This window comes from Flavobacterium panici (assembly GCF_903819335.1).
In the GTDB taxonomy this organism is placed as follows: domain Bacteria; phylum Bacteroidota; class Bacteroidia; order Flavobacteriales; family Flavobacteriaceae; genus Flavobacterium; species Flavobacterium panici.
Map to the genome: position 1 here is coordinate 1 of NZ_CAIJDE010000033.1, position 57671 is coordinate 57671.

55 protein-coding genes (1 of these 55 running past the window's edge) are annotated in these 57671 nt (G+C 32.9%); 19 read left to right on the top strand and 36 right to left on the bottom strand.

Annotated features, from left to right (window positions below; all coding sequences use genetic code 11):
• Nucleotides 1-521: 521 nt before the first annotated feature.
• A complete protein-coding gene (locus tag FLAPXU55_RS05860; protein ID WP_180856940.1) occupies nt 522-1562 on the bottom strand; it encodes an agmatine deiminase family protein in 1041 nt (346 codons plus the stop codon).
• A 189-nt stretch (nt 1563-1751) separates the two neighbouring features.
• Here FLAPXU55_RS05860 and FLAPXU55_RS05865 point away from each other — a divergent pair, with 189 nt between their 5' ends.
• Together FLAPXU55_RS05865 and FLAPXU55_RS05870 are read left to right on the top strand one after the other, a co-directional pair.
• Nucleotides 1752-3272 carry a choice-of-anchor I family protein gene (locus tag FLAPXU55_RS05865; RefSeq protein ID WP_180856941.1) on the top strand — a complete coding sequence of 507 codons (1521 nt, stop codon included), beginning with the start codon at nt 1752-1754 and terminating at the stop codon, nt 3270-3272.
• A gap of 202 nt (nt 3273-3474) precedes the next feature.
• Nucleotides 3475-4734 (top strand): OmpA family protein, encoded by a 1260-nt coding sequence (locus tag FLAPXU55_RS05870; RefSeq protein WP_180856942.1) that lies wholly within the window; start codon nt 3475-3477, stop codon nt 4732-4734.
• A 70-nt stretch (nt 4735-4804) separates the two neighbouring features.
• Here FLAPXU55_RS05870 and FLAPXU55_RS05875 read toward each other — a convergent pair whose 3' ends face one another.
• The 5 genes from FLAPXU55_RS05875 to clpB form a co-directional block, all read right to left on the bottom strand.
• Nucleotides 4805-5695 carry a carbon-nitrogen hydrolase gene (locus tag FLAPXU55_RS05875; protein WP_180856943.1) on the bottom strand — a complete coding sequence of 297 codons (891 nt, stop codon included), beginning with the start codon at nt 5693-5695 and terminating at the stop codon, nt 4805-4807.
• 166 nt (nt 5696-5861) lie between these two features.
• Nucleotides 5862-6278, bottom strand: a complete 417-nt coding sequence (locus tag FLAPXU55_RS05880; RefSeq protein ID WP_180856944.1) for a hypothetical protein — start codon at nt 6276-6278, stop codon at nt 5862-5864.
• A gap of 167 nt (nt 6279-6445) precedes the next feature.
• Nucleotides 6446-6859, bottom strand: coding sequence for a hypothetical protein (locus tag FLAPXU55_RS05885; RefSeq protein ID WP_180856945.1), 414 nt, complete (start codon nt 6857-6859; stop codon nt 6446-6448).
• 345 nt (nt 6860-7204) lie between these two features.
• Nucleotides 7205-8089 carry a DUF808 domain-containing protein gene (locus FLAPXU55_RS05890; RefSeq protein ID WP_180856946.1) on the bottom strand — a complete coding sequence of 295 codons (885 nt, stop codon included), beginning with the start codon at nt 8087-8089 and terminating at the stop codon, nt 7205-7207.
• Between the two features lie 357 nt (nt 8090-8446).
• On the bottom strand, nt 8447-11050 hold the full coding sequence (gene clpB / locus FLAPXU55_RS05895; protein ID WP_180856947.1) for an ATP-dependent chaperone ClpB: 2604 nt from the start codon (nt 11048-11050) through the stop codon (nt 8447-8449).
• Between the two features lie 206 nt (nt 11051-11256).
• Here clpB and ytxJ point away from each other — a divergent pair, with 206 nt between their 5' ends.
• Nucleotides 11257-11646 carry a bacillithiol system redox-active protein YtxJ gene (gene ytxJ / locus FLAPXU55_RS05900; protein WP_180856948.1) on the top strand — a complete coding sequence of 130 codons (390 nt, stop codon included), beginning with the start codon at nt 11257-11259 and terminating at the stop codon, nt 11644-11646.
• Between the two features lie 155 nt (nt 11647-11801).
• Here the strand turns inward: ytxJ and FLAPXU55_RS05905 are convergent, their stop codons facing one another.
• From FLAPXU55_RS05905 to FLAPXU55_RS05970, 14 genes are all read right to left on the bottom strand, one after another.
• The gene (locus FLAPXU55_RS05905) at nt 11802-12971 is read right to left on the bottom strand and encodes a hypothetical protein (RefSeq protein ID WP_180856949.1); all 1170 of its coding nucleotides are present in this window, start codon (nt 12969-12971) and stop codon (nt 11802-11804) included.
• Nucleotides 12968-13966, bottom strand: a complete 999-nt coding sequence (locus FLAPXU55_RS05910; RefSeq protein WP_180856950.1) for a DUF2157 domain-containing protein — start codon at nt 13964-13966, stop codon at nt 12968-12970. Before FLAPXU55_RS05910 ends, FLAPXU55_RS05905 begins: the two co-directional genes overlap by 4 nt.
• Before the next feature lie 142 nt (nt 13967-14108).
• Complete coding sequence (gene argH / locus FLAPXU55_RS05915) at nt 14109-15389, bottom strand: argininosuccinate lyase (RefSeq protein ID WP_180856951.1); 1281 nt, start codon at nt 15387-15389, stop codon at nt 14109-14111.
• A 207-nt stretch (nt 15390-15596) separates the two neighbouring features.
• Nucleotides 15597-16667 (bottom strand): M20 family metallo-hydrolase, encoded by a 1071-nt coding sequence (locus FLAPXU55_RS05920; RefSeq protein WP_180856952.1) that lies wholly within the window; start codon nt 16665-16667, stop codon nt 15597-15599.
• Between the two features lie 258 nt (nt 16668-16925).
• Nucleotides 16926-17699, bottom strand: a complete 774-nt coding sequence (gene argB / locus FLAPXU55_RS05925) for an acetylglutamate kinase (protein ID WP_180856953.1) — start codon at nt 17697-17699, stop codon at nt 16926-16928.
• A gap of 97 nt (nt 17700-17796) precedes the next feature.
• Nucleotides 17797-18744 (bottom strand): N-acetylornithine carbamoyltransferase, encoded by a 948-nt coding sequence (locus FLAPXU55_RS05930; protein ID WP_180856954.1) that lies wholly within the window; start codon nt 18742-18744, stop codon nt 17797-17799.
• An 87-nt stretch (nt 18745-18831) separates the two neighbouring features.
• Nucleotides 18832-19593 (bottom strand): glutamate 5-kinase, encoded by a 762-nt coding sequence (gene proB, locus FLAPXU55_RS05935; protein ID WP_180856955.1) that lies wholly within the window; start codon nt 19591-19593, stop codon nt 18832-18834.
• 210 nt (nt 19594-19803) lie between these two features.
• Nucleotides 19804-20997, bottom strand: a complete 1194-nt coding sequence (locus FLAPXU55_RS05940) for a glutamate-5-semialdehyde dehydrogenase (RefSeq protein ID WP_180856956.1) — start codon at nt 20995-20997, stop codon at nt 19804-19806.
• A 40-nt stretch (nt 20998-21037) separates the two neighbouring features.
• Nucleotides 21038-21502 (bottom strand): thermonuclease family protein, encoded by a 465-nt coding sequence (locus FLAPXU55_RS05945; RefSeq protein ID WP_180856957.1) that lies wholly within the window; start codon nt 21500-21502, stop codon nt 21038-21040.
• Nucleotides 21503-21536: 34 nt separating this feature from the next.
• On the bottom strand, nt 21537-22676 hold the full coding sequence (locus FLAPXU55_RS05950) for an aspartate aminotransferase family protein (RefSeq protein ID WP_180856958.1): 1140 nt from the start codon (nt 22674-22676) through the stop codon (nt 21537-21539).
• An 88-nt stretch (nt 22677-22764) separates the two neighbouring features.
• Entirely contained in the window at nt 22765-23742 is a 978-nt protein-coding gene (argC, locus tag FLAPXU55_RS05955) for an N-acetyl-gamma-glutamyl-phosphate reductase (RefSeq protein ID WP_180856959.1), read from the bottom strand.
• A gap of 39 nt (nt 23743-23781) precedes the next feature.
• A complete protein-coding gene (locus tag FLAPXU55_RS05960) occupies nt 23782-24183 on the bottom strand; it encodes a hypothetical protein (RefSeq protein WP_180856960.1) in 402 nt (133 codons plus the stop codon).
• 41 nt (nt 24184-24224) lie between these two features.
• A complete protein-coding gene (locus FLAPXU55_RS05965) occupies nt 24225-25418 on the bottom strand; it encodes an argininosuccinate synthase (RefSeq protein WP_053472171.1) in 1194 nt (397 codons plus the stop codon).
• A gap of 55 nt (nt 25419-25473) precedes the next feature.
• Nucleotides 25474-26121: a GNAT family N-acetyltransferase gene (locus tag FLAPXU55_RS05970; RefSeq protein ID WP_180856961.1), complete on the bottom strand. Its 648-nt coding sequence runs from the start codon at nt 26119-26121 to the stop codon at nt 25474-25476.
• A 201-nt stretch (nt 26122-26322) separates the two neighbouring features.
• On the opposite strand from FLAPXU55_RS05970, the gene FLAPXU55_RS05975 reads away from it, so the two are divergent.
• Complete coding sequence (locus FLAPXU55_RS05975) at nt 26323-26538, top strand: hypothetical protein (protein WP_180856962.1); 216 nt, start codon at nt 26323-26325, stop codon at nt 26536-26538.
• Nucleotides 26539-26676: 138 nt separating this feature from the next.
• On the opposite strand, the gene FLAPXU55_RS05980 is transcribed toward FLAPXU55_RS05975, so the two are convergent.
• The gene (locus FLAPXU55_RS05980; protein ID WP_180856963.1) at nt 26677-28947 is read right to left on the bottom strand and encodes a M1 family metallopeptidase; all 2271 of its coding nucleotides are present in this window, start codon (nt 28945-28947) and stop codon (nt 26677-26679) included.
• 187 nt (nt 28948-29134) lie between these two features.
• Between FLAPXU55_RS05980 and FLAPXU55_RS05985 the strand changes: the two genes are divergently transcribed.
• The 3 genes from FLAPXU55_RS05985 to FLAPXU55_RS05995 all read left to right on the top strand — a co-directional run bounded on the left by FLAPXU55_RS05985 (nt 29135) and on the right by FLAPXU55_RS05995 (nt 31224).
• The gene (locus FLAPXU55_RS05985; protein ID WP_180856964.1) at nt 29135-29986 is read left to right on the top strand and encodes an aldose 1-epimerase family protein; all 852 of its coding nucleotides are present in this window, start codon (nt 29135-29137) and stop codon (nt 29984-29986) included.
• Nucleotides 29987-29992: 6 nt separating this feature from the next.
• Nucleotides 29993-30541 (top strand): GNAT family N-acetyltransferase, encoded by a 549-nt coding sequence (locus tag FLAPXU55_RS05990; protein ID WP_180856965.1) that lies wholly within the window; start codon nt 29993-29995, stop codon nt 30539-30541.
• 125 nt (nt 30542-30666) lie between these two features.
• Entirely contained in the window at nt 30667-31224 is a 558-nt protein-coding gene (locus tag FLAPXU55_RS05995) for a DUF3575 domain-containing protein (RefSeq protein ID WP_180856966.1), read from the top strand.
• Between the two features lie 2 nt (nt 31225-31226).
• Here FLAPXU55_RS05995 and FLAPXU55_RS06000 read toward each other — a convergent pair whose 3' ends face one another.
• Both FLAPXU55_RS06000 and FLAPXU55_RS06005 read right to left on the bottom strand, forming a co-directional pair.
• Complete coding sequence (locus tag FLAPXU55_RS06000; RefSeq protein WP_180856967.1) at nt 31227-31451, bottom strand: VF530 family protein; 225 nt, start codon at nt 31449-31451, stop codon at nt 31227-31229.
• Nucleotides 31452-31550: 99 nt separating this feature from the next.
• Complete coding sequence (locus FLAPXU55_RS06005; RefSeq protein ID WP_180856968.1) at nt 31551-32189, bottom strand: outer membrane beta-barrel protein; 639 nt, start codon at nt 32187-32189, stop codon at nt 31551-31553.
• A gap of 138 nt (nt 32190-32327) precedes the next feature.
• Between FLAPXU55_RS06005 and smpB the strand changes: the two genes are divergently transcribed.
• From smpB to FLAPXU55_RS06020, 3 genes are all read left to right on the top strand, one after another.
• A complete protein-coding gene (gene smpB, locus FLAPXU55_RS06010) occupies nt 32328-32783 on the top strand; it encodes an SsrA-binding protein SmpB (protein WP_073482130.1) in 456 nt (151 codons plus the stop codon).
• A 78-nt stretch (nt 32784-32861) separates the two neighbouring features.
• Nucleotides 32862-33503, top strand: a complete 642-nt coding sequence (locus FLAPXU55_RS06015; RefSeq protein ID WP_053472162.1) for a DUF4136 domain-containing protein — start codon at nt 32862-32864, stop codon at nt 33501-33503.
• A gap of 86 nt (nt 33504-33589) precedes the next feature.
• Nucleotides 33590-34639, top strand: coding sequence for a Fic family protein (locus FLAPXU55_RS06020; RefSeq protein WP_180856969.1), 1050 nt, complete (start codon nt 33590-33592; stop codon nt 34637-34639).
• Nucleotides 34640-34965: 326 nt separating this feature from the next.
• Here FLAPXU55_RS06020 and FLAPXU55_RS06025 read toward each other — a convergent pair whose 3' ends face one another.
• The gene (locus FLAPXU55_RS06025; protein ID WP_053472160.1) at nt 34966-35607 is read right to left on the bottom strand and encodes a protein-L-isoaspartate(D-aspartate) O-methyltransferase; all 642 of its coding nucleotides are present in this window, start codon (nt 35605-35607) and stop codon (nt 34966-34968) included.
• Nucleotides 35608-35725: 118 nt separating this feature from the next.
• On the opposite strand from FLAPXU55_RS06025, the gene FLAPXU55_RS06030 reads away from it, so the two are divergent.
• The 9 genes from FLAPXU55_RS06030 (at nt 35726) to FLAPXU55_RS06070 (ending at nt 44172) form a co-directional block, all read left to right on the top strand.
• Nucleotides 35726-36721: an RDD family protein gene (locus FLAPXU55_RS06030; protein ID WP_180856970.1), complete on the top strand. Its 996-nt coding sequence runs from the start codon at nt 35726-35728 to the stop codon at nt 36719-36721.
• Nucleotides 36722-36829: 108 nt separating this feature from the next.
• A complete protein-coding gene (locus tag FLAPXU55_RS06035; RefSeq protein WP_180856971.1) occupies nt 36830-37795 on the top strand; it encodes a Gfo/Idh/MocA family protein in 966 nt (321 codons plus the stop codon).
• A 92-nt stretch (nt 37796-37887) separates the two neighbouring features.
• Entirely contained in the window at nt 37888-38775 is an 888-nt protein-coding gene (locus tag FLAPXU55_RS06040; RefSeq protein WP_180856972.1) for a 3-hydroxyacyl-CoA dehydrogenase family protein, read from the top strand.
• Nucleotides 38776-38786: 11 nt separating this feature from the next.
• Nucleotides 38787-39308 carry a hypothetical protein gene (locus FLAPXU55_RS06045; protein WP_180856973.1) on the top strand — a complete coding sequence of 174 codons (522 nt, stop codon included), beginning with the start codon at nt 38787-38789 and terminating at the stop codon, nt 39306-39308.
• Nucleotides 39299-39958 (top strand): YggS family pyridoxal phosphate-dependent enzyme, encoded by a 660-nt coding sequence (locus FLAPXU55_RS06050; protein ID WP_180856974.1) that lies wholly within the window; start codon nt 39299-39301, stop codon nt 39956-39958. The genes FLAPXU55_RS06045 and FLAPXU55_RS06050 overlap by 10 nt, the downstream gene beginning before the upstream one ends.
• An 86-nt stretch (nt 39959-40044) precedes the next feature.
• Entirely contained in the window at nt 40045-41406 is a 1362-nt protein-coding gene (locus tag FLAPXU55_RS06055; RefSeq protein ID WP_180856975.1) for an exonuclease domain-containing protein, read from the top strand.
• 30 nt (nt 41407-41436) lie between these two features.
• A complete protein-coding gene (locus tag FLAPXU55_RS06060; protein WP_053472153.1) occupies nt 41437-42276 on the top strand; it encodes an ion transporter in 840 nt (279 codons plus the stop codon).
• A gap of 153 nt (nt 42277-42429) precedes the next feature.
• Nucleotides 42430-43350 carry a tRNA (adenosine(37)-N6)-dimethylallyltransferase MiaA gene (gene miaA, locus FLAPXU55_RS06065; RefSeq protein WP_180856976.1) on the top strand — a complete coding sequence of 307 codons (921 nt, stop codon included), beginning with the start codon at nt 42430-42432 and terminating at the stop codon, nt 43348-43350.
• A 75-nt stretch (nt 43351-43425) separates the two neighbouring features.
• The gene (locus tag FLAPXU55_RS06070; protein WP_180856977.1) at nt 43426-44172 is read left to right on the top strand and encodes an acyl-[acyl-carrier-protein] thioesterase; all 747 of its coding nucleotides are present in this window, start codon (nt 43426-43428) and stop codon (nt 44170-44172) included.
• Nucleotides 44173-44352: 180 nt separating this feature from the next.
• Here FLAPXU55_RS06070 and FLAPXU55_RS06075 read toward each other — a convergent pair whose 3' ends face one another.
• The 12 genes from FLAPXU55_RS06075 to coaBC all read right to left on the bottom strand — a co-directional run.
• Nucleotides 44353-44880, bottom strand: a complete 528-nt coding sequence (locus tag FLAPXU55_RS06075) for a hypothetical protein (protein WP_180856978.1) — start codon at nt 44878-44880, stop codon at nt 44353-44355.
• Nucleotides 44867-45556 carry a peptide chain release factor H gene (gene prfH, locus FLAPXU55_RS06080; RefSeq protein WP_180856979.1) on the bottom strand — a complete coding sequence of 230 codons (690 nt, stop codon included), beginning with the start codon at nt 45554-45556 and terminating at the stop codon, nt 44867-44869. Before prfH ends, FLAPXU55_RS06075 begins: the two co-directional genes overlap by 14 nt.
• The gene (locus FLAPXU55_RS06085) at nt 45544-46149 is read right to left on the bottom strand and encodes a hypothetical protein (RefSeq protein WP_180856980.1); all 606 of its coding nucleotides are present in this window, start codon (nt 46147-46149) and stop codon (nt 45544-45546) included. Before FLAPXU55_RS06085 ends, prfH begins: the two co-directional genes overlap by 13 nt.
• A 12-nt stretch (nt 46150-46161) precedes the next feature.
• Nucleotides 46162-47553 carry an RtcB family protein gene (locus tag FLAPXU55_RS06090; protein WP_180856981.1) on the bottom strand — a complete coding sequence of 464 codons (1392 nt, stop codon included), beginning with the start codon at nt 47551-47553 and terminating at the stop codon, nt 46162-46164.
• 1018 nt (nt 47554-48571) lie between these two features.
• A complete protein-coding gene (locus tag FLAPXU55_RS06095; RefSeq protein ID WP_012025443.1) occupies nt 48572-49288 on the bottom strand; it encodes a response regulator transcription factor in 717 nt (238 codons plus the stop codon).
• A gap of 3 nt (nt 49289-49291) precedes the next feature.
• Nucleotides 49292-50878: a sensor histidine kinase gene (locus tag FLAPXU55_RS06100; protein ID WP_053472145.1), complete on the bottom strand. Its 1587-nt coding sequence runs from the start codon at nt 50876-50878 to the stop codon at nt 49292-49294.
• Nucleotides 50879-50937: 59 nt separating this feature from the next.
• On the bottom strand, nt 50938-51534 hold the full coding sequence (gene coaE, locus FLAPXU55_RS06105) for a dephospho-CoA kinase (protein ID WP_180856982.1): 597 nt from the start codon (nt 51532-51534) through the stop codon (nt 50938-50940).
• 1 nt (nt 51535) lies between these two features.
• A complete protein-coding gene (locus FLAPXU55_RS06110; RefSeq protein WP_180856983.1) occupies nt 51536-52534 on the bottom strand; it encodes a glycosyltransferase in 999 nt (332 codons plus the stop codon).
• Between the two features lie 120 nt (nt 52535-52654).
• Nucleotides 52655-53845: an enoyl-ACP reductase FabV gene (gene fabV / locus FLAPXU55_RS06115; protein ID WP_053472142.1), complete on the bottom strand. Its 1191-nt coding sequence runs from the start codon at nt 53843-53845 to the stop codon at nt 52655-52657.
• Between the two features lie 100 nt (nt 53846-53945).
• A complete protein-coding gene (gene recN, locus FLAPXU55_RS06120) occupies nt 53946-55598 on the bottom strand; it encodes a DNA repair protein RecN (protein ID WP_180856984.1) in 1653 nt (550 codons plus the stop codon).
• 54 nt (nt 55599-55652) lie between these two features.
• A complete protein-coding gene (gene porD, locus FLAPXU55_RS06125; protein WP_180856985.1) occupies nt 55653-56543 on the bottom strand; it encodes a type IX secretion system protein PorD in 891 nt (296 codons plus the stop codon).
• 69 nt (nt 56544-56612) lie between these two features.
• Nucleotides 56613-57671, bottom strand: partial view of a bifunctional phosphopantothenoylcysteine decarboxylase/phosphopantothenate--cysteine ligase CoaBC gene (coaBC, locus tag FLAPXU55_RS06130; protein ID WP_180856986.1) — the 3' portion only. Its footprint extends 156 nt past the window's final position; only the last 1059 of its 1215 coding nucleotides appear in the window; its start codon lies off the right edge, out of view; it ends in the stop codon at nt 56613-56615.

Consider the following 57671-nt stretch of genomic DNA (forward strand, 5'->3'; position numbering starts at 1 on the left):
GCTTTTTAAAGCGATGATGAGAGTTTGTTGTTATATGGTAGCTTCTTTTGGGCTGTATCAATAAGTGATTAGCCCTGAGTATATTAAAAAATTTATCTCGCTGGCTTCGCTTAACATAACTTGTTTGTTTTTCCATAACGATCTTTTTTTTGTATCGCTATTTCAGGACAAGACATATATAGAAAATAAAAAACCTTGGTTATCGCCAAGGTTTTTTTTATGTCTTTTTTTGCCACAGATTAAAAGAATTAAAATGATTTTTTTATCTGAATGTTTTTAATCTCGCAAAGTCGCGAAGGCGCAAAGTTTCCCCATTTTTGTCATTTCGACGAAGGAGAAATCTCCACGAGAAGCTCGACAAAGATTAATTGTTGCAGAGTTACTTGCGGAGATTTCTCCTTCGTCGAAATGACAAATATTACTTTTAACTTTTTCTACACTTTACGAGGCTTCGACTTCGCTCAGCCTGACAAAGCAGTTCAAAAAACTTTGTGTCTTTGTGCCTTCGTAGCAAAAATAAATTAAGCCGGAATCTGTTGGCTTAAGCAATGCAGTGTCCCGAATCCCCAGATGAAATCTATACAACTTATTCCGATTACTTCTCTGTCTGGAAAACATTCTGAAAGTATATTTAAAGCTACACGATCGTTACTGTCATTAAATGTCGGCACTAAAACGCAATTATTTAAAATTAAGAAATTAGCATAACTTGCCGGTAATCTTAAATCTTCAAAATCTACACGTTTTGGCATTGGCAATGCTACAATAACCGGCGATTTTCCGTTTTCTAGTTTTGCGTTTTGTAAACGTTTCAAATTATCTTGTAAAGGTTTATAATTTGAATCGTTTTTATCCGTTTCAACAATAGTTACGATTGTATCTTCATTAACGAATCGGCATAAATCGTCGATGTGTCCGTGTGTATCATCACCTTCTATTCCATCTCCAAGCCAGATAACATTGGTAACTCCTAGATATTCTTTAAAAACAGCTTCGTAATCTTCTTTGGTAAAACCTTGATTTCTAACCTGAATTGTTGGATGCATTAAACATTCTTCAGAAGTCAATAAAGTTCCTTTTCCGTTTACATCAATTGCACCGCCTTCCACGATTACAGGTTTTCCTTTATATGTAACCTGAGTTAACGGCACATCAATAAAATCAGCCACTTTGCCCGGAACAAATTTATCCAATTGATAGTTTTTATATTTTGCCCAGCCGTTAAAGTTGAAATTTAAAGCTTCTCTTTTTGAACCATTTTTCACAATAATCGGCCCGGAATCACGCATCCAGCTTCTGTTTGTTTTATGGATTATATAGGAAACATTTTTAATATTAACACGAGCTCTTTCAAGCATTTCGGCTACTTTTTCTTTTAGCTTTTCATCGGCTACGACCAAAAAAACAGTTTCAAAAGTGGCTACTTTTTTAATAAATTCTACAAAAGCCCATTGAACTGCTTCATATTTTCCCGGCCAGTCGTTACCGTTATGCGGAAAACATAATACAATGCCTTGTTGTTTTTCCCACTCTGCTGGAAATCTTCTATTATTTGCTGCCATAAAAAAGTTCTAATTTTTAAAAGTGTACAAAGATAAGCATTCGTTAGGATTTTAAAACATCTGAATAAAAATCATGTATTATTTCACAAAGAATATCTTCCAAAAATTAAGTTAAAGATTAAATAATGAAGGCTTAATATTCGACCGGGATTGGCTAATTACATTTGGCAAAAACTAAAACACTAACAAATGAAAAAAGTAACTCTATCCTTATTAGCAGCTTTATTTTTAATGACTAGCTGTAATAACGATGAAAACTCTAACAACGAAGAACAAGAAGTTGTTGTAAATGAAAATCCTGCCACTTTTAAAGAAATTGGTTCAATTAAAATTGGAGATGCTGCTGCCGCTGAAATCTCTGCTTACTGCGAAAAAACAAAAAGACTTTTTACTGTAAATAACAGTGGAACGAATCAAATTGATGTTATTGATTTAGCTGATCCAACAAAACCGGTTAAAATTGGCAAAATTGATTTAGCTGCTTATGAAGGTGCTTCAAATAGTGTTTCTGTTTTTGATGGGAAACTGGCTGTTGCTTTAGAATCAACTACAAACAAACAAGGAAACGGAAAAGTTGTTGTTTTTAACACAAGCGATTACAGCTTAATAAAACAAGTTACAGTTGGTGCATTGCCAGATATGATTACATTTTCTGCTGACGGAAAATATATTATGACTGCTAATGAAGGTGAGCCAAATACTGATTATTCTCAAGATCCAAACGGAACTATTTCTATTATCGAAACTAGTAATTATACTGTTACAACTCTTGATTTTGCTTCTTTCAGCAGTCAGGCTGCGGCATTAGCTAAAGACGGATTCAGAATTTCTAAGTTTGCTAAAAGCTTTGCTCAGGATATTGAACCAGAATACATTACAATTTCTGATGATTCAAAAACGGCTTGGGTAACTTTGCAGGAAAACAATGGTGTTGCAAAAGTAGATTTGACTTCAAAAACTATTATTGCAATTTACCCTTTAGGATTAAAAGATTACAATACGGCAGAAAATGCTATTGATGTAAGTGATAGTGACGATAAAATTGCATTTAGCCCATGGAAAGTTAAAGGATTATATATGCCGGATGCTATCAGTCATTTTTCATCTAATAATGTTCCTTATTTTGTTACTGCTAATGAAGGTGATGCAAGAGAATATGATGCTTATACGGATATTAAACGTATGAAAAGCTTAAAGCTTGATGCAACGGTTTTTCCTGATGCTGCTACTTTAAAATTAGATGCTAATTTAGGAAGATTGAATCTTATTACTGATATGGGAGATACTGATGGTGATGGAGATTTAGATGAAATGGTAAGTTTTGGTGCAAGATCATTTTCTATCTGGAATGAAAACACTGGAAAAATTGTTTATGACAGTAAAAATGATGTTGACAAAAAAACGAATGAATTAGGAACTTACGATGACAAACGAAGCGATGATAAAGGTTCTGAGCCAGAAGCTGTAGTTGTTGCCAAAATGGGAAATCAGAATATTTTGTTTGTTGGTCTTGAAAGATCTGATGCTTTTATGACTTATGATGTTACAAATCCTGCTTCACCTCAATATTTACAAACTGTAAAAACGGGTGATGCTCCAGAAGGTGTACTTTTTATTCCTGCTTCAAAAAGTCCAACTAAAAGAAGTTTAGTTGTAGTGAGCAGCGAAGGCGATGGAACTATAAAAATATATCAGCCAGATTTAAAATAACCAGTATTTTAAAATTCAAAAAAGGGTGAAATTTAGATTTTACCCTTTTTTTTTGCTAAAAACAAAAGTTTAATTAATGTATTTTCAGATTCTTAGACAAAACAATGGGAATTATGTAAGACGGGATACAACACATTCCAAAAATGCCAGCCCTACTTTTGCTAAGAGTTTAAATAAAAGCCGAATTAAATTTTTTGATATTATGAAAAAGAAATTAGCATCTGTATCTCTTTTACTATTAGCCTTCGCTGCAAATGCACAAATGACTACAACGTCTACAACACCAAGTATTGAAAAGCCAGAATATAACAAATGGTCTATCGAATTAAATGGTGGTGTTAATAAACCAACAAGAGCCATGACTCCGGGATATGCTACTGAAAGCCTGAATTTGTTTCATGGTGATTTAGGTGTAAGATATATGTTTAATCCAAAGTTTGGTGTAAAGTTAGATGTTGGATACGATCAATTTACAGAAAAAGACAATACTCCTGATTTTGAAAGCCGATATGTACGTGCAAGTTTACAAGGGGTTATTAATGTTGGACGCGCCTTAAATTTTGAAACATGGACAAATACTATTGGGATTTTGGCTCATGGAGGTTTTGGAGTTTCGCAAATTAGTACTGAAACCGGTTTTGGCGGTCAGGATTATATGGCGCATGGAATCGCAGGTTTGACAGGACAAATTAAATTAAGTAACCGAGTTGCTTTGACTGGTGATCTTACCGGAATTATTAACGGAAGACAAAACTGGAATTTTGACGGAATGGGAAATACTACAACCGATTCTTTTGATGGTATTTTATTGAATGCATCTGTTGGTTTGACTTTCTACTTAGGTAAAAATGAAAAACATGCTGACTGGTATTCTGAAGAAAATGAAAGGCTAAATAAATTAGAAGACAGAGTTACTACTATTGAAACTGGTCTTATTGACAGTGATAAAGATGGTGTCGCTGATCTATATGATTTAGAACCAAATACAATTGCCGGAGTGGCTGTAAATACAAAAGGTCAATCTATTGACAATAATCAAAATGGTGTACCGGATGAATTGGAAAGCTATTTAGAGAAAACATACGGACAAAACGGTAAAGGTGCAACAAACAGCACTGTAGAAGAATTAATTAATGGAGGATATGTAAATGTTTATTTCGATTTTAATTCGTCTAAACCAACAAACGCTTCTTTATCTGGTGTTGATTTCTTAGTGAAATATCTAAAAAATAATCCTGGAAAATCTGCAGATATTGTGGGTTACGCTGACGAAATTGGAAAAACAAGCTACAATACTGAGTTGTCAAGAAAAAGAGCTGAAGCTGTGAAGAAAGTTGCTGTTAATGCGGGAATTGATGCTTCAAGATTGAATGTAATTGCGAACGGAGAAGATACTTCAGTAAACAAAAATTCAAAAGAGGCACGTCAAATCGTGAGAAGAGTTACTTTTCAGGTAAAGTAAATTATATATTACATTAAAAAAGGCGGTTTCAAATTATTGAAACCGCCTTTTTATTTTATATAAAGATAAATTATTTATCGATTGCTCTTTTTGTAATATCTCCAAAAGCATCAATTCTTCTATCTCTAAAGAATGGCCAGTTTTGACGAACATTTTCCTGTAAATCTAAGTCAACCTCAGCAATTAATATTTCTTCTTTATCGTGAGATGCCTGCGCTAATATTTCTCCTTGCGGGCCAGCAATAAATGATGCTCCCCAAAATTGGATTCCTTCTGTTCCTTCAAGATATTTTTCAAGACCAATTCGGTTTGCTGCCGCAACGAAAACACCATTTGCAACGGCGTGGCCTTTCATTACGTTCATCCATGCTCCGTATTGATTTTCTCCGTATTGTTCTTTTTCTTTTGGATGCCATCCAATTGCTGTTGGATAAAATAAAACCTCAGCACCTTTTAAAGCTGTAATACGAGCCGCTTCCGGATACCATTGATCCCAGCAGATTAATGTTCCAACCGTTCCTTTTTTAGTCTCGATTGCCTTGAAACCTAAATCACCTGGCGTAAAATAGAATTTTTCATAAAAGTGCGGATCGTCTGGAATGTGCATTTTACGGTATAAACCAGCTTCTGTACCATCTGTATCGATGATATAAGCGCTGTTATGGTAAATTCCTGCCATTCTTTTTTCGAAGAAAGGAACAATAATTACTACTCCAAGTTCTTTTGCCAATTCGCTAAAAGCAATAAATGAAGTGCTGTAAAGCGGTTCTGCTAATGCAAAATTGTCTACATCTTCGCTTTGGCAGAAATAATGACTGCTATATAATTCAGGAAGTAAGATAACTTCTGCGCCTTGACTTGCCGCATCTCTTACCCAGCTGATACATTTTTTTAAATTATTTTCGGCTACATCATTCAGGTTTAACTGAATTACCGATATTTTATATTTTCTTTTCGACATGACATAAAATTTAGAGTGCAAAAATAGTAAATTTTAAAGGAATGGCAAAAGCGCGGTATTTTATAATATAATTAAATGTGTAGATATCTTTAAATAAAAAACCATCTTACATCAACTTAAATTAAATTGCTGCAAGATGGTTTTTCAACCCAAAAATTCAGGTAAATTAATCGATAACTACTGACTTAGTTATGAATTCTGTTTCTGACTTTTTGAATTTGATAACATAAGTTCCTTTTGATGGTGCCAAAAAAGTATATGTTGTATGCAAAGCAGTAGGTGTTTGGTTTGGACAAGTTGTATTAGGATATTTTGCTTCTACCTGAAATCCTGTGTCCTTACCCAGTGATATATCAGCGATTCTATCAAATTGACCGCAAGCATTATCTACAATAAAAGATATTTCATAATTAATTTCGACATTTACTTTCCCTGTCGCAGGTCCGCTGATTGCCGTAACATTTGCTGCTCTAGAAGTAGTTTCGGTTGTTTCTTTACCATTATTATCGTCACTACTGCATGAAACCAAAGAAACAGATAAAAATAATACTGCTAAAACTGACTGTAATTTAAAAATCTTCATATAAAATTAATTAATTGTTTATTGTTATAAGATGAGGCTAAAGTACAAAGGTTGCTTGAAAAAATGCTAAATTTTTATAATTTCTTAAAAATAAAAACCATTTTACATCAGTTTAAAAATTAAACGTCTGCAAAATGGTTTTACCACCTAAAGTAATCAACTCAGAATTAGTCTATAACAACTGACTTAGTTATGAATTCTGTTTCTGATTTTTTGAATTTGATTTCAACAGTTCCTTTTGCAGTTGCTTTAAATTTATAAACTGTTTTTTTAGGATCTGGAACTTGCTGCGTGCAAACTCCTGTTGGATATTTCGCTATAACTTGTAATCCATTAACGGCTCCAATTTTTACTTCAGAAATTTTATCGAATTCTCCACAAGCATTATCAACAACGTAAGTTACTTCATAGCTTAATTCGTCATTCACTTTTCCTGTAGCTGGTCCACTAATTCCTGTAACTAATGCTGCTTTTGAGACTGAATCGTTTACTGTTTTCTCGTCGTCATCATTATTACATGAAACAAATGCAATTGACAAGAATAAAACTACTAAAACTAATTTTAATTTAAAACTTTTCATATAAAATAATAATTTAATGTTATAATATGAAGATGTGGGATAAATAAAATGGTTGCTTTAGCCGAATGTTAATTTGGAGAATAAAAAGAGTAAACTTTTGTAATTGAGAAACTTATCCGATAAAAATATTTTTAAAAAGAAGCATAATTTCTTATGAAAAACAAAAAAATCTCGTTTAGCCCCGATAGAAACGACATCCTTTTATGGTCTCGTTTTTTTACGAGACCATAAAAGACATAGTGGATAGCGGGACAATAGGTATTTTGAAAATTGATAATTCTGCTTCAAAAAAAAACACCGGTCTTTCGACTGGTGTTTCATAAATTATATGATGTTATTTTTAGACTATTGTTTTTTCTTTTTAAAAATCTTTTTAAAGACATTCACAAATCCTAAAACAACAAGCCCTAAAGCCAATCCAATTACAAATTCTTTTATAATGGAAGGAATCTTAATTTCTTCAGATAAATGATGGAAATATGGAATGTAGTGCACAAAAATACCTCCGGCAACTAATATCAAAGCTATTGTACCAATTACGGTTAGACTTTTAATAACTAATGGAAGTGCTTTAACTAAAATGTTCCCGATGAATTTTGATATGCTTTTTTCTCTTTTACTAAATTTAATAAGCTTATACCCTGCTTCATCCATTCTAACAATTAGGGCTACAATACCATAAACTCCTATAGTTGCGATTACTGCAATGATTGATGTTACGATAATTTGTTGTGTAATAGGCTTGCCTATTACAGTTCCCAGTGCTATAATTACGATTTCGACAGATAAGATAAAATCGGTTACGATTGCTGATTTTATTTTGCCTTTTTCGGCTTCTAAAATTTGTTCTTCTGTTAGAACTTCTTCGGTAATTCCTTCTGATTCCTCATGTTCATGAGGGAAAATAAATTCGTATATTTTTTCGGCTCCTTCATAAGCCAGGAAAAGTCCTCCAAGAACCAAAATTACAATGATTGCAACAGGAAAAAATGCACTTAATAGAAAAGCGACAGGCAAAATAATAATTTTGTTAAGGAGGGAACCTTTACTAATTGCCCACAATACAGGAAGCTCCCTTGATGAAGCAAACCCAGAAGCTTTCTCAGCATTAACTGCCAAGTCATCACCCAGAATACCAGCTGTTTTTTTTGCTGCAACTTTACTCATTACTGCAACATCGTCCATAATTGCTGCGATATCGTCTAATAGTACGAAAAAACCTGATGCCATTATATTTTGTCTTTGTTTAAATTTAGTTGTGCGAATTTAAGACTTTTTATGCTGATGTTTTTAATGATTTGATGGATTTAATTTTTAACTGCACTGACCTAATAATAGCCAGATAATTACAAATACGAGTATAGTTCCAAAACATCCGCCGCCTAATTTTTTCGCTCCATATCCGGCGATTAATCCTCTAAATATATTGTTCATGATAATTAAATTTTATGTTATAGTAAATTTGAGAATTAAATCAGAATTTCTGTTTATATGACTTTTGAAAAAAGTTTCATTATTCACGGATATAAAAAAACACCAGCCTTTCGACTGGTGTTTCCTCCTCAAAAAAATAATTAACCAAACAAATTATAGTACGGGTTGTGTTTGATTTCTAAAAACCAGCTTCCCGTCGAAAGCATCCAGTAAGATGATGCTGTCTGTTGTTATATTTCCTGCAAGAATTTCTTTTGACAATTGATTCAGAACTTCTCTCTGAACAATACGTTTTACAGGTCTTGCACCAAAATGCGGATCATATCCTTTGTCTGACAAGTAAGCGATTGCTTCTGGAGTTGCATCCATTGTAATTCCTTGCAATGCCAGCATTTTTGTAACGCTCTTTAATTGCAGGCTTACAATTTTTGAAATATTATCTACTGTAAGCGGCGTAAACATTACAATTTCATCTATACGATTTATAAATTCAGGACGAACGGTTTGTTTTAATAATCCTAAAACTTCATTTTTAGCAGCTTCTGTGGCAGCTTCAACGCTTCCTTTTAGGTTTTCAAATTTTTCCTGAATAATATGACTTCCCATATTAGATGTCATAATGATAATCGTGTTTTTGAAATCAGCAAGGCGGCCTTTATTATCAGTTAATCTACCTTCATCTAAAACCTGCAATAAAATATTGAACGTATCCGGATGTGCTTTTTCGATCTCATCTAACAAAATAACTGAATATGGTTTTCTACGAACAGCTTCAGTCAATTGACCACCTTCATCATAACCTACATATCCCGGAGGCGCACCAACTAAACGGCTCACGCTGTGACGTTCCTGATACTCGCTCATGTCAATACGAGTCATTGCATTTTCGTCATCAAAAAGATATTCTGCTAATGCTTTTGCCAGCTCTGTTTTACCAACTCCGGTTGTTCCTAAAAATAAGAATGTTCCAACAGGTTTTTTCATATCCTGCAAACCGGCGCGGCTTCTGCGAACGGCATCACTCACAGCTTCAATTGCTTCTTCCTGACCTACTACACGTTTGTGTAATTCATCTTCAAGATGCAATAGTTTTTCTCTTTCTGTCTGAAGCATTTTCATAACCGGAATTCCAGTCCATTTTGCTATAACTTCTGCAATATCTTCTCTTGTTACTTCTTCTTTAATTAAAGAATTACCTGATTGAAATTCCAATAATTGTTTTTGCAATGCTTCCTGACGTTCTTGTGCTTCTTTTATTTTTCCGTAACGAATTTCGGCTACTTTTCCGTAATCTCCATCACGTTCTGCACGTTCTGCTTCGTATTTAAAATCTTCGATTTCTAATTTTACAGCCTGAATTCCATCAACAATATCTTTTTCAGATTTCCATCTTGCGTAGATTTCGTTGCGCTCTTCTTTCAGGTTTGCCAAATCCATGTGCAGGATTTTCAGTTTGCTCTCTTCTTTCTCACGTTTAATGGCTTCTATCTCGATTTCCAACTGCATTATTCTACGATCCAAAACATCTAATTCCTCCGGTTTTGAATTGATTTCCATACGAAGTTTCGAAGCCGCTTCGTCCATTAAGTCAATCGCTTTATCCGGTAAAAAACGGTTTGTAATATAACGCTGCGAAAGTTCAACAGCGGCAATAATCGCCTCATCTTTAATTTGTACTTTATGGTGCGTTTCGTATTTCTCTTTAATTCCGCGTAAAATTGAAATCGCACTTTCCGTATCCGGTTCGTCGATTAGTACTTTTTGGAAACGTCTTTCAAGCGCTTTATCTTTTTCAAAATATTTTTGATATTCATCTAAAGTTGTAGCTCCAATTGCTCTCAACTCTCCACGGGCCAAAGCTGGTTTCAGGATATTAGCAGCATCCATTGCACCTTCACCTCCACCCGCGCCTACTAGCGTATGAATTTCATCAATAAACAAAACGATATCTCCTTCGGCAGCGGTAACTTCTTTTACAACTGATTTTAAACGTTCTTCAAATTCTCCTTTAAATTTTGCTCCGGCGATCAAAGCCCCCATATCTAATGAGAAAACGATTTTATCTTTTAGGTTTTCCGGAACGTCTCCATCAACAATTCTGTGCGCTAAACCTTCTGCAATTGCGGTTTTACCAACTCCGGGTTCACCAATAAGCATTGGATTATTTTTTGTTCTACGGGTCAAAATCTGCAATACACGACGAATTTCTTCATCACGGCCAATTACCGGATCCAGTTTTCCTGTACGCGCTAATTCATTTAAATTTTTAGCGTACTTATTTAATGAATTATAGGTTTCTTCGGCAGAAGCAGAAGTTACTCTTTCACCTTTACGTAATTCTTCGATTGCGGCTTTTAAACCTTTTCCGGTAACTCCCTGATCTTTTAAAATTTGAGATACTTTGCTTTTTGAATCAAAAATTGCCAAAATTAAATGTTCTATCGAAACGTATTCGTCGTTCATTTTTTGTGCAATGATTTCTGCTTCATTCAAAGCTTTGTTTGCATCTCTGGAAAGTAAAATGTCACCTCCTGAAACTTTTGGAAAACTCTGAATTGTACTGTCTAAAATTTGTAAAAACAAAGGCACATTTACGTTTAATTTCTTTAAAATAAACGGCGCGACGTTTTCATCAACTTCAAAAATTGCTTTGAAAATGTGTTCATTTTCAATTTGCTGCTGGCCATTTCGCTGCGCTAATTGCTGCGACAATTGAATGGCTTCCTGCGATTTAATAGTAAATTTATTTATGTTCATATTTTTTAAGATTTGATTGATTTTTGTTTTTAAATATTCGATTACATTAAAGTTACAACTTATTGAGGTACATTTTTAACTCAAAAGATTTAACTTTGTTTTCTAATATTCAAATTATATTCCACAGTAAAAACAAAGACAAAATGACGTAAAAAATCTGATTTTAATCAGTTTTAGATGTCAAAAAGTCATAAAACAAGCCAAATATGAGTTTTTTAAATTCAATCTTCGGAAGTTCTGAGAATTCAGATGCTCCAAAAAGTAAAGTTAATTGGACTGAATTGACCGATATTCATCAATTAATGGAAATCGAAGCCATATCTAATGAAAAACCTGTTGTAATTTTTAAACACAGTACAAGATGCAGTATCAGCCGTATGGCATTGAAACAATTTGAGAGAGAGTTTGATCTTGAAGAAGTTGTTGATGCTTATTTTCTTGATCTAATTGCACATAGAGATATTTCTAATGAAATTGCAAGTAAATTTGGGGTTTACCATGAATCGCCGCAATTAATTTTAATCAAAAACGGAAAAGCAGTTTACAATGTTTCTCACAGTGATATCGATGCTGAAGCTTTGAAAAGTAAAGTATAGTTTTTGCCACAGATTAAAAGGATTAAAATGATTCTTTTTTAGCCACGAATTACACAAATTTTCACGAATTGATTTGTGTAAATTTGTGTAATTCGTGGCGACTTGACAAAGATTAGAAAATCATTTTAATCTTTATAATCTGTGGCAAACCTAATTTAAAAGCTTTCTCCAGATCCGCCGCCGCTAAATCCTCCTCCTCCAAAATCCATTGGCGACTCCGTTTTAACTTCTGGTTTCATGCCAAAAGTTGAAGCAACAATTAAAGCCTGAGCATTTAAAATTGCTGTTGAATGATTGATTCTGTCTGGTTTAAAAGTTAATCCGGATTCTTTATTTTTTAATTTTTGTATGGAGAAATAAGCAATTACAAACATCACTAATCCGCCAATAGTCAATGCAGCTTCAATTGGTAAAACCGAATAATAAAATCGAATGGTAAAAACAGTAAAAGCTATTGCTCCAAAACTTATCCAAAGCATGACTCTGTCTTTCGTTTTTAAAGCCTGAACCAAATATACAACTGGAACTATAAACGTAAATGCGTAAAAGAAATAAGCAAACGGAATATCCTGTCCGGGCTGAACATCAATTCCTAAAAGTTCTGCAGAAAGTTCTCTTACAACCAAATAATTACAGGAAAGATAAAACAGAATTAAACAGAAACTATTGGCTAATAAAAGTCCGTTGTAATAGTAAACTTCTTTTAAATTCTTGATCTTTTGTTTTGTAAAAAAATAAAATCCTGCTGAAGCCAGCATTGCCACAAAAGGTAAAATTGTTTTACCAATATCTCCAATTTCAAACAGACCGAAAAATAAAACTGCTGAACCTGCCAAGCAAAAAACAAGCATAGAAAGTAGATGCAGGTATCTTTTATAGGTTAAAAAAGAAGCAATGGCAACAAAAATAGCGGGAGTTAATCCAGTTTCAAAATCTTCTGTAAGTATAAAAACTGCTCCGCCTACATTTAAAAGTATTCCTAAAATAAAAGCATCGTCTAAGCCGTGTCTGTAATATTTGCTATTCGACAAAAATTCAGCACCTGCAATACCAACACCTGCAAAAAGAAAGCAACAAATTTTAAAAAAAGATTCCGCGCCTGATAATGCAATTAAAGAGATAAAGCTGCAAATCGATGAATATAGAAATGATCCCAGCAGAAAAAATCCTAAACGAACTAAAATGTTATTTTGGATTTTGAAAGATGGTAATTGATTTCTAATTATTTTTTTTTGCTCTTTACTTATAAACCCTCCGCTTTCAAGGGAATCAGCTTCTTGAGTTAAAAATAAATTATTTAGTAAATTTTTATCGTGTACTATCATTCGGCTATTTCTTTATTGAAGTTTTTAATCAGTTTTATAAACAATACTATCGAGCCAATAAAATAAACTGGTAATATCATTATAAATAATACCCATATATCGCCAAAATCAATATGTTCGAAAATTCTAAATATGAAAATATTAATGCCAATGTAGGCGTAAACAATCATAAAAATGTATAGTGAAATCGCTTTGAGCTGATGGCTTATTTTATAAAAATAAACAGATGAACCTGCTAAAATTAAAGAGAAAAGAAGCCATATAATATCTTCACTAACCATATTGCTTATTGATGCAATACTTATAATATGCAAAGCAAATGTGAGATAGACAAGCGCAAAATGTGTTTTTAAATTAATTCTAAAACTATAAACTGTCCATAGAATCAATAAAAATCCAAGCATAATTGCAGAATAACTCAAACTTTGATTGTCATAAAAGTTATTATTGCTGTTAAAAATATCCTGAGGCGTTACCGAAAGTCCAACGTAAGCTGCCAAACCTGTAACGGCAATCGTAAGAACACTTTTATTATCAAAATAATAAGCACAAAAGAAACTGACAATTGTGGGAACTAAAGTCGCTAAACCATAATGTGTTCCAAATACTTCATATTGAAACTGAAGATATCCTATAAAAATACAGGTGAGAACATTTGCTGTTAAAACTATATATTCCAGAAAATGACTTTCTGTTGTGGTTTCTGTTTTTTGAAAACCTTTGGAATTTTTAAAACAGTAATAAAAACAACCACAAATAAGAACAAACAAAATCGCCAGAAGTGCAATATGTCCAATGCTGTCAATATTGTCATAAATAAGAATTCCAATTCCGGATGTGAACATTAAAACCGAAATCGAAAGTAACAGTTTTAATTCGACATTAAGCGAGAAAATATTGAGGCTTCGATATTCTTTTATTTCCTGAAACTGATTTTCGGTAATTAAGTTTTTCTCAAAAAGACCTTGAGATGCCTGTTCGTCAAATTGCGTCATGTTTTTATTTTAAAAATGATCAATTCTCAAATTTAGAGAATTAGGTCGAATTTTCTTAAGTTTCAAAAATATATTTGAAGAAATAAAAAAACCGATCTGTATTAGCTGCAAATCGGTTTCATATTATTCTGGAAATAAGCTTTTAGAAAGCGGCTTTCATTTTATTTTTAATCGCATCAAGGCATAAGTTATTAATACTTCCTTCGTGCGTGTGTTTTGTTTGTTTTGGGGATTTGTATGTTCCCGCTTCTAATTGTTCAGCAACTGCTTTATAAGCATCTCTAAACGGCATTCCTTCAACCACCATTTCGTTTAAAGTATCTACTGTAAACAAATAATCGTATTTTTTATCTTCTAAAATATGATCTTTAACCGTAATATCTTTAATCGAAAATATAGCAATATCCAGACAAGATTTTAAAGTTTGAATTGCAGGAAACAAACCTTCTTTTAAAAGCTGTAAATCTCTGTGATATCCGCTTGGAAGATTATTTGTGATTAAAGTGATTTCGTATGGAAGCGCCTGAATTTTATTGCATTTCCCTCTAATTAATTCGAAAACATCCGGATTCTTTTTATGAGGCATAATACTTGAGCCTGTTGTAAGATGTGCCGGAAGACCAATAAAATCAAAGTTCTGGCTCATATACAAGCAAACGTCCATTGCAAATTTTGACAATGTTCCTGCAACGCTTGTCATGGCAAAAGCAACTGTTTTCTCTGCTTTTCCACGGCTCATTTGTGCTGCAACGGCATTGTATTTTAAGGTTTCAAAACCTAATTCTTGTGTTGTAAATGTTCTGTTGATTGGAAACGAACTTCCGTAACCTGCCGCAGATCCTAACGGGTTCTGGTCTACAATTTTTGAAGCGGCGTTCAACATTGTAATATCATCAATCAGACTTTCAGCATAAGCAGAAAACCACATTCCGAATGAAGATGGCATCGCGATTTGTAAATGTGTATAGCCCGGCAATAATACATTTTGATGCTTTTCTGCTGATTCCATCAACAGATCAAAAAGTGTTTTTACTTGTTCTTTAATCGCTTTTAATTCGTCTTTTAAATACAAATGAACGTCTACTAAAACCTGATCGTTACGAGAACGTGCGGTGTGGATTTTTTTTCCTGCATCGCCTAATTTTACCGTTAGAAGATATTCTATTTTAGAATGTACGTCTTCGAAACTGTCTTCGATTTCGAAATTTCCAACTACAATATCAGCTATGATTTCGTTTAATGCATCAACTAACGAAGTTGTTTCTTCTGTTGTCAATAAACCAATCTGACCTAACATTTTAGCATGTGCGATTGAACCTAAAGCATCGTATTTTGCCAAAACTAAATCCAGTTCACGGTCGTTTCCAACGGTAAATTGTTCGATTTGTTTATCTGTTGGTATTCCTTTTTCCCAAAGTTTCATAAGATGTATGTTTTTTGTTTCACAGAGATACTCAAAGTAAGCTCAGAGATTCACAAAGTTTCTTTTTTTACGTAATGTTTCTCAATTCCTGAGAGTCCTAGCCCCGATAGTAGTGGAAATCCTTTTTCTGGCTTCTTTAGCCAGGAAAAGATTGGAACGGATAGCGGGATTAGCTCCTAAATCCTTCGACTACGCTCAGGATGACAATTATAATTTAAAAAAATCAGTTAGTATTTTGATATATAAATCGACTCCTTCTTCAATTTCATTTACAAAAATAAATTCGTCTGCTGAATGTGACCGCAAAGTTTCTCCAGGCCCTAATTTTAAAGACTGACAACTCAAAACCGACTGATCGGAAAGTGTCGGCGAACCATAAGTTGTTCTTCCCAAAGCAATTCCCGCCTGAACCAAACCGTGTGAAACTGGAATTGACGATGCGTTTAAATGCATGGATCTTGGCGTTACTTCGGCATTTACATTTGCTTTTACAACTTCCAAAATTTCAGCATTTGTGTAACGATCTGTTACGCGGATATCAACCACTAAATCACATTCTGAAGGTACTACATTATGTTGTTTTCCTGCACTGATTTGTGTTACGGTCATTTTTACAGGACCTAAAACGTCTGAGATTTTGTCGAATTTATAGTTTTTAAACCATTCCATTACGGGAATTGATTTGTATATTGAATTATCATCGTTTTGGTGTGCGGCGTGGCTTGCAGTTCCTTTTACTTTTACGTCAAGAACTAATAATCCTTTTTCTGCAACGGCTAATTGCATTAATGTTGGTTCTCCAACAATGGCGCAGTCTAATTCCGGTAAATGCTTTAAAACACTATTTAATCCATTTTTTCCGCTGCTTTCTTCTTCGGCGGAAGCCACAATTACAATATTATGTGATAAGTTTTGATTTTCGTAAAAATGAACGAATGTTGCCAATAATGAAACTAGGCATCCTCCGGCATCATTACTTCCTAAACCAAATAATTTACCGTCGTTTTCGATTGCTTTAAACGGATCATTAGTATAAGCTTGATTGGGTCTTACAGTATCGTGATGTGAATTTAGTAAAAGTGTTGGTTTGTTTTCGTCGAAATACTTGTTGAAAGCCCACACATTATTGTTTTCTCTTTTGAAAGGAATCTCGTTTTGATTGAACCAATTTTCGATTAACAAAGCCGTTTGGTCTTCTTCACTTGAAAATGAAGGGGTTTCGATTAAGCTTTTTAATAAACTAATTGCTTCCTGGGTAAGCGTATTTATACTTTTCATAAGTTTGGTTTCTTTGCCACGAAGGCGCGAAGTCACAAAGTTTTTAATAAAAATCGTGACATTTTTGATTTGCGCAAATTTCTAAAATTAAATTTTAAAAGCACTGCGCAGTGCTGTTTTTTTGCCACTAATTACACGAATTTTCACAAATTATTTTTTTGGTAACAGATTTAAAATCAAAATAAACTTTTTAATGTAAGTCTAAAATTATTTTCTCTTTTAAAAGAAAAAATTAGAGTCAATTCATGGCAACATCTTTTATAATGAAATCGTTGTATGCAGAATATCTGGATTTTGGAGCATTTTATGATGCCCAATTTTGATTTTCTGTACTCCTCTTGATAAACTATTGAAACAGTTATCCAGTTTTGGAATCATTCCGGAATGGATTACTTTTTCTTCTTTTAGTTTATTGTATAAGGCTTCGTTGATTTCTATTATTACAGATGAATCGTCTTCTGAGTCTTGTAAAACGCCTTGTTTTTCAAAACAATATGTCAACGTAACATCAAAAACTTCAGATAATGCAATTGATAATTCGCTTGCAATTGTATCTGCATTTGTGTTTAATAATTGTCCGTTTTTATCGTGCGTAATTGCACAGAAAACAGGAACAACGCCTGCTTCTAATAAAGTTGCCAGTAATTTAGTGTTTACTTGTTTTACATCGCCTACAAATCCGTAATCGATTGTCGGGTGATTTCGTTTTGTGGACTGAATTAAATTTCCGTCAGCTCCAGAAAAACCAATTGCATTATTATCTTTTGCCTGCAATTGTGCAACAATATGCTTGTTGATTTGTCCTGCGTAAATCATTACCACAACATCAAGCATTGGAGCATCTGTAATTCGGCGTCCGTCAATCATTTGCGGAACCAAACCAATGCTCTGCGCCATTTTTGTAGCCGATTTTCCTCCGCCGTGAACTAAAACTTTATAGCCTTCAATTTTAGAAAAATCGGTTAAGAATTGTTCTAATTCTGCTGGATTGTCGATGATGTTTCCACCTATTTTTATTACTGATACTTTCATAAGATTCTAAGGTTCTGAGATTCTAAGATACTAAGTTTTTTCTGCGCAAAGTTTCTTAGCATCTTAGTAGCTTAGAATCTTAGCAACTTTAAAAAAATTATATTTTTTTAAGAATCTTTTGTAAAACTAATTGTGCTGAATACGTTCTATTATTAGCTTGTTCGATTACGATTGAATTTTCCCCGTCTAAAACTTCGTCGCTTACAATTACGTTACGACGAACTGGAAGACAGTGCATGAATTTTCCGTTGTTGGTTAAAGCCATTTTTTCGGCTGTAACTGTCCAGTTTGGATCGCTGTTGGTTACTTTTCCGTAATCGTTGAAATTACTCCAGTTTTTTACATAAACGAAATCAGCATTTTCAAAAGCTTTGTTTTGATCGTATTCGATTTTGCTGTCTTTTGTTATTTCCGGACTTAGTTCGTAACCTTCCGGGTGTGTGATTACAAAATCCATGTCTTTTTGCATTTGCATCATTTCTACGAATGAATTCGCAACCGCCTGAGGCAAAGCTTTTGGATGTGGCGCCCAAGAAAGTACTACTTTGGGTTTGTGTTTCGTTTTGTGTTCTTCCATCGTAATAGCATCTGCTAAAGACTGTAATGGATGACGAACAGCACTTTCCATGTTTACAATTGGCACTGTTGCGTATTTCAAAAATCCTGAAATTACTGTTTCCTGATAATCTTTTTCTTTATCAACTAAACCTGCAAAAGCACGGATTGCGATGATATCACAATATTGCGAAACTACTTCTGCCGCCTCTTTAATGTGTTCAGATGCGCCAGAATTCATCACGGCTCCATCTTCGAATTCTAATGTCCATCCTTCGTTGGTAAAATTCATTACCATAACGTTCATTCCTAAGTTTAAAGCCGCTTTTTGAGTACTCAAACGCGTTCTTAAACTCGGATTGAAGAATAACATTCCTAAGGTTTTGTTTTTACCTAATTTTTTATTTTTAAGCGGCTCTTTTTTGATCTTGATCGCACTTTTTACCCATTTTGATAATGAGTCTATGTCTTTTATTGAAATATAATTCATGTCTTTTTTGTTTAATTTAGATAATATGATAATTAGAAAATTGGATAATTGTGCATTATCTGATTAACTAATTTTCTAATTGACTCATTAGATTATTTTCGTAAACGGAATTTCGTCCTTTAATGCTTTTAGAATAAAATTATCATTTAATCCATTTACGATCCAGGTTTCTATATTTGCTGCTTTTGCAATTCCAGCTGCTTCTATTTTAGACTGCATTCCTCCTGTTCCGTGTGATGATTTTGATTCGCCGATTTCTTTTTCAAGCGTTTTTAAATCATTAACTAATTTTATCGTTTCCGGAATCTCATCGTGAATAGAATCTTTCGTATAAATTCCGTTTGTATTGGTTGCAATAATCAGAATATCAACATTTAAAAGAACCGCCGTTAAAGCAGCTAATTTGTCATTATCTCCAAACCGAATCTCATCTGTGGCAACGGTATCGTTTTCATTGATAATCGGAATGTAATTGTTTTTAACCAATACATTAATGGTATTTACAATGTTCTTTTTTGTCTGCTCTTTTTCAAAATCAGAATAAGAAAGTAAACACTGCGAAGTATTCAATCCTAAATCCTTAAAGTTTTCATTGTAAATCCGCATTAAATGTGGCTGTCCGATTGAAGCCAAAGCTTGCTTTACAAAAACATCTTTATCTTGATTATCCAGTTTTACAAATTGCTTCGCTGCCGCAATTGCTCCTGAACTTACGATGATAAACTCATATTCTTCGTTTAAAGCCGCAATCTGTATTCCGAGGTCTTCAATCTTTCCCCGCGAAATATGATTGGTTTCTTTGGTTAAAGTATTACTTCCTATTTTTAATAAAATCCGTTTTTTTGCCATGTCTTTTGTTTTTGCCACGAAGGCGCTAAGGCACTAAGTTATTTTTAACGCAAAGGCGCAAGGTTTTTTTTATATTTTTTTTGTTTACAAACGCTAAGTTAGCAAAGCTTTATATATAGTTAAATTCCAAAAAATAAATTCCAAATTCCAATAATCTGAAATCAAAAATCGTTAATCATCAATCTAAAATCTGAACTCTAAAATCTAAAATTATCGTATCTGCCCTTCTCCGTACACGTACCATTTATTGGTTACGAGATGTTGAAGGCCTATTGGTCCTCTTTGATGCAATTTATCTGTGCTTATCGCTAATTCTCCTCCTAAACCAAATTGACCGCCATCTGTGAATCTTGTTGATGCATTTTGGTAAACTGCGGCTGCGTCTATCACTTCCATAAATTGCTGAGCAGCTTCGTTATCTCTTGAAATAATTGCTGCCGAATGTCCACCGCAATATTTATTGATCATTTCGATCGCATTTTCCTGAGAATCGATGGTCCCAATTACGATTTTATAATCTAAAAATTCTTCGTACCAAATATCTTCGTTTTGAAGTGTTTTGGTATTTTCGAAATTTGCTAAAGATTTATCTACAATAACTTCCACTTTTGCTTCAATTAAAGCTTCAATCAACATTGCTGTGAAACCTTCAAAATTTGGTAGTTTAGAATCTATTAAAACTTTATCCAAAGCATTACAGGCCGAAATTTTAGCAGTTTTAGCATTTAGAATTACTTTTAAAGCTAAATCTGTATCTGCTTTTTCATGAACGTAAACAAAATTATTTCCTCGTCCGCTTACAATTACGGGACAAGTGGCGTGTGCTTTTACAAACTCAATTAATTTTTCTCCGCCCCTTGGAACTATTAAATCGACTTTTTGATTTGGTTTTTCTAAAAAAGCCTGCGTTTCTGTTCTGTTATAATTCAGATATTCAACCCAGTCTTTTGAAACTCCGTTTTCTTCTAAAGCTTTGTGCCAAAGACTTACGATTTTCAAATTTGATTTTAAAGATTCTTTTCCTCCTTTTAATAAAATCTTGTTTCCGGATTTAAAAGCGATTCCACCAGCTTCTATTGTAACATCTGGACGAGATTCATAAATGATTAAAATCGTTCCGAAAGCGGCTGTTTTATTTATGACTTTTATTCCATTATCATGAGTAAAATGAAAACGCTCAACGCCAACGGGATCTTCTTGTGAAGCCAATTGGTTTAATGATAAAATCATTTCGTCGACTTTTTTATCATCTACTTTTAGGCGTTCTTCCATCGCTAAATCGGAACCGTCGTAATCGGCAAGATCTTCCTGATTGGTCAAGATAATCTGACTCCGCTCCTGCTCGACCATCTTTGCCATAGATCGCAAAACCAGATTGCGTTTTTCAATTGATAATGGATTCATAATTATAGTTGGTAGTTTTTAGAAATTATTATTAAACAATCTACTTAACATTATTAAGAGCAGGATTATTTTTATCCTCCAATGACCAAATACCTTTCTTATCTGTTTTTGCATAATATTGAATCTGATCAACAAATCCATTCCTAAGCTGTTTCTCATTTATCCATGCAAGCCCATTAGCTATTAAATCTTCATATACTGATTTATTATCACCATACATCAGCCATGCATAAACTTTATTGCTTTCCCTACTGTTTACTCTAACCAAGACTTCTAAATTTAAATATTCTTTCGATAAAAATTCATTTGTTTCTTTATAGAATAACTGTTTTATTGAAGGTGTCTTAACTCCAGCCAAATAAACTTTATGGAGTTTATTTTTTTTATCTTTAATAAGAATGACATTATTTTCAAGTATTTTAACAACTTTACCTTTGTATTGATCTTGAGCAATTGACTTAGCTGAAAATAAAACAAAAATCAGTGTAATGATAATTTTCTTCATTTTGGTGTTTTTAATTAAAATACCTTTAACATTATTAGGCTTTAAGTTCTTCCAAACTTTCTTTTAAAGCTTTTACAAACGTATCAATATCAGCTTTTTTCACAGTTAATGGAGGTAAAATTCTAAGCAGATTTTTGTTGTTTGCGCTTCCTGTAAAAATGTGTTTTTCGATGATTAATTTCTTTCTTAAAGCGGCAACATCAAAATCAAATTCTACTCCAAGCATTAATCCTTTTCCTTTTACTTGTTTAATGCCTTCAACTTCTTTGATTTTCTCTAAGAAATATTCATAAACTTCATTTACATTTTTTTGTAAATCAAGTTTTTCAATTACATCAAGAACTGCAATTCCTGCCGCACAAGATAAATGGCTTCCGCCGAAAGTTGTCCCTAATAATCCGAAACTTGCTTCGAATTTTGGAGAAATTAAAATCGCCCCAACCGGAAATCCGTTCCCCATTCCTTTTGCTACTGAAATAATATCAGCGTTGATTCCGTGATGTTGAAACGCAAAGAATTTCCCGCTTCTTCCATATCCTGATTGTACTTCATCTAAAATCAAAACAACATCGTGTTTTTTACATGCTTTTTCTAGCGCTTGAAAAAATTCAGTTGTTCCCTGGTCTAAACCTCCAACTCCCTGAATTCCTTCGATAATTACTGCTGTAACATCGCCTTTAGCCAATTCAGCTTCAACTAAATCGATTTGATTTAAAGGTAAAAAAGTAACTTCCTGCTGTGCATTTAATGGCGCAACAATCTTTTTGTTATCTGTAACGGCAACTGCCGCAGAAGTTCTTCCGTGGAAAGAATTATCAAAAGCAACGACTCTTGATTTTCCGTTATGGAAAGACGCTAATTTTAAAGCATTTTCATTGGCTTCGGCACCAGAACTGCATAAAAATAATTCGTAATCTTCTAAACCAGAAAGTTTTCCTAATTTCTGTGCTAATTCAACCTGTAAAGGATTCTGAATCGCATTCGAATAAAATCCTAAATGGTCTAATTGATTCTTCAATTTTGCTACATAATCCGGCTGTGTGTGTCCGATAGAAATCACACCATGTCCACTGTATAAATCTAAATATTCTACTCCTTTATCATCAATAATGGTACAATCGACTGCTTTTACTGGAGTTATGTTGTATAATGGGTAAACGTTGAATAAGTTCATTTTTGTTTTTTGTTTATTTTGTTTCAGGTTTCAAGTTTCAGGTTACGTACAGAACGTGAAACCTGAAACTTAAAACTTGAAACTATTATTAAAATCCGCTTGGTCTCAAATTTAAACCTGTCGTTTCTTCTAAACCGAACATTAAATTCATGTTTTGAATTGCTTGTCCTGAAGCACCTTTGGTTAAATTATCTATAATTGATGTTATGAGAACCCGGTTTCCTTTTTTCAATAAACTAATGATACATTTGTTCGTTTGCACCACTTGTTTCAGGTTAATGTTTGTTGTAGTAATGGTTACAAAAGTTTCATTTTTATAGAAATCATCGTATTTCTCTACTAATTGTTCCAAACTATCATCACATAATGTATATAAAGTTGCAAAAATTCCTCTTGGAAAATCTCCTCTGTTCGGAATAAAAAGCAACTCGCTTTCGAAATCGTCCTGCAGCTGAACCAAACTTTCTGAAATTTCACCTAAATGCTGGTGTTCAAAAGCTTTATAATGCGACATATTGTTGTTTCTCCAGCTGAAATGAGACGTTTCTGAAAGTCCAACTCCTGCACCAGTACTTCCGGTTGTAGCATTAATATGAACATCATTATTTAGCATATTATGTTCTGCTAATGGCAACAAAGCCAATTGTATAGCTGTTGCAAAACAACCTGGATTTGCAACGTAATTTGCTTTTTTAATTTCTGCTTTGTTCAATTCAGGCAATCCGTAAACAAAATCTTTTCCTTGAAAATGGGCATCTTTATTCAATCTAAAATCATTTCCTAAATCGATAATTTTAGTGTGGTTTGCAAATGCGTTTTGCTGCAAAAACGAAATTGATTTTCCGTGACCTAAACATAAAAATACCACATTTACGTCAGGATTTATTATATCCGTAAAATTCATTTCGATATCACCCATCAAATCGTGGTGCGCCACAGAAAGTGGTTTTCCAGCATTTGTTGTACTGTAAACAAAATCGATGTTTACTTTTGGATGATACATTAAAATTCTGATGAGTTCTCCGGCTGTGTAACCCGAACCACCAATTATTCCGACATTAATCATAATTTTATTTTTTTAGATTCTCGAGAGAAACTTTTATTTTTAATCCTCAACAATATTGAACTTAACGGATACAAATTTTATTGATTTTATTATTCCTACATTAATATTATGAGGTTCTTCAACATTATAAATCTCTGTAAAACTTGAATTTGCTGCAATTTCAATATATGGAGGAACTCTTTTTATCGGAGTTAGTATTAACCCATCAGAATTTATTGTGATGTTAGAAACTCCTTTAATTGCAACATTATTCGGATTTGTATACTTAATTTCATAGTGAAGTTTAGACGAATTATTTCCTGTATCAGATGTATATTCAAATAATAAAACTTCAGAGGTAATGTCTTTTAAAGTTTCTTTTTCAGTTTTTTTGTCATTATCACTTTCGCATGCAAAAAATAATAGAAGAAATGGAAGTAAAAAGAATATTTTTGTTTTCATAAATTAAATTTTATTATTTAAATATAAACGATAACAACTAATTAGTCATGATCTAATTGATTTACAGATGAAAATATGTTTTGTGCATTTCCAAGAATCTTAATAAATCCTTTTGCATCATCAGATGTCCATGCATTGTTCATTTCTCCGTATTGACCAAAACCTGTGTTCATCAAATCATTTTTAGATTCGATTCCGTCAAGTGAAAAATGATATGGTTTTAATGAAACCGTTACAGTTCCATTTACTGTTTTTTGTGTGTCTTGCAGGAAAGTTTCAATGTTTCTCATCACCGGATCTAAGAACTGACCTTCGTGAAATAACATTCCGTACCAGTTTCCTAGTTGTTCTTTCCAGTATTGCTGCCATTTCCCAAGAGTATGTTTCTCTAATAAATGGTGCGCTTTGATAATAATTAACGGTGCAGCTGCTTCAAAACCCACTCTTCCTTTAATTCCAATAATAGTATCTCCAACGTGAATATCTCTACCAATTGCGTAAGCATTCGCCAGTTTTTCAAGAGCAACAATATTATTTGATGGTTTATCTGTTTTTCCGTTTATTCCAACTAATTCCCCTTGCTCAAAATGCAACGTTACTTTTTCTTCGCCTTCTTTTTTCAATTGAGATGGATAAGCTTCACTTGGCAATGGCTGACCAGAAGTTAAAGTTTCCTTTCCTCCTACGCTTGTTCCCCAAAGTCCTTTATTGATAGAATATTGTGCTTTTTCCCAAGAATAGTGAACTCCGTTTTTAGATAAATAATCTACTTCTTCTTGTCTTGAAAGTTTTAAATCTCTAATTGGTGTAATGATTTCGATTTCCGGCGCAATGGTTTGGAAAATTAAATCAAAACGAATTTGATCATTTCCTGCACCTGTACTTCCGTGTGCGATAGCGCTTGCTCCTACTTTTTTAGCATATTTTATAGCTTCAATTGCTTGAAAAACACGTTCTGCACTTACTGATAATGGATATGTATTATTTTTTAATACGTTTCCGAAAATCAAATATTTTATAGCTTTATCATAATATTTATCTACGATGGTAAGGTTTGCGTGTTGTGCGCTTCCTAATTCGTAAGCTCTTTTTTCAATGGCTGATAATTCTTCTGCGTCAAATCCTCCTGTATCTACCAATACAGTGTGAACTTCGTATCCTTTTTCATTTTTTAAATATTTCAAACAATACGAGGTATCTAATCCTCCGCTATAAGCTAATACTACTTTTTTCATTTTTTATAATTTTGGCCAATACTTTCGTATTTAGCAGTTTGAGATTTCTTTTTGGTTAAATTTTAAATAAAAAAACAAATGACAATATTTTGTTTAAAAATAAAGCCTGTTTAATTTTTTTAAGTCTGCTTAAAACAGCCTCGTTAAAAGGATGTCTTGGCGGCGTTTTTTGTTTTTCTTTTGGGTCGTATAGCATTCCTGTGCAAAGACACATTTTGTTTTCTTTGCTTTGCAGGATTTGATAATTGGTACAAGTTTTACAACCTGACCAAAAACTTGGATCTGTCGTTAATTCTGAGAAAGGAACGGGTTTATAACCTAATTCAGAATTGATTTTCATAACTGCCAAACCAGTTGTGATTCCGAATATTTTAGCGTCTGGATATCTCTTCAAAGAGTAATCAAAAACTTTAGATTTTATCTTTTTTGCTAATCCTAAACTTCTGTAGTCAGGATGAACGATTAATCCGGAATGTGCCACAAATTTTCCGTGCTGCCAGCTTTCGATATAACAAAAACCTGCAAATTTTCCGTCTGCCAGAGCAATCATTGCATCACCATTCGACATTTTTTTCTGAATATACTCAGGAGTTCTTTTAGCAATCCCCGTACCTCTTAACAAGGCAGATGATTCTATCGTATCGCAAATTTCCTGTGCGAATTTGAAGTGTTCTTCCTGGGTAACAACAATAGAGATCTTCATTTCAATAATTGAAGTTAGAGTTAAAAATTAAAGCATATTGTTTAGTTTGAAATCCAGAATTGAATCCAATAAAATTAAGCAAAATAGAAGTAACATCTTCAAAATCAAAAAGTTGATTAAGAAAGTTTACAAAATAATAAATACTTTTAGGATATGTTTGTCCAATGGACAAATTATGTGATTTCAAAATGAAAAATGGATATGAATAAATATACGGCTATAAAACTCAGTGAATACTATAGAGATAGTATCCGTACTTCGGGAGAAGTAATCGGTGAGTTTGTCCGTGACAAAGAAGTTGTATGTAAACTTATTTTATTCATCGGTGCAAAAGTACATTATTTTTTTATTCACAAAACAAAAAATCAAAATTCTAACATTTTTTTAATGAAAAGTTATTTTTTTGAAAGATGCTAAGGTTCTAAGTTGCTAAGATTCTAAGATTTTAAATTCGTGCACGCAAACTTGAAACTTGAAACTTAAAACTTGAAACAAAAACAAAACCCGATAGCTATAATAACTATCGGGTTTTTAAATACTTCTATTTTTGAATTATTACTTTTTCGTAAATGGAATAACTTGTCCATTATCTATAAGTGTCATATCGAAACCTGTTTTGGCTTCGTTGAATTTAAATTTCAATCCTGCTCTTTTTGATTCAAAAGTATCTTTTTCACCTGCAACAGGAGTTAAAGTAAATTTTGGATAGTTTGGAAGTTCTGCATTTAAAACGCTGTTTTTCTCTGTCAATTCTATTGTTAAAGGTGATTTTACAGTAACATAATTCCCTACATAACCATCTAAAATAATATCCTTTTCAACTTTTCCCTTTCCCGCTGTCCACACATTATTACTGTCGTTATAATCCGGGAAAGCATGATCTGGATCAAGTGTAATGCTTTCAATTTCTTCTGTTGAATTATGTTTGAAAGACCACTCGTTGTTACGCTGCCAAATTTCTACCGGAAGTTTAACTCTTGTTATTTTTCCGCTTTTTGTTTTAACGTCTAATACAATTGGCATTGGCATTTTGTCGAAGTTCTCAACATTGATTACAACACCTTTTGCCGGATCATTTTTTACATATTTAATCCAGTTGATTCCCTGATCAAATCTCCAGTTGTTTACGAACCAGCTTCTCCAGAACCAGCTTAAATCTTCACCTGCAACATTTTCAATAGTTCTAAAGAAATCGTCCGGAGTTGGATGTTTGTAAGCCCAGCGCTCTACATAAGTACGTAATGCTTTATCAAAACGCTCTTGTCCTAAAACCTGCTCTCTTAAAATAACTAATCCTGCACTTGGTTTTGCATAACATAAAACACCAATATTAGCTTCCTTCATATTATCAGGAGAACTCATAATGGTTTCTAATTTTGGGCTTGTGAAATATTCTGCTTCTTCATGTAAATTAGATGCAGGCTGTTTGTATTCTCCGTTATTAAAATCGTAAGAACTTACAGAGTTAATAAAGGTATTGAAACCTTCATCCATCCAGGCAAAATAACGCTCGTTTGAACCTACAATCATTGGGAACCAAATATGTCCGAATTCGTGATCTGTAACTCCCCATAAATCATCTCCTTTAGATTTCCATCCGCAGAAAACAATTCCCGGATATTCCATTCCACCTTCATTTCCTGCTACGTTTGTAGCCGCAGGATAAGGATATTCGAACCATCTTTTAGAGTAATTTTCGATAGACGCTTTAGTATATTCTGTAGAACGTCCCCAAGCATCATTTCCTGAACTTTCAACAGGATATGCTGATAATGCTAAAGATTTTTTTCCGCTTGGTAAATTTATTTTTGCTCCATCTAAAATAAAAGCCGGAGATGATGCCCAAGAAAAGTCACGTGCATTTTTAATTTTATAATGCCAAGTTTTTTGTGCCGAAGCATTGCTGTTTGCAGTCGCAGCAACTTCATCTGCAGAACGAATTATAACGGTTTTATCACTTTGAGAAGCATCTTTATATCTTTTCAATTGTTCTGCAGAAAATACTTCTGCTCCGTTTACTAATTCTCCGGAACCTACAACGTAGTGATTTGCAGGAACGGTCAATTTTACATCAAAATCTCCATATTCTAAATAAAACTCAGAAGCTCCTAAATAAGGTGCCGTATTCCATCCTCTTACGTCATCATAAACACACATACGCGGATACCATTGTGCGATTGTGAATATTTTTCCGTTTTTAGTTTCTAAAACTCCCATTCTGTCTGAACCTTCAAATGGTGCAATAAATGAGAATTCGATTTTAATTTTTACAGAAGCTCCTTTTTCTGCTAATTCCTGTGGAAGGAAAATCTGCATTCTGGTATCTGTAACGATATATTTTGCTTCAACTTCTGTTTTGGTTTTCCCGCCAGAAATTACTTTTACTGATTTAATTTTATTTCCTCCGTCAAAAACCTGACCTTGAGCTCCATTACGGCTTCCGGTTAAAGGTACAACAGCATTTCCTCTGGAATCTTCTTTAAATAAATTTTGATCTAAATTCAGCCAAAGAAATCCAAGTTTATCAGGACTATTATTTGTATATGTAATTTCATCTGTACCTACAATTTCATTTGTAGTTCCGTTAAGCTTTGCCGTTATTTGATAATCGGCTCTGTTCTGCCAATATTCAACGCCTGGCTGACCGCTTGCAGTACGAGTAGAAGTACCATTTTTTGTATAAAAATGCGGTGCGAATGCATCATGATAATTGTAATTATTTACTGGATTTGCCGCTGTTGCTGAAGGCGTTTGTTGTGCCCAAACAGAAGAAAATCCAATAAACAAAGCCATGGTTAAAAAGGCTTTTGAAGATTGTTTTTTCATATTTTTTAGCTGTTTATGTAGCAAATTAATGAAAAAAAAAGCTATTTACAGAGAAAACGAAAAGGATAAATTTAATTTTAGCAAAAATTTATTAAAAAAATAATTCTAAGCTTTTTCCTAAAAAATAAAATTTATAAAATATATTTACATCAAGATTTAAGACTAATTCTTTTCAATAAATAACATTTTGAGCACAACTATATCAAATTCAACACTTAAGGCTTCGATTAAAAATGCCGGAGCAGAATTGTTCTCTTTAAAAGACAATCAAAATAAAGAATATATCTGGGAAGGAAATCCGGATTTTTGGGGTAAACACTCTCCTATTCTTTTCCCTATTGTTGGTACATTGAAAAACAACACTTACACCATTGATAAAAAAGAATATCAATTGCCAAGACATGGTTTTGCAAGGGATATGGAATTTCAACTTATTGAAAAAACAGGCAACAGTGCGGTTTTTTCGTTAGAATCAAATGCCGAAACTTTAAAAAAATATCCGTTTGAATTTGAACTGCAGCTTATTTATACGTTAGAAAATACTACTTTAAATATAGAATATGTGGTTATAAATAAAAGTGAATCAAAAATGCCTTTCTCAATTGGTGCACATCCGGCGATTGCTCTTCCTGAAAAGTTTGAAAATTATGCTTTTAAGTTTGAAAAAGCTGAATCTTTAAAATATAATCTTCTTGAAAATGATTTGATTTCGAATAAAACCGAAACTTTAAAAACTACCGAAAATGTTGTTCCATTAAACTATAAACTTTTCGAAAATGATGCTTTGGTTTTTAAAACATTAGAATCTAATTCATTAACTATTCTCGAAAATTCAAAACCTTATGTACAGGTTGAATTTGAAGATTTTCCGAGTTTGGGAATCTGGACAAAAGATCAGGCTCCTTTTGTTTGTATTGAACCTTGGTTTGGATATTCGGACACGGCAGATAATTCAGGCGATTTGTTTAAAAAAGAAGGAATTTTGATTTTAGATGTCGACCAGTCATTTCATTCAAAATTCAGTATTAAAATAGTATAATTTAAGATGTTAGAATTTAACTTTCACCCATTTCCGGTAATCGAAACGGAGCGTTTACTTTTAAGAAGAATTACGAATGACGATGTAAATGAAATTTTTGAATTGCGTTCGAATCCTGAAACTATGAAATATATTCCGAGGCCATTAGTTAAAAATAATGAAGATGCTTTGGAACATATTGCTATGATTGAGGAAAAAATAGAAACCAATGTTGGAATTAATTGGGGAATTACCCTAAAAGATAATCCTAAACTTCTGGGAATTATTGGTTATTACAGAATGCAGCCCGAAAATCATCGTGCAGAAATTGGTTATATGTTATCGCCAGATTTTCATGGAAAAGGAATTATTCCCGAAGCTGTAAATAGATTAATTCAATACGGTTTTGAGGATTTAAAACTGCATTCGATCGAAGCGGTAATTGATCCTGAAAACTATGCATCTGAAAAGGTATTACAAAAATGCGGATTTGTGAAAGAAGCTCATCTAAAAGAAGCTGAACTTTATGAAGGCAAATTTCTGGATAAAGTAATTTATTCTTTGCTTCAGAATTAGGCATTTTACTATTCCTCACAAAAAACATTTCTTGTTAAAATCATCTATTCCTGCAATAGTAAATGCGCTATTGCGTTATATTTGTGGCCGAAAACAGATTACGTCCGCGATCACAAAAAAATACCATGAAAAAATTATTCGCCTTTATTGTTCTTTTTTTATCCATACAATTACAAAGTCAGACTTTTATAAAATTTAACGGAGCTACTGCTTTAGTTGGGATTCCAAATGTTGGTATCGAAACCAGTATTGGCGAAAAAACCACTTTTAGTTTTGATGTAATGGCTTCTTTCTGGAAATCATTTAACGGAAATAATCCGATGGAATTTTACACTTTTACTCCAGAAGTTCGTTATCATTTTAAAGAAAAATACAACGGATTTTATGTTGGTGCTCACGCAGGTCCTGATTTTTATCAATTACAAAAATGGAATTACTGGGATACTAATAAATATGAACACGGATTTGGTTACCGTTTAGGAGTTACTGTAGGTTATAATATCAAATTAAACGATAAATTTTTACTGGATATTTTTGCAGGAGGCGGATGGCACCAAGGTTTTTACCATGGATATTATAATGACGGAACGCCAGGCAGATATGAAAAAGCTCCAAACTGGAACAAAAGCGGTGAATGGCTTCCGTATCGCGGCGGTGTAATGCTTTCGTATAAACTGAACTAAAATCAGCTGAGTTTAGGAAGCATTTTTACATATAATTCTTCTACTTTTTTTCGCGCCCAATCGGTTTTTCTTAAAAAAGTAAGGCTCGATTTTACACTTGGATTTGAAGTGAAACATTTTACAGGAATCAATTCTCCTAAAGTGTCAAAACCATAATGGTCAACTAAGGTTTCTACAATCTTTTGAAGTGTGATTCCGTGAAGCGGATCTTTAGATTTACTTTCCATTTTATATAATTTAAATAATACAAAAGACCGTCCTCAAAAAGAATGGTCTTTTTTGCAAAATTAACGAATTCACCTAATACAATTCGTTAAAAGCTAAAATTAGAATACGAATTTAAATCCAAAAGAAAGCGGTGAAGTTAAATTTGGATTACTTCCTGCTAAAACCGTGTTATAAAACGGATCTACATTTGCAACATGCGCCAACCCAAAATTTGTAACCGTCGTTTTTTCTCCATTTTTAGGCTCAATAGTCGTAGAAGTAAAATTAGCCAAATCGTAAGAGAACTCAACTGAGAAGTTTTTCGTAACAAAATAGTCAAAACCTCCTGATACAGATAATCCTACCTGATTAACTTTCAACTCGCTTTCTTTTTCTTTTCCTGTAATAACCGGCAAAGCTGCTTGTCCAAAGAAGTACAACGAACCCGCTACATTCCAATATTTTCTTGCTAGAGGCTGAATCACAAATAAATCTGTTTTTGCAGCTGTTCCAGCGTTAGAATCTGCTTTTATATTAATAAACCCAATTCCTGCTCCAACGGCAACTGAAGGTGTAACAAATGTACCAACAACCGGAAGTACAGATAAACTTGTATTTTTTAAATCTGCCGTTTTTGTCTGCTGATAACCAAATTGCGAAGTTGCAAACCAAGCTCCTTTTAAACCTTGAGCCGAATCCTGAGCTTTTACAGATAAACCAATTAATGCAATACCAACTAATGTAAAAATCTTTTTCATTTTAAGTTTGTTTTATAATTACAAAACAAACTTATGAGTAAGGTTTTGTGCCAAAGCTGATTAAAATCATAGATTAAAAGAAATCTTTAATTATATTTGACAGTATGAATGTCTTGCATTTTTCTTACTTTTGCCACCATGTTAAAATCAGTCAATATACTTAATAAGAGAGCTCGTTTTGATTACGAGATAATCGACACTTATACTGCCGGAATTGTTTTGGCGGGAACCGAAATCAAATCAATACGTTTAGGGAAAGCGAATATTACAGAAAGCTTTTGCGAATTTAGCGGTTTGGAGCTTTTTGCTATCAATACTTATATAGAAGAATATTCGTTTGGAAACCAGTTTAATCATAAATCACGAAGCGAACGTAAATTGCTTTTAAACAAAAAAGAATTAAAAACACTTCATAAAAGCGTTCAGGCAAAAGGTCTTACTATCGTTCCGCTTAAATTGTTTACCAATGAAAAAGGTCTTGCAAAACTGCAAATTGGTCTTTGTAAAGGAAAGAAAAACTACGACAAACGTGAATCACTAAAAGAACAAGATACAAAACGTGACTTGGACAGAATTAAAAAAGCGTACAACTAATCTTTCATTTATTCTAACTAAATCTGTGTTTATCAAAATTTTATAGTTATTTTTATAGAAACAATATAACTGTAAAATATGAAAAAGTACTTAATTCTACTCATTGCAATTCTGTCACTTTCAGGTTGTGGCAGTAATACAACTATTGTAAATAGCTGGAGAGATCCAAAAATAACCGTTGCCCAGGAACACTTTAAAAAAGTCCTGGTTGTTGCTTTAGTTAAAGATGAAGCTTCGAGGAGAATTACCGAAAATCGAATTGCATCAAGTAACCCGATTTTTAAAACTTCTTATCAATACTTAAACGAAACTACCAAAGATCTCACAAAGGAACAAAAACTAAAAATTCTTCAGGACGAAAATTTTGACGGTGTTGTAACCATGCGTTTGGTAAGCACCGAAAAAGAAACGACTTATGTTCCGGGATCTTATACCGGAATGTATTACGGCGGTTTTGACGGCTTATATTCTGGAGTTTACGGTTATGGTTTTGGAAACTGGTACGGAATGTATTCTCCTGCTTACTATGATCCCGGATATTATCAGGAAACAACTTATTATATGGTTGAAACCAATATTTTTTCTTTAAAAGAAAATAAACTAATCTGGACCGGAACTACAAAATCAGATTATGTTACAGACTTAGGCCAAACTGTAGATGCCATTATGCAAGCTGTGGTTAAAGAAATGAGAAAAGACGGTTCTTTACCTCCAAAATAAATTCAAAAGAAAGCAATATTGTATTATTGCTTTTTTTATGATTTAAAAAATGACTAAATTTGTCAAGACTTAAATTTTCATCAAAAATGAAATCACTTTTAAAAAATGCAAGAGAACAAAAGGGCTTAAAAACGCGTGAACTGGCGCAGCTTGCCGGAATTGATCAGGCATTAATAAGCAAATTTGAATCGGGAACGCGAAAACCTACTAAAGATCAAATTACAAAACTCGCCCAGCTTTTAGAAATTGATTATGAAACTTTAATGATTGCCTGGCTAAAAGAAAAAATTCTTTATGAAATTGGTGATGAAGAATTTGCTTTGAAAGCTTTAAAAATGGCAGAAGATGAAATCAAATACAACAAAACTATATCAAATCTTAAGCTATCAACTTCTTTAGAAAAAATCTTAAAAGAAATTGATCTTCTAAAAGAAAAATTAGACTCTTACAAACAATTTGACAGCTTTAAGATCAGACAAGCTTTAGAACTTGAATATACCTTTGAAAGCAATAGAATTGAAGGAAATACAATGACACTTCGTGAAACTGATATGGTTATTAATGAAGGTTTGACCATTTCCGGAAAAAGTATGCGAGAACATCTTGAGGCAATAAATCATCAGGAAGCCATTGGTTTTATTAAAGATTTAATGAGCAAAAATAATTCATTAAACGAACGTGATCTCTTATCAATTCATAATTTAATTCTTAGAGGAATAATTCCGGAAGATGCTGGACGTTATCGAAAAGTTCAGGTTATGATACAAGATAGCAGCCACATGCCGTCGCAGCCTTTGTTAGTTCAGCAAGAAATGGAGGAATATTTTATTTGGTATGAAATCAATAAAAACAAACTTCATCCGGTTATTTTAGCTGCTGAAATGCATGAAAGATTAGCAACAATTCATCCTTTTATTGATGGAAACGGAAGAACTTCAAGATTAATCATGAATTTAATTTTAATGCAAAAAGGATATTTAATAGCCAATATTAAAGGTGATTATGAAAACAGAATCCGTTATTATCAATCTCTGGAAACTGCTCAGACCAAAAAGGATAAAGAAGATTTTTTGCTTTTTATAGCTCAAACACAAAAAGAAAGTTTAGAAAGATACATCGCAATTCTTACTCAATAAAAAAAGGGTGTTTCAAAAGTCTAGACAACTTCTTTACTATAATTATTTAGTTTATTAGAAAACTGAGCATTTCATTTTTTACCAGACATCATTCCGTAGGAATGTTTCATCGGTAGAAAAAATAGCAACCACCCAAATTTACACGTTCCGTAGGAACGTTTGATATACCTAATTATTTAAAATAATATCAAAATCAAACGTTCCTACGGAACGTATAAACATCAACAATAACATAATTTTCTACCAATGAATTGTTCCTACGGAACATATATGTTATTGAATACTAAAAAGGGCCGTCCCGATTTCTGACACAGCCCTTAAATTTTTTAATTTTTATCTTCTAATAAAGGAACAAATCTAAATTCTCCAAACTCGTGTTTTTCAAATTGAGTTTCGTTCTTTCTAATTAACAAAGTCATAATCTGAACGTCTTCTCCAAGCGGAATAACCAGCCTTCCTCCTATTTTTAACTGTGCCATTAATGGCTGTGGAATAAATGGTGCGCCTGCAGTTACAATAATACTGTCAAACGGAGCATAATGCGGCAAACCTTTATAACCATCTCCAAAAGAAACATGTTTAGGACGAATGTTTAGTTTCGGAAATAAAATTGAAGTCTGCTTAAACAATTCATTTTGTCTTTCGATAGTATATACTTTTGCGCCCAAAGCAAATAAAACTGCTGTTTGGTAACCTGAACCCGTTCCTATTTCCAGAATCTTGTGATCTTTTTTTACTTCTAACAACTGCGATTGAAACGCCACAGTGTACGGCTGCGAAATAGTCTGCCCCGCGCCAATAGGAAAAGCCTTATCCTGATAGGCAAAATCTTCAAAACTTGAATTCAAAAAAAGGTGTCTTGGGATTTTTTTTATCGCATCCAGAACCGCTCTGTCAGTAATTCCTTTTTGTTCTAAAGTGCTTACTAATTGATTACGAAGTCCTTGATGTTTGGCAGTGTCTTTCAAAATGGGTAGGTTTTATTTTCGCAAAAATAAGAAAACAAATCATCAATTATCAAGTACTTTTTAATCATTTAATTTCTATTTTTGGTCAAAACTTAATTTTTAGTAAATCTAATATTTTATGAAGAAAGCAATACTCCTTTTATCTTTATTTTTTTCGTTATCAGGAATCATACAATCAATTGTTTTCTTATTCATAAGATCTGAAAAATTTTTAGAATTTATAGTTTTTACAAATATTACACCTTATTATTTTTCAGGTTTAACTGTTATGATTGAAGTTGAAAGAATTAATCAGTACACATCAACCTCTGCATCATTAGGGTTATTAAATTTATTTTTTTACTTGTCTTTTTTATTTGGAACTATAATTTATTTTTTCTCAAAGTATAAAGAAACTAAATTGTTGCTATTCAATTTTAGTTTAATAATAATTAGCGAAATAAGAAGTTTAGTATTTTTTCTTTTTGCTTTTGAAGATTGGACAAACTCGTATATAACATATAGAATATCAGGAATAACAATTACAATAGTATATATACTTTTGTCTTATTTTATTACAAATAGATATTTGAATACTAGCGAAGAAATAGTATCAGATCAGGGCTATTTACAGAATTCATCAAAATACAGACGTTTTTGTAATTACATTATTGATGGAGGCTTTATAATAGTTATAGCTTTAGGTATTATTGAATTTGCAAAAAACAACAATACTTATATGTCCTTTTTTAATGGTTTAAAATCTATTTTTGGAGATAAATTGGGGCTTTTGATTTTTATATCTTTGGTTAAAATTATTTATTATTTAACGTATGAATCAATTTTCAGGTCGACGCCTGCTAAATTCTTAACCGGCTGTTATGTCACAGATGAGGAAGGAAATCCGCCTACTTTTTCAATAATTTTAAAACGAACTTTATTTAGATTAATTCCCTTTGAAAGTTTATCTTTTTTGATGGGCAAAAATTTGCATGATGACTATTCCGATACGTATGTTGTCAATAAAAAAACGAATAGCATAATTGAAAATCGCTATTCACAATTTTTAGCAATCGCATTTGGCATCTTATTAGTGATCTATTTTTGTCTGTCAAACAAAAACATATTTAATTAATTTATAAAAAATCAAAGATTTCTTTTTAATTACCAAATCACTAAATCTTTATTACATTCATTTTCACGTTCGACAAATAAATTATATTTTTGTTTAAAATACATTCTCATGTTAAAAGTAGGAGTTTTAGGTGCTGGTCATCTTGGTAAAATACATTTACGCTTATTACAACAATCTGACAAATACGAATTAGTTGGATTTTACGACGAAAATCAAGAAAATGCCGAAAGAATCTCAAAAGAATTTGGCTATAAAAATTTCAGTACAATTGCAAAACTTATACACGCTGTCGATGTAATCGACATTGTAACTCCAACACTTTCTCACTACAAATGTGCAAAAGTGGCAATTAAATCAGGAAAACATATCTTTATTGAAAAGCCAATTGCCAATACCGTTGAAGAAGCCGAAGAAATTATGGCTTTAGCAAAAGAATACAACGTAAAAGGACAAGTTGGTCATGTTGAGCGTTTTAACCCAGCTTTTATCGCTACAAAAAACATGATCGAAAACCCAATGTTTATTGAAACACATCGTTTAGCCGAATTTAATCCGCGTGGTACAGACGTTCCTGTAGTTCTGGATTTAATGATTCATGATATTGATGCTATTTTAAGTGTTGTAAAATCAAAAGTGAAAAATATTAATGCAAGCGGCGTTTCGGTTATCAGCGAAACTCCTGATATTGCCAATGCCCGAATCGAATTTGAAAATGGCTGCGTTGCCAATTTAACTGCCAGTAGAATTTCTTTAAAGAATATGCGTAAATCACGTTTCTTTCAAAAAGACGCTTACATTTCAGTTGACTTTTTAGAGAAAAAATGTGAAGTCGTTCGTATGAAAGATGCGCCGGAAGTTCCGGGAGATTTTGATATGATTCTGCAAAATGCCGAAGGTGTAAAAAAACAAATTTACTTTACAAATCCTGATGTGGAGCAAAACAACGCAATTCTTGACGAATTAGAATCTTTTGCACATGCAATAAACACAGATACAACTCCGGTTGTAACGCTTGAACAGGCAACAGATGCATTACGTGTTGCTTATCAAATTATTGATTGTTTCGATAAATAATATAAAAATATAACTCATTATTTTTAAGGTTTAAAGCTGGCAGAAAAGCCACTTTAAACCTTAACTTTTAAAATTTAAATACCAAAAACAAAATGAAAACTATAGCTGTAATTGGTGCAGGAACAATGGGTAACGGAATTGCTCATACATTTGCACAAAGCGGATTTACTGTAAAATTAATCGACGTTTCTGAAAAATCATTAGATAAAGGAATGGCAACTATTGCGGCTAATTTAGACCGTATGCTTGCAAAAGGAACAATTACGCAGGAAGATGTTGCTAAAACAATCACTAATATTATTACTTATACCGATATTAAAGACGGTGTTGTTGGTGCTGATTTAGTTGTAGAAGCTGCAACTGAAAATGTAGAATTAAAACTGAATATTTTCAAGCAATTAAACGAAGCTTGTTCTCACAATACCATTTTAGCAACCAATACTTCTTCAATTTCAATTACACAAATTGGTTCTGTTGTTGCACATCCAGAACGCGTTATTGGAATGCATTTTATGAATCCGGTACCAATTATGAAATTGGTTGAAATCATTCGCGGTTACAACACAAGCGATGAAGTAACAAAAATCATCATGGATTTATCTGAGAAATTAGGTAAAGTTCCTGTTGAAGTAAACGATTATCCGGGCTTTGTAGCAAACAGAATTTTAATGCCAATGCTAAACGAAGCAATAGAAACGTTATATAATAAAGTAGCCGGAGTTTACGAAATTGATACCGTAATGAAATTAGGAATGGGACACCCAATGGGACCGCTTCAATTAGCTGATTTTATTGGTCTTGATGTTTGTCTTGCAATCTTAAATGTAATGTACGAAGGTTTCAAAAATCCAAAATACGCACCTTGTCCATTATTAGTAAATATGGTGAGAGCAGGAAAACTGGGTGTAAAATCTGGCGAAGGTTTTTACGATTACAGCGAAAGCAAAAAAGCAGAGAAAATTTCTAAGCAGTTTGTTTAAGTTTTTTAAATATGATATCATTTGAGAGTGAATATAAAAATTTTAATCAACGCCTTTTTACTTTAAAAAATGTGTCATTCCTGATTGAATTCTTTACTTATTCATGTCTAATTATATTTTTTAATCTTTCGAAATTTTATACAATAATAATTGGGCTATTTCTTTTAGCAATATGTAGCTTTATCCTTATTAGCAGAAGCAAAACCAACATTGATTTAATAACCTTTCAGGAAAATAGAATTATTTTAAATGGTGAAACATTTAATACGAAATGGATAAAATCAATAGATATAAAAGAAACTTATATACAGATACTGAGTATTGGTTCTCGACAAGGATTACGTGGTGCGATTTTTTATTTAAAAATAAAAAATAAAGAAGATCACTACATTATAAACTCATTCGACACCTATTCTGACGAAGGAATAATACAGATTTTTAATGAGTTTAAAAAGTTCAAGGAAGAAAAAATAATTGTAGACGAAACATTAATATTATTGAGAATTCAAGAAAAAATAGAAAAATGTCAATAGCATTAAATTTAAATACTATCAAAGCAAGTTTACCTGAACACGTAACCTTAGTTGCCGTTTCAAAAACAAAACCTGTTTCGGACTTAATTCAAGCCTACGAAGCTGGGCAGCGTATTTTTGGAGAAAACAAAATTCAGGAAATGACTGAGAAATGGGAACAAATGCCAAAAGATATTCAATGGCATATGATTGGTCATGTTCAGTCGAATAAAGTCAAATTTATGGCACCATTTGTGAGTTTGATTCACGGTGTTGACAGTTTGAAATTATTACAGGAAATAAACAAACAAGCTTTAAAAAACAACAGAACAATAGATTGTCTTCTTCAAATATATATTGCCGAAGAAGAATCTAAATTTGGTTTAGACGAAAACGAATTAAATGAACTTTTAACTTCTGTGGAGTTTAAAGAGTTAAAAAATATTCGTATCTTAGGTTTAATGGGAATGGCAACCTTTACAGAAGATCAAAATCAAATAAAAAAAGAATTCACCCATTTAAAATCGATTTTTGATTCTATTCAAACACTGCAAACTGAAAACTGCAAACTGAATACTATCTCTATGGGAATGTCCGGAGATTATCAACTTGCAATAGAATGCGGCAGCACAATGGTTCGCATTGGAAGCAGCATTTTTGGAGGTCGTTAACTCTCAAAAATCACCTATCGTAAGACGCACTGCGGTACGCCTCTACAAAAAAACTGAATACTAAAAACTGAGACTGAACACTTAATTTGTACGCAATACTAGACATAGAAACCACTGGAGGACAATTTAATGAAGAAGGAATTACCGAAATCGCCATCTATAAATTTGATGGTCACGAAGTAGTAGACCAGTTCATAAGCCTTGTAAATCCTGAAATCCCGATTCAGCCTTTCGTAGTAAAACTGACCGGAATCAACAATGCTATGTTACGTTCTGCTCCAAAGTTTTACGAAGTTGCCAAACGCATAATCGAAATAACCACAGATTGCGTTATTGTCGCCCACAACGCATCGTTTGACTATCGAATTTTACGAACAGAATTTAGACGTTTAGGTTACGATTTTGAAGCCAGAACGCTTTGCACAGTTGAATTAGCCAAAAAATTAATTCCAGAACAGCCATCGTACAGTTTAGGAAAACTAGTACGCGCGCTCGGAATCCCAATGGCCGACAGACATCGCGCCAGCGGAGACGCCATGGCAACCACAAAGCTTTTCAAAATGCTGCTTGAAAAAGATGTCGAAAAAACAATTGTAAAAGACTTTATAAAACTTGAAATCGAAAAAGGAATTGCACCAAAATTCCTGGATCTTTTAAGCCAAATGCCAACTAAAACCGGCGTTTATTACATTTATAATGAAAGTGGAACTCTAATATACATTGGGAAAAGCCAAAATATTAAAAAGAGAATTAATCAGCATTTTACCGGAATCACAACAAAAAGTAAAAAAATACAAACCGAAGTTTTTACCATAACTTATGACGAAACCGGAAGCGAATTAATTGCTCTTTTAAAAGAAAGCCAGGAAGTAAAAATTAACCGTCCGAGATACAACCGCTCCCAGAAAAAATCATTTTTCCCATTTGCCCTTTATTCAGAAAAAGATGCGAATGGTTATTTGAATTTAAAACTTGAAAAAGCTGACGGACGTAAAAAAGAAATTACATCCTATGCTTCTTTACAGGAAGGTAAAAACGCACTTTTTAAATTCACTGCAAAATACCATTTGTGTCAAAAGTTAACCGGATTATACCAAAGTAAAAAAGAGTGTTTTCAATATAAAATAAAAGAATGCGACGGAGCATGTATTGGCGAAGTCACTCCGGAAATTTATAATTTGAGAGTACAGCAGTTTATCTCTGAAAACAGTTTCGAAAACAAAAGCATGATTTTAATTGACAGAGGCCGAAATGTAAACGAAAGAAGCGCTATTTTAATCGAAAACGGAACCTATCAGGGTTATGCTTATTACGATCTTAACTATCAGATTAACAATATTGAAATCCTAAAAAATATCCTAATTCCAATGCCTCATAATCGCGATGTAAAAAACATAATCCAAAATTACATCCGTAAGAGCAAATCCCTTAAAATACTCCATTTTTAACAAAACAAAACTTTCATTATCTTCGTAGATATGAAAAATAGAAAATCAAAATACGAAACCTTTAGAGAAAAAATCAAAATTATCCTGTATGGTACAAACACCATTTTAGGACGAATGTTTGATTTAGTTCTTTTAGGTTTGATTTTATTGAGCGTTTTATTAATTATGCTCGATACAGTTGAAGGAATTAGTCAAAAGTATCATGAACAGCTGCTCATTTGCGAATGGGCTATTACTGTCTTTTTTACAATTGAGTATATTCTAAGAATTATCTCGATACAAAAACCAATTAAATACATTTTTAGTTTTTACGGAATCATCGATCTACTTGCCGTATTGCCAATGTATTTATCCATATTTTTTCCCGGTGCAAGCATTTTATCAATTGTTAGGGCATTGCGTTTTTTCAGATTATTCAAAATACTACATATCCCGCAAATTTCACATCAATCTGCACAGCTTAAGGACGCTATAGAAGCCAGTAAAGAGAAAATTCTAGTATTCATTTATTTCGTTCTTATCAGTACCGTAATTATCGGTTCGGTTATGTATTTAGTCGAAGGCAAAGAATCAGGGTTTACCAGTATTCCCATGGGGATTTACTGGACAATAGTAACCTTAACAACAGTGGGATACGGCGATATTTCACCTCAATCACCTCTAGGACAATTTATTGCAGCATTAGTTATGATTTTAGGTTATGGAATTATTGCTGTTCCAACCGGAATTGTAACAGCAGAATTTGCAAAAAATACTTTAAAAAACAACACAGTAAGCGGTAAAAAAACATGCAGAAAATGTCAATCGCAATTACATTTTGACAACGCTAAATACTGCTACGAATGCGGAACCCAATTACCAAATAATTAATTTATGGAGCTAATCCAGCTGTACATTGCAACTCCTCCTTATCTTTGTTGTTTTTTTAAGGCATAAAAGGAGCTTCCGCCGGTCGCTCTTTTACACCAAAAAAAACGAACAAATATAAGTCCGGGGTTTCCATTTCCATCTGGGCTAAAAAATATGAAATACCTAATAACCATTGTCGGACCAACAGCTATAGGCAAAACAGCCTTAAGTATTGCTTTGGCACAACATTTTAAATGCGAAATCGTTTCTTGCGACAGCCGTCAGTTTTTTAAAGAAATGACCATTGGAACCGCAGTTCCCAATCAAAACGAACTTAATTCAGCCCAACATCATTTCATTCAAAATAAATCCATTTTCGAAAATTACACCGTTGGCGATTACGAAAAAGAAGCTTTAGCCAAAATCGAAGAACTATTTCAAACCAATGACTTTGTAATTCTCATTGGCGGTTCAGGTTTATACGTTGATGCGATTTTAAAAGGTTTCGATGAATTTCCGGAAATTGATCCGCAAGTTCGCTCTGAAGTAAACTCAAATTACGAAAAACTCGGAATTGAATATCTTCAGGAACAATTAAAAATTTTAGATCCAGAATATTATCAAAAAATAACTTTAGAAAACCCACAAACGCTGCAAAATCCACAGCGAATGATGCGTTTTGTAGAAGTTTGCATTGGAGCACAAAAACCGTATTCATCATTTCTAAATCAAAAGAAAAACAATAGAAACTTCACTCCTATTTTAATAGGTTTAGACGCTGACAGAGAAATCATTTACAACCGAATCAACCAGCGTGTTGACATTATGATGAACGAAGGTTTACTCGAAGAAGCCAAAACATTGTATCCTAATAAAGCGTTAAATGCGCTTCAAACCGTGGGTTATAGAGAATTATTTAGTTATTTTGATGAAGAATTCACTTTACCATTTGCCATTGAAGAAATTAAGAAAAATACCCGAAGATTCTCCAAAAGACAATTAACGTGGTTCAAACGAAATGAAAACACAAAATGGTTTGATTATGCAGCAGATAGAAAAAATATCATAGATTACATAGAAAATCTTCTAAAGTAAAATCAAAAATCTTTTTTCTATACTCTATATTCTATCCTCTAAAAAAATCTAAAATCAACTATCTAAAATAAAAAAATGCCAATATCTCCAAATTTCACATCAGTTTTAAGTAAAGACTGGGAAATCAATTTCACACAATGCACACCAACAGGTTTCTTAAAATATACCGATTTGTGTAATATTTTACAATTAACCGCCGCAGCGCATTCAGAAATTGGGGGAATTAGTTTTTATGATATGCAGGAATTTCACCAAGCCTGGGTTTTAAGCCGAATGCGCGTTGAAGTTCATGCCTTACCAAAATGGCAGGATGTTGTAACCGTAAAAACATGGATTAACAGTCTGGAAAATTCACGTTCTGTTCGTGCATTAGAAATGTACGTAAACGGGAAAAAAATCGTAGGCTGCGAAACGTATTGGGCAGTTTTCAATACACAAGCGCGTCGTCCTGAAGCTTTAGCTTTACCTTACGAACATTTTGAATTATTCCCAGAAAAAAGAGCTACAGAAGAAGGTTTTTCTAAAATAAACATCAATCACGAAAAAGAAGCAGTTTTTGAAAAAACAGTTTATTTATCTGATTTAGACATTGTAAATCACGTAAATAACGTAAAATATTTAGAATGGTGCCTTGACCACGTTGATCCAAAAAGAATCATGAAGCAAGAAGTTAAAAGCTTCGAAATGAATTTCATGAAAGAGCTTTCGCTAAAAGATAGTGTTGTAATTCACGAAAGCGAAGATGACGATCATACTACAGCAACTTTCAGTATTACAAAAGATGAAAAAACCTGCTTTGCTTTGGAGCTGCATTGGAAATAAAATTGCTATTTCATTCCTGCAAGGTTTTCAAAACCTTGTAGGTATTTGCATTTTCAAGCGTTCACTCAAATTTCGATATCAATATCTAAATAACAAACCTACAAGGTTTTGAAAACCTTGCAGGAACTTATACTAAATAAAAAACGATGCAAAATTGCATCGTTTTTTTGTTTATCAAAATCACTTTGATTTCTTTTTAGAATCTTTTTTAGACTTCTTTTTCTTCTTTAGCAAATCAATTTTGCCTTCAATTCTTTTCTCTACATCGCTAATATTGCATTCGTATGCAAATTGTAAAGAATGAAGTTTAGCATTTTTAATTTCTTTTAAAGCTTTCTTAAACTCATGCTGTGCTTCAAAAAGAATCGCTTTTTTAACGTAAATATCAGATTTATTGATTCCTTTTATCGTTAAAGCAAAATCAATTAATTTTTGTGCTTCTTCATAATCTTCGTTTAAAATTAAAGTCTGCAAATAATATGGGTAAACTTCAAGCGCATGAATATTAATTGCTAAAGCTTCCTGAAAATAGGGTTTAGCCTCTTCATAATTCATTAATTGTTCTGCCTGAATTCTTCCGTATAAACACAAAACCATTGTATTTTTTGCATCATAAGAAAAAGCATAATCTAAAGATTCAATCGTTTCTTCAAGCGAATACGGATAATTATCCAAAGCCTGAAAAAGGTATTTATCAATTGTTTTCATTTCTTAAATCGTTTTTTAATTTCTGACGAGTTCCCTTGTAATTTTTCTCTACTTTATTCTTTTTAAAATCACTTCCGGTAAAAACTCTAACAGGATTTCCACGCTCGATATTCAGCTGGTTTTCCCATTGTTTCCCCACGTGATTTTTAAGCTGAACCAGTTTCTCGTCTTCTAGTTTTTTTAATAATCTTTCTGTTGCCAGTTTTTTGTTTTGGTGCTGCGAACGACTGTCCATAGAAACTACTGCGATTCCGGTTGGAATATGCGTTGCCCGAATTGCCGAACTTACTTTGTTTACATGCTGACCACCAGCTCCAGAACTTCTCATTGCCTGATATTGAATATCATTTTCTGAAACTGAATCATTTTTCTGCGGTTCGATTTCAAAAATGCCAATAAACCAGTTCTTGCGTTTGTGCATTTTCCTAAACTGACTCTGACCAATCCACTGAATAGTTCCAATCCAGGATTTTACAAATTGGTCAGCATTTTTTCCTTTTATCGAAATTGAAGCTGTTTCAACCGTTCCGTTTTCTTCTCCAACTTCCCGTTGCAGCAACACAACATCTAATTGTTGATCTTGCGCTTCTTCCAACACTTTTTTAAGCACTTGGGCAACAACCCAAGTGCATTCTGCAGGTCCGCGACCCGCTGTTATTTGAATTATTCTTTCCATTTCTTTAAAATTTTAAGCAGCTTATCTCTGTTTTTTGCTGCTTTTATAAATTTTGGAAGTCTTGAAACCATTGTTCCATTACCACTACCATTATTATTTCTTTCTCTTAAACCAGCTTTAATGTATCTTTCTAAATACGTCATATGTTCCTGATTGTAAACCCAAAAAACCTTTCCTTTTATTTCCTTTTGAAACCAAAGAGGCAAATCATGCCAGTCATCTCTTATTAAACCATCATTTTTAGGTTTTTCCCTAACTTCATAAATGGTCGGCTTTATTTCTTCCTGAAAACTACAATGCGGGCATTTAACCTGATACATTTCTGGTCTTTCTTTAAAAATCTGAGATTCATAATCGAATTTTTCAAAACAATAACTGCAATAGTGTCTCCCATATGCTTTGTACTGATAAATGGGTTCATCAATCTTATAAAAACAAGTTTTACACTCAAAAGACATTTTGGTAAAATTTCCACATTTACAATCTCTAGCTACTTGTTTCAAGACTGCTTTAGATTCACATTTTGGACATTTAACTATTATCTCGTTATAAAAATTACCCAACCATTTATTTTCATCTTGAAATCTTTCCATAATTTTACTTTTTTAACGATCCATTCTAACAATCTTCGGCGTAAAAGTTCCTAAGACTTCGACCAAATCGATTTGGTTTGCCATTACTTTTGTAATGTCTTTGTATGCCATTGGAGCTTCATCAATATTTCCACCAATCAAGGTTACATCATTGGCTTTCAAAACCTTTTTGATTTCGCTTTGCGTAAAAGTACTTTTGCATTTTGCTCTCGAAAACAGACGTCCGGCACCATGCGAAGCAGAATTTAAACTCTCTGCGTTTCCTTTCCCTTTTACAATGTAACCCGGAGCAGTCATTGAACCGGGAATAATTCCCAATTGACCTTCTCCTGCCGGAGTTGCTCCTTTTCGGTGCACAATACATTCCTGACCGTTTACCATTTCTTTCCATGCAAAATTGTGATGGTTTTCAACTGTAACCACTACTCTTTTCCCAATTGCTTTGGCAATTCGTCTGTGAATATCATCGTGACAGGCTTTTGCATATTCTCCGGCTAAATTCATTGCCAGCCAATATTCCTGACCATCATGTGTATTCAAATCCAGCCAGGCTAAATGCTGTACATTTTTTGGTAACGGACATTGTTTTGTTGCCAAGTAGGTATAATGCTTCGCAATATTTGCACCTAAACCACGTGAACCGCTATGTGAAAGAACTGCGAAATATTCACCTTTTTCAAGCTTCCATTCATTCTCTGGATTATCAATTTTAGCAATTCCAAATTCTACAAAATGGTTTCCTCCGCCTGAACTTCCTAATTGTTTATAGGCTTTTGGCAAAAGATTCTTTAGTAACGGAATATCCTGAAATTCACTTTTATGAAAAACTTCATGATCTACTCTTGAAGCGTGTGTTTCATTCATTCCGAATTTTGTATTGTCTTTTAAAATTGCTTCTAACTGATGTTCTTTTCCTTTGAAATGCGACGCTGGCAAATCAAAAATTGAAAGGCTCATTCGGCATCCAATATCAACTCCAACTCCGTATGGAATCACAGCATTATCTGTTGCTAAAACTCCGCCAATTGGCAATCCATATCCTGAATGTGCATCCGGCATTAAAGCTCCGGCTACTGAAATTGGCAGTTTTAACGAATCATACAATTGAAATTTTGCCTGCTGGTCAATTTCATTTTCACCAAAAATCGTAAAAGGAGCTCTTGTTGCTTTAAGCTGATGCATTCTTACCTGAACCGGTTTAATCAAACCTTCGGCAACTTTTCCCCAGGTTCCGTGGCCTTCAAATTTTTCAGGATTCAGCAGAACGTCTTTTGCCTCTGTTAGAATAGATTCCTTTTTTTCTCTTTTTCTATATCTGTTTATCTGCCCTAAGGCGATGTTTATTGAATTATTCTTTGGAAATCCCAATTTAATCAGGTCTTTTCCAGTTAATTTATTTCCCATAAATTTTTTATAATTATGTTGATGCATAATCAAGTCAAATTGAAACCTATCAAGGATTCCAAAATGAAATAAGCATGCGGGTTTTTATCCTTTCGGATAGTTTGTAAAATATTCTTCGGGAAAATTTTGAAGTGTCTAGAATAAAAAAAGCCCGAAACTAAATGTCTTCGGGCTTTTTTATATATCTAAAAATGTATTTCTAAGATTGAAATAAGCCACGAAGAAGTGCTGCACCAAATCCGTTTGGTGTGAAGCTTTGTGATGTCAATGTAAGTACAAACATTTTTCTTCGTTTTTAAAGGGTTATTATTTTTTTCGTCTGCAAATATTCAGAATTGTTTTTTGATTTTCCAAATTTATTTTTCAGAAAAGTCGTGTGAAAAATATTTCCGGCATTAAATTCTTCAACAAACAAGAAGTTATTGTTTTGAAAATGAGAACAATATATCCTGTAGAAATAAAATCAAAAATTCTAGTATTTTATGCCTTTTATGTCATTTCGACTGAAAGGAGAAATCGTAAACGTATATCGACAAAGATTGGTGAATCTCTTTGCGTAGACGCACTGCTGTGCGTCTCTACGATATATGTTATCCATAAATCAATGACAATTTTAATATAGGGATGCATACTGCAGTACGTCTCTACGATTTACGTTATATATAAATCAATGACAATTTTAATATAAAAATCAATCACAATTTAAATGCAGAGATGCACTGCAGTGCATCTAACCAAAGATTGGCGACATTACATGTGATATTCTTTTTAAACACAAAAAAGGGGACAGACGAAGGAGGTCATACAATCATAATTCGACAAAGATTGGCGATTCTCTTTGCGTAGACGCACTGCTGTGCGTCTCTACGATATACGTTATCTATAAATCAATCAGAATTTTAATGTAGAGATGCACTGGAGTGCATCTAACAAAAGATTGGCGACATTTAATTTCCTTTCTAAACATAAAAAAAGCCCTGATTTCTCAGAGCTTTTATATCGTTTTTAGGTGAATTCGTTATTCAGAAACTTTGCTTTTTACAACTAATCTGAAACCTTCTCCGTGAATGTTAAGAATCTCAACATCTTCATCAGATTTAAGGTATTTTCTAAGTTTAGCGATGTAAACATCCATACTTCTTGAAGTAAAGTAGTTGTCATCTCTCCAGATTTTAGTCAAAGCTAATTCTCTTGGCATTAAGTCATTTTCATGAAGAATTAACATTTTAAGCAATTCATTCTCTTTTGGAGACAATTTGATTGGCTCTTCATCCTGGAAAGTCAAGAATCTAAGTTTTGAGTTTAAGTGGAATTTACCAATATTAAATTCAAATTGTACTTGTTCTGCTTTTGTATCAGCTGATTTTCTCTGAATAATCGCTTTGATTTTCATCAATAAAACTTCTGAATCAAAAGGTTTATTTAAATAATCGTCAGCACCAGCTTTGTATCCTTTTAACACATCTTCTTTCATAGATTTTGCTGTCAAGAAGATAATTGGCACTTCGCTGTTCTTTTCTCTAATTTCTTTTGCTAAAGTATACCCATCTTTATAAGGCATCATTACATCAAGAATACATAAATCGTAAACGTCTTTCTTGAATTTCTCGAAACCTTCCATACCGTTTTTAGCTAAAGTAACTTCAAAGTCATTTAACATTAGATAATCTTTAAGAACCGCCCCAAAATTTAGGTCATCTTCTACTAAAAGTATTCTTTTGTTAGTATTTTCCATATTTTAATTTATTAATGGTATTTTTATAATAAAGGTGCTACCTTTTCCTTTTTCGCTTTCAACATATACTTGACCATTATGGTCCTCTACAATTCTTTTTACGTACGCAAGACCTAAGCCGTGCCCTTTTACATTATGAAGGTCTCCAGTATGTTCTCTATAGAACTTCTCAAACACTCGTTTTTGAGCTATCTTACTCATTCCCAAACCATGATCTCTTACTTTTATCAAAATCATGTCTTTTACATTTTCTGTAAAAATTTCAATTTCAGGAGTATCAGGTGAATATTTTATGGCATTCTCTAAAATATTAACCAGAACGTTTGTAAAATGAACTTCATTGATCAAACAAGTCGTTCTTGCTGCGTTATAATGTTTTACTACTGTACCTTTTCTATCTTCTAAAATCAAATTTACATGCTCAATTGCATCGTCAATTACATCAGTTACAACAGTTGGTTCTTTAGTGATATCAAGTTCACGTTTTTCTAGTTTAGAAATACGTAAAACGTTTTCAACTTGGGCGTGCATTCTTTTATTTTCATCCCTAATCATTTGAAGATATCTGTAGACTTTGTCTTTATCTTCAATAATTTTAGGATTTCTAATTGCATCAAGAGCTAAATTTATTGTCGCAATTGGAGTTTTAAACTCGTGCGTCATATTATTTATAAAATCTGTTTTGATTTCAGAAATATGTTTCTGACGCAATAATTGATTCAAGGCACTCGTGTATGCAACTATTATAATTAATGTAAAAACTATAGATAAAATAGTAATACTTAATAATTCTGATAGTAAAAATTTCTTTTTATGAGGAAATGTCACTGACAATTCATATCTGCTATTTCCTTCATTATCAGTATATATCGGAATATTATAAGTTGCCTCTTTATCGTAGTGAAATCCATCCGATTTAATTTTGGTTGGAACACCACTGCTATAAATTCCAAATTCAAATTTGGTTTTAACTCCGTATTCTTGTAATTCTTTCTTTAAAAGCTTAGAAAGTTTATCTTTAGTAATTCTACCTTCAATTGGAGTTAAGGACGCAATATCTTTATACTGAATTTGCTGCTGAACTTTATTTAAAATATCTAAACTTCCTGATTTTTCAATTGTAAGGTCTGGTATTATACTTTGACCTAAATTGTTATTATCAATTCCGTTATTGTTATTATAAACTTCGGTTACTCTTTTAGAGCTGAAATTCTTAAATCGCTCACTGCTGAATTTTTTATTAAAAAACGATCCGCTTATATCGTAATCTTCAGAAGTCAGTGTATTAGAATAAACAATTGTTTTATTTGTTTTTGCATTTCTCTGCACATAAAACACTTGAAGTAAGTCCTCTTTTTTGGGAATTTTACCTGTGCTGTCTTTTATGCGGTTGTATTTATCGTAAAAACTGTATTCTTCTTGCTGTTCAAGCTTGTCTGCTACATTTCCGATAACTTGGGTAACGTGGTATTTAAACTGCTCTTCGTTATTTTTAAATGAAGAGTTAAACCAAAATACCTGCACTAGAATTATCCCTATCAAGGACAAACTCATCAGTAAAACAAGTATTCTAAAAAATAATTTATTCATCGAAACAAAATTAATATTTTAACAATATACTAAATAATACATTAACCAAATATTAACATTTAAGACTGTTTTTGTTTTATTTTCAAAATTTTAAGAATTTCAACTACTTCTTCTTTAGCAATTTTAAGATTACTGTTATTAATTACAAAATTGCTTAAAGAAATTCGTTTTTTATCATCCCACTGCATTTTCATTCTGCTTAAAACGTGTTCGCGTGTGGTATTATCACGCTTCATCACTCTTTCAATTCTTACTTCTTCTGGCGCAGTAACGGTAACTATATAATCAAATTCTTTGTATTTTCCGCTTTCAAATAAAATGGCAGCTTCGTAAACTACAAATGCTTCATTTTTATTTTGAGACAGCCAATGTTGAAAATCCTTTTTTACTGCAGGATGTACAATCGAATTTAAAACTGTTAATTTATCTGCATCATTAAAAACAATATCAGCTAATTTTGCCCGGTTTAAAACATTATTTTCAAAGAGCAATTCTCCAAAAGCATTTTTTATTGCAGCAATAATTTCTGCTGACTGCATTATCTTTTTAGCTTCATCATCTGCGATGTAAACAGGAATTCCCATTTCCTTAAAAAAAGCAGTGATTGTTGTTTTACCGCTTCCTATTCCGCCGGTCAAGCCGATAATTTTTGTCATATTATATCTTAAAAAACATACGAGGAAAAGCTTCTTGTGGTTTCTTCTTTAATAAAATAACTTTTACAAAAGATTCCAAAAATCCAGTTCCGTAACCGTAAAATTGTTTCCAAACAGCAATAACCGATAAATACCCAATTTTGATACTTTTATTTTGAATACTTGCTGTAAGAAAAATAATAACGAAATATACAAAATATAATTGTAATAAAATATCAATATTGAAAATTAATAGTAAAAAAGCTATCAATAAACCTACGATAAATACGGTTGGAAAGAAGAAAGTAAGCTTATTATGTTCTGGATACCAACTGTTTAATATTGGTCTTGCGATACCGAATTTTTTTACCTGAATGGAGAATTTTTCCCAGTCAATCCTACGTTTGTGGTACACAAAAGCCTCAGAAAACAGTCTGGTTTCAAATCCTAAGTTCCATAAACGGATCGATAAGTCGGGATCTTCGCCGGGATGAATGTTTCCAAAGCCTTTTGAAGCTTCAAAAGCTTTCTTGGAAATTCCCATATTAAAGCTTCTTGGCTGAAACTTATTAATTTTTTCAGAACCGCCGCGAATCCCCCCTGTAGTAAGAAAAGAGGTCATGGCAAAATTGATTGCTTTTTGAATGTTCGAAAAGCTTTTCAAGGCTTTATCCGGCCCGCCAAAACAGTCCACATATTTTTCATCTAAAGCTTTACGAACTTCCGTTAAATAATTAGGCGGAATGATACAATCTGAATCAAAAATGATAAAATAATCCCCTCTCGCCTTTTGCATTCCAAAATTTCTGGAGTCGCCGGGACCAGAATTTGGTTTAAAATAATATGAGATATTCAATTTCCCATCATAGTTCATTACAACATCTTTACAAGGAATCGATGATCCGTCTTCAATTAGAACAATTTCAAAAGGTTCATTGTAATCAGATTTTGTAAGACTTTCTAAAAGTTCATCAACTTCGTCCGGACGATTATACACGGGTATAATTAAAGAAAAAATCATAGCGGGAATGCGGTTTTAAGTGGAATATTTTAAAAATTTAAAATTTCAGCAAAGATAGGTTATATTCATAAAAAAACCACCAACTTTTGGTTGATGGTTTTTACCGTAAGATTTATGTTTTTATTTGATACTGTCAATATTAACTACTTCATTAGCTTCTGCTTTGTAGTCAACTCCGTCAAATTCAAATCCAAATAAATTTAAGAAATCATTTCTGTAACCTGCTAAGTCTCCAATAGCCGGTAAAGTTTCTGTTGTAGCTTCTTTCCAAAGTTCAGCCACTTTTGCCTGAACATCGTCGCGCATTTCCCAGTCATCAATTCTAATTCTTCCTTTTTCATCAACAGGAACTTCAGAGCCGTTGTATAATCTATCCTGGAATAAACGCTGAATCTGCTCGATACATCCTTCGTGAATACCTTCTTCTTTCATTATTTTATACAAAAGAGAAATATATAGCGGAATAACCGGAATTGCAGAACTTGCTTGTGTTACTAATGCTTTGTTAACAGAAACATAAGCTTTTCCGCCAATAGATTTTAAGTTATCTGTAATAGTGAAAGCAGTAGCTTCTAAATGATCTTTTGCACGACCAATTGTTCCTTTACGGTAAACTGCTTCTGTTAATGCTGGCCCAATATAAGAATAAGCTACTGTTGCAGCACCTTCTGCCAATAAATTTTCATTTTTTAAAGCATCGATCCACATTGCCCAGTCTTCACCTCCCATTACAGCAACTGTGTTTTCAATATCTTCCTCGTTTGCAGGAGCGATTGAAACCTCAGTTACGTTTCCTGTATGAAAATCAACTGTTTTGTTTGTAAATGTCTGTCCAATTGGTTTTAAAACTGAACGGTGTGTAACTCCTGTATTAGGATTTGTACGCACTGGAGAAGCTAAACTGTAAATTACAAGATCTACTTGTCCTAAATCAGCTTTTATTAAATCTAAAGTTTCTCTTTTTATTTCGTTTGAAAAAGCATCTCCGTTGATACTTTTTGCATATAGACCTGCTTTATGAGCTTCTGCTTCAAAAGCCGCAGAGTTATACCATCCTGGTGAAGCCGTTTTTCCTTCAACCGGTGGTTTTTCGAAAAATACTCCAATTGTAGCAGCATCAGATCCAAAAGCACTTGTGATTCTTGAAGCTAATCCGAAACCTGTTGAAGCACCAATAACTAATACTTTTTTTGCTCCGGCAATTGCACCTTTTGATTTGATATATTCAATTTGATTTTTAACGTTTTGCTCAGCTCCCTTTGGGTGGGCAGTCAAACAAATAAATCCTCTCATTCTAGGTTCTATAATCATACTCTTTTTATTTACTCATAAATTAATCATTATCAAGATAAATGACAACTTATGCCTGTTTTGTTTAATTATTTTTCGATGACAAATATAAAGTATTTCTTTAGTTCAACAAGGCTTTAGCGTGATTTAAAGCCGAATCTGAAACGACTGCTCCTGATAACATTTGAGCAATTTCTATAACTCTTTCGTCCTGAGACAGTAACTTTAATTCTGACTGTGTATGATCGCCTACTGTTGCTTTAGAAACTTTGAAGTGCGAATCTCCTTTTGCTGCAATCTGCGGTAAATGTGTGATCGCAAAAATCTGCATTTTGGCACTCATTTCTTTCATAATCTCACCCATTCTAATGGCAATTTCTCCCGAAACTCCGGTGTCAATTTCATCAAAAATTAAGGTTGGTAATTTTGAATACTGCGCTAAAATTGCTTTTACTGCCAGCATAATACGTGACATTTCCCCGCCTGAAGCTACTTTTTTCAATAAGCCAAAATCAGTCCCTTTATTGGCAGAAAATAAGAACTGTAATTCGTCTTTTCCATTTTGAAAATAGGTTTCTGATGGTAAAAGTTCCATATTAAAACGAACATTTGGCATTCCTAATGTTTCTAAAATCGATATTAACTGATTTGATAAAACCGGAATTGCATTTATTCTGTTTTGATGAATTGTTGTCGCAAAAGCATCTAATTCAGTTGCTTTTTGTTCAATTGATTTAGATAAGGTTTCGATTTCTTCTTCGATATTATCTAATTCTAAAAGTGTATTTCCTAAATCTGCCTGAATTTGAAGTAATTCGTCAACAGAATTAACGTGATGCTTCTTTTGCAAATTAAAAATTAACTGCAGTTTTTGACTTACTAATTCTAATTGCTCAGGATCGTTCAATAATTTTTCAGAAGCGTTTTGTAATTCTTTTGAAACATCATCAAATTCAATTGAAATACTGGTGATTCGTTCAAAAAAGTTTTGATATTCTGCTGAAAAAGGCGCAATCTTTTGCAGTGCGTTTTTAATTTCATTAAGATTATGAAATACTCCAAACTGCTCTTCGTTTGCAATTACAAGCGATTTATCAATTGATTCTTTTATAATTTCGACGTTATTCAGTTTTTCAAAATCAGCTTCTAATTCTGCCTGTTCTCCAGATTTTAATTTAGCCGAAACCAATTCATTTAATAAAAAAGTATTGTACTCCTGCTCTTTTCCTGAATCGCTTTGCTTTTTCAACAAAGCATTTAATTTTGATTTCTCTGATTTATAAAGTTTTAGCAGATTTTGATACGTTAAAATTGTATCAAAATTATTTGCAATAGCATCAATTATTTTGAATTGAACTGTTTCATCAGACAATTCCTGAGTTTGCTGCTGCGAATGTATGTCTATTAAAAAAAGACTCAAATCCTGTAATTCCTGAAGATTTACGGGACTGTCGTTTATAAAAGCTCTTGATTTTCCCGAAGGTAAAATTTCACGTCTAATTATGGTTTCATCCTCATAATCGAGATCATTTTCTGCAAAAAAATCTTTTAAGTTGTATTTAGAAATTTCAAAATGTGCTTCAATAACACATTTTTCTTCTTTGTTTTTTAATGAAGTTAAATCTGCTCTTTTTCCTAAAACGAGTCCAATCGCTCCTAATATAATCGATTTTCCTGCTCCTGTTTCACCAGTAATTATAGAAAAACCTTTTGAAAAATCAATAGAAAGCTTTTCAATCAGAGCATAATTTTTAATCGATAGTGAAGTTATCATAAAGGGGAATTATAAAAATAAAGTGCTACGAAGAAAGGAAAAAAAATTAAGTTTTTAAAACTTAATTTGCGACCATTTTGAATTATTTAAAGGTGAAACCCTATTCAAAATATCTGTTAAGTCTGTAACCGGAATACTTGGGCCTCCGGAAAAAATAGAAACTATCTCATCTGATTTTGCATCAAAAAATACACGCGTCAAAAATGCATTTGGCCTAACTGAGTTTACTTTTCCTATAAGCAATAAAGAAGACTTCACTTTTTCTTTTGCTCCTTTTAAATCATTACTCATGGTATCTAAACCTGTGTGATATAAAAAAGTTGTCTGACGTAAGTCAGCATACATAGGAGAAAGCATATCTGTTATTAAATAATAACGGTTTTGAAGCCCGTCTGTCTGGCTCCATCCTCTAAATCCGCCTTGCTGCGCAACGCTTGCAATGTTTTGAGCTGTTTCAAAATACTGATTTCCGGCGCCGCTTTGAAATGTATCAGCATCCATACCTAAAATTATGTAACTGTAAAAAGATACTACAGATACTAAATTTGATTCAAAAACAGTTGGATTAAACAATAATGGCTCGTACTCTGTGTATCTAAAATTAAAGTCTTTGTCGTTAAAATTCAGAACAGGCGAAGAATAAGTCGAATTGTAAATTAATCTTGAAGACTGAACCTGAATAGTTCCTGTAAACTGGTCAGAACTATACGATGACAATGTAATATACATGGAACAATTAATTCTTTCATGCTGTTTTAAAGCAGATCCAGTTCCTGTCCAGTCTGTTTTGTTTACAAACTCAGATAAAGAAGTCTGCAGCGTTTTAAAAACCTGCTGATTTGGTGTAGGAAGCCTTTCAGTATTGATAGTTACTGTACAATTTAGCTGCTGCGCCTGAGTAAAGCCAAAAATAAAAAATACGAAAAGTGTAACTATTTTGTTCATACAAATAAAATTTTATTATCAGCAAAAATAGAACAACTATTCTTACTTTTTATAAAATATTTTAAATCTTTATGATTTTAAAAAATGCGAAATCACTTTGTTTAAAATATCGACTGCTACAAATTCTTTCGATTTCAATTCCATAGGTTCGATATTAAAGTTTTTATCAATAAATGTTACTTTATTGGTTTCTTTTTTAAAACCGGCACCTTCATCCTGCAAAGAATTTAGAACTATCAAATCTAAGTTTTTTTTCTGGATTTTCAGCTTAGCATTTTCAATTTCATTTTCTGTTTCAAGGGCAAAGCCTATTAAAAACTGATTCTTTTTAATAGCTCCTAAAGAGGATAAAATGTCTTTTGTTTTCTCTAATTCAATCGAAAACTCACTTGCATTTTTCTTAATCTTTTGCAATGCAACCTCTTTTGGTTTGTAATCTGCTACCGCTGCTGCTGCGATTGCTGCATCAGAATCATCAAAATGTTTGTGACAGGCATCATACATTTCCTGCGCCGACATTATATTTATAACTTCAATCGAAGGATTTTTAGCTTTATAATGTGTTGGTCCCGAAACTAAAACAACCTGAGCACCAAGATTTGCTGCCGCATTTGCAATATCAAATCCCATTTTTCCAGAAGAATGATTTCCTATAAAACGTACAGGATCTATTGCTTCGTATGTTGGACCTGCAGTTATTAGTATTTTTTTTCCTTTAAGGGGTAATTTGCTTTCTAAATCTGCTTCAAGAAAAGCTACGATATTTTCTGGTTCAGCCATTCGGCCTTCTCCGGATAAACCGCTTGCTAATTCGCCTTTTTCAGCTGGAATAATAATGTTTCCAAATTGTTTTAAGGCATTAAAACTAGAAATTGTAGAGGGATGTTTGTACATATCCAAGTCCATTGCCGGAGCAAAATAAACAGGACATTTAGCCGATAAGTATGTAGCAATTAAAAGATTATCGCAATTTCCTGTTGCCATTTTAGACATTGTATTTGCTGTTGCAGGAGCGATCAGCATCAAATCGGCCCAAAGACCTAATTCAACGTGATTATTCCATACCGCATCTTCATTGTCGTCGTTAAAGAAACTGGAATGTACAGGATTTTTTGATAAGGTAGATAA

Bases quoted from the DNA above. Each gene is read 5' to 3' on its own strand.
- FLAPXU55_RS06005 (WP_180856968.1), bottom strand. From the start codon at position 32,189: ATGAAAAAGATTTTTACATTAGTTGGTATTGCATTAATTGGTTTATCT.
- FLAPXU55_RS05945 (WP_180856957.1), bottom strand. From the start codon at position 21,502: ATGAAGAAAATTATCATTACACTGATTTTTGTTTTATTTTCAGCTAAG.
- FLAPXU55_RS06110 (WP_180856983.1), bottom strand. From the start codon at position 52,534: ATGATTTTTTCTTTAATTATACCCGTGTATAATCGTCCGGACGAAGTT.
- FLAPXU55_RS06020 (WP_180856969.1), top strand. From the start codon at position 33,590: ATGAAATCACTTTTAAAAAATGCAAGAGAACAAAAGGGCTTAAAAACG.
- porD (WP_180856985.1), bottom strand. From the start codon at position 56,543: ATGAACAAAATAGTTACACTTTTCGTATTTTTTATTTTTGGCTTTACT.
- FLAPXU55_RS06000 (WP_180856967.1), bottom strand. From the start codon at position 31,451: ATGGAAAGTAAATCTAAAGATCCGCTTCACGGAATCACACTTCAAAAG.
- recN (WP_180856984.1), bottom strand. From the start codon at position 55,598: ATGATAACTTCACTATCGATTAAAAATTATGCTCTGATTGAAAAGCTT.
- FLAPXU55_RS05960 (WP_180856960.1), bottom strand. From the start codon at position 24,183: ATGAAAACAAAAATATTCTTTTTACTTCCATTTCTTCTATTATTTTTT.
- fabV (WP_053472142.1), bottom strand. From the start codon at position 53,845: ATGATTATAGAACCTAGAATGAGAGGATTTATTTGTTTGACTGCCCAC.
- FLAPXU55_RS05995 (WP_180856966.1), top strand. From the start codon at position 30,667: ATGAAAAAATTATTCGCCTTTATTGTTCTTTTTTTATCCATACAATTA.
- FLAPXU55_RS06075 (WP_180856978.1), bottom strand. From the start codon at position 44,880: ATGAAAACAATTGATAAATACCTTTTTCAGGCTTTGGATAATTATCCG.
- argB (WP_180856953.1), bottom strand. From the start codon at position 17,699: ATGAAAGTATCAGTAATAAAAATAGGTGGAAACATCATCGACAATCCA.
- FLAPXU55_RS06060 (WP_053472153.1), top strand. From the start codon at position 41,437: ATGAAAAATAGAAAATCAAAATACGAAACCTTTAGAGAAAAAATCAAA.
- FLAPXU55_RS06085 (WP_180856980.1), bottom strand. From the start codon at position 46,149: ATGGAAAGATTTCAAGATGAAAATAAATGGTTGGGTAATTTTTATAAC.
- FLAPXU55_RS06100 (WP_053472145.1), bottom strand. From the start codon at position 50,878: ATGAATAAATTATTTTTTAGAATACTTGTTTTACTGATGAGTTTGTCC.
- FLAPXU55_RS05860 (WP_180856940.1), bottom strand. From the start codon at position 1,562: ATGGCAGCAAATAATAGAAGATTTCCAGCAGAGTGGGAAAAACAACAA.
- argC (WP_180856959.1), bottom strand. From the start codon at position 23,742: ATGATTAATGTCGGAATAATTGGTGGTTCGGGTTACACAGCCGGAGAA.
- coaE (WP_180856982.1), bottom strand. From the start codon at position 51,534: ATGACAAAAATTATCGGCTTGACCGGCGGAATAGGAAGCGGTAAAACA.
- FLAPXU55_RS05940 (WP_180856956.1), bottom strand. From the start codon at position 20,997: ATGAATCCATTATCAATTGAAAAACGCAATCTGGTTTTGCGATCTATG.
- FLAPXU55_RS05965 (WP_053472171.1), bottom strand. From the start codon at position 25,418: ATGAAAAAAGTAGTATTAGCTTATAGCGGAGGATTAGATACCTCGTAT.
- FLAPXU55_RS05890 (WP_180856946.1), bottom strand. From the start codon at position 8,089: ATGGCATCAGGTTTTTTCGTACTATTAGACGATATCGCAGCAATTATG.
- FLAPXU55_RS05880 (WP_180856944.1), bottom strand. From the start codon at position 6,278: ATGAAGATTTTTAAATTACAGTCAGTTTTAGCAGTATTATTTTTATCT.
- FLAPXU55_RS06095 (WP_012025443.1), bottom strand. From the start codon at position 49,288: ATGGAAAATACTAACAAAAGAATACTTTTAGTAGAAGATGACCTAAAT.
- FLAPXU55_RS05990 (WP_180856965.1), top strand. From the start codon at position 29,993: ATGTTAGAATTTAACTTTCACCCATTTCCGGTAATCGAAACGGAGCGT.
- ytxJ (WP_180856948.1), top strand. From the start codon at position 11,257: ATGAGTTTTTTAAATTCAATCTTCGGAAGTTCTGAGAATTCAGATGCT.
- FLAPXU55_RS05865 (WP_180856941.1), top strand. From the start codon at position 1,752: ATGAAAAAAGTAACTCTATCCTTATTAGCAGCTTTATTTTTAATGACT.
- FLAPXU55_RS05920 (WP_180856952.1), bottom strand. From the start codon at position 16,667: ATGAAAAGTATAAATACGCTTACCCAGGAAGCAATTAGTTTATTAAAA.
- FLAPXU55_RS05870 (WP_180856942.1), top strand. From the start codon at position 3,475: ATGAAAAAGAAATTAGCATCTGTATCTCTTTTACTATTAGCCTTCGCT.
- smpB (WP_073482130.1), top strand. From the start codon at position 32,328: ATGTTAAAATCAGTCAATATACTTAATAAGAGAGCTCGTTTTGATTAC.
- FLAPXU55_RS06015 (WP_053472162.1), top strand. From the start codon at position 32,862: ATGAAAAAGTACTTAATTCTACTCATTGCAATTCTGTCACTTTCAGGT.
- FLAPXU55_RS05970 (WP_180856961.1), bottom strand. From the start codon at position 26,121: ATGAAGATCTCTATTGTTGTTACCCAGGAAGAACACTTCAAATTCGCA.
- FLAPXU55_RS05885 (WP_180856945.1), bottom strand. From the start codon at position 6,859: ATGAAAAGTTTTAAATTAAAATTAGTTTTAGTAGTTTTATTCTTGTCA.
- clpB (WP_180856947.1), bottom strand. From the start codon at position 11,050: ATGAACATAAATAAATTTACTATTAAATCGCAGGAAGCCATTCAATTG.
- FLAPXU55_RS05980 (WP_180856963.1), bottom strand. From the start codon at position 28,947: ATGAAAAAACAATCTTCAAAAGCCTTTTTAACCATGGCTTTGTTTATT.
- FLAPXU55_RS05905 (WP_180856949.1), bottom strand. From the start codon at position 12,971: ATGATAGTACACGATAAAAATTTACTAAATAATTTATTTTTAACTCAA.
- FLAPXU55_RS06040 (WP_180856972.1), top strand. From the start codon at position 37,888: ATGAAAACTATAGCTGTAATTGGTGCAGGAACAATGGGTAACGGAATT.
- FLAPXU55_RS05930 (WP_180856954.1), bottom strand. From the start codon at position 18,744: ATGAATTATATTTCAATAAAAGACATAGACTCATTATCAAAATGGGTA.
- FLAPXU55_RS06045 (WP_180856973.1), top strand. From the start codon at position 38,787: ATGATATCATTTGAGAGTGAATATAAAAATTTTAATCAACGCCTTTTT.
- FLAPXU55_RS05875 (WP_180856943.1), bottom strand. From the start codon at position 5,695: ATGTCGAAAAGAAAATATAAAATATCGGTAATTCAGTTAAACCTGAAT.
- miaA (WP_180856976.1), top strand. From the start codon at position 42,430: ATGAAATACCTAATAACCATTGTCGGACCAACAGCTATAGGCAAAACA.
- FLAPXU55_RS06090 (WP_180856981.1), bottom strand. From the start codon at position 47,553: ATGGGAAATAAATTAACTGGAAAAGACCTGATTAAATTGGGATTTCCA.
- argH (WP_180856951.1), bottom strand. From the start codon at position 15,389: ATGAAACTTTGGGAAAAAGGAATACCAACAGATAAACAAATCGAACAA.
- FLAPXU55_RS06030 (WP_180856970.1), top strand. From the start codon at position 35,726: ATGAAGAAAGCAATACTCCTTTTATCTTTATTTTTTTCGTTATCAGGA.
- FLAPXU55_RS05950 (WP_180856958.1), bottom strand. From the start codon at position 22,676: ATGAACTTATTCAACGTTTACCCATTATACAACATAACTCCAGTAAAA.
- proB (WP_180856955.1), bottom strand. From the start codon at position 19,593: ATGGCAAAAAAACGGATTTTATTAAAAATAGGAAGTAATACTTTAACC.
- FLAPXU55_RS05975 (WP_180856962.1), top strand. From the start codon at position 26,323: ATGAATAAATATACGGCTATAAAACTCAGTGAATACTATAGAGATAGT.
- FLAPXU55_RS05910 (WP_180856950.1), bottom strand. From the start codon at position 13,966: ATGACGCAATTTGACGAACAGGCATCTCAAGGTCTTTTTGAGAAAAAC.
- prfH (WP_180856979.1), bottom strand. From the start codon at position 45,556: ATGGAAAGAATAATTCAAATAACAGCGGGTCGCGGACCTGCAGAATGC.
- FLAPXU55_RS06050 (WP_180856974.1), top strand. From the start codon at position 39,299: ATGTCAATAGCATTAAATTTAAATACTATCAAAGCAAGTTTACCTGAA.
- FLAPXU55_RS06070 (WP_180856977.1), top strand. From the start codon at position 43,426: ATGCCAATATCTCCAAATTTCACATCAGTTTTAAGTAAAGACTGGGAA.
- FLAPXU55_RS06035 (WP_180856971.1), top strand. From the start codon at position 36,830: ATGTTAAAAGTAGGAGTTTTAGGTGCTGGTCATCTTGGTAAAATACAT.